Below are 53,998 nucleotides of genomic sequence, written 5' to 3' on the forward strand. Positions count from 1 at the left end.
AACTTGAGCATCATCATTTACATCAATATCGATTGATTCCCACAATAGCATATCACCAGTATCTAATCCCTCTTCCATTTCCATAATTGTAACACCTGTTTCAGTTTCACCATTAATTATTGCCCAATTAATAGGGGCTGCACCTCTATACTTAGGCAATAATGATGCATGAACATTATAACAACCGTATCTAGGAATATCTAAGATATCTTTTTTAAGTATTTGACCATAAGCAACAACTACAATAAAGTCAGGATTTATCTCCTTAATTCTATCAATTGTTTCCTTATCATTTACAGAACTAGGTTGATAAACTTCTAACCCTAAATTTAAAGCCATCTCCTTAACAGGAGTATATTGTATCTTCTTTCCTCTACCTTTTGGCTTATCTTGCTGGGTAATAACTAAATCTATAGAAAACCTATTATCATATAGGGCTTTTAGTGTAGAAACTGAGAATTCTGGTGTTCCCATAAAAACAATCTTCATATTACACCTCTTCACTTAACTCTTCATCATCTTCTTCTAATACTACTTCATCTATTATTTTATCAGTATATAATATACCATCTAAGTGATCTATTTCGTGACAAATAGCTCTTGCTAATAAACCATTTCCTTCTAGATGTTTCTCATTGCCTTCCACATCCATATATTTTATCCTAACCCACTCCGGCCTATCTACTGTACCTGAACGACCAGGTACAGACAAACATCCTTCTATATCAATAACTTGGCCTTTAACTTCAATTAATTCAGGATTTAATAATTTTATTGGTCCTTCTCCAACATCAATAACTACAGCCCTTCTAAGAATACCTATCTGTGGAGCTGCCAATCCTACACCTTCAGCTTCATTCATTGTATCTACCATATCATCTAAAAGGATCTTTATTCTCTCTGTGACTTCTGTTATAGCCTTTGACTTTTTTCTGAGAATAGGATCCCCAGATATTCTTATCTCTCGTAATGCCATTTATTTTCCTCCTATAATATAGAATTTGGATCAATATCAATACTAAATTTCACATCTTCAACATTTAATTTATACTCATTTAATATACATACCCTTTTCAGTATTGCTTTCAAACTTTCAATAAATTCTTTATTAGATTTTATTAGTATTTGCCATCTGAAATTGTTTTTAATTTTCTCTAATGGAGCAGGATATGGACCTATAATATAATTATCTAATTCCGATTTTTCAATCCATGTTGACTCATTTATAAGTAAATTATATACTTGTTTTGATACTATTTCCACCTTATTATTATTTTCTCCATATATTAACAAGCTGATTATATGAATAAAAGGTGGATATAGGAATTCTTTTCTTAGATTAACCTCAGTTTTATAGAATTCTTTGTAATTATGATCTTTTGAAAACTTTATACTATAATGTTCAGGATTATAAGTTTGAAGTATAACCTCACCACTATAATCGCCTCTTCCTGCCCTTCCTGCCACTTGTGTAACTAACTGGAAAGCACGTTCAGGAGATCTAAAATCGGGTAAGTTTAATGTAATATCTGCAGCTATAATACCAACTAATGTTACATTCTCAAAATCTAATCCCTTAGCTATCATCTGGGTACCAATTAAAATATCTATCTGACCATTCTTCATATCCATTAGCATATTCTCATAGCTACCTTTTTTTGTCGTTGTATCCATATCCATTCTAGCTACTCTTGCATCGGGAAACAACTCTTTTGTAAGAGATTCTACTTGTTCTGTCCCTACTCCAAAGTATTTAATATAATTACTTTTACAGACTGGACACATTGTAGGTGGGTTAATGGATAATCCACAATAATGACATCTTAATCTATTAATATTTCTATGATAGGTCATTGAAATGTCACAATTATCACATTTGACAACATAACCGCATTTTCTACAAGATACAAATGTAGAAAAACCTCTTCTATTTAGAAATAATATTATCTGTTTATTTATATTTAGATTTTCTTTTATTGAATTATAAAGTTCTTTGCTAAATATGGATTTATTTCCATTATTTAATTCATCCCTCATATCAACAACCTTAACTTCAGGCAAGAGGTAATTATTAACTCTTTCATCTAATTCTAATAAAACAATATCCCCATTCAGACTACTGTAATAAGATTCTAAAGATGGAGTAGCCGAACCTAGAACTAAATAAGCACCTTCAATATCACATCTCTTACCTCCAACCTCAATGGTATTATACTTAGGATTTTGAGATGATTTATATGTTGTTTCATGTTCTTCATCAATAATTATAAGCCCAAGATTTTGGCATGGAGCAAACACTGCTGATCTAGCCCCTACAACTATTTTAACCTTACCTTCCTTTATCCTCCTCCATTGATCAAATCTTTCTCCATAAGACAACTTGCTGTGTAATACAGCAACTAAATCCCCAAATCTTCCAACAAAACGATCAATAGTTTGCGGGGTTAGAGATATCTCTGGTACGAGAATAATCGAAGTTTTCCCCTTTTTTATCATTTCTTCAACAAGTTGTAAGTAAATCTCAGTCTTTCCACTTCCAGTGACACCATTAATTAAAAACTTGTTCTTGCTACTTTTTCCATTAAAAGCATCAACAATTTTATCAAATACTATTCTCTGTTTTGTAGATAATATATGTTTTTTGTAGTATTTTATTTCTTTGCTGATTGGATTTCTATTAACTTCCTTATTGTATATCTCTAATAAACCTTTTTTCTCAATGGATCTAATTGTAGAAAGTGAAGTATTCATTTTTTCTGAAAACTCCTTGAAAGAGATATCTTTTCTTTCATAAAGGAATTCTATAAGCTCTTTTTGTTTTATAGCTCTAGTCCCGATGATAGAATACATATCCTGTAGAGATAAATCTGCATTTAATATTTTAACCCACTTTTCATATTTTTTTTCTATAGTGGTTTTTATATCTAAGCTAGTTGTTATTACTCCTTTTTCTTCTAAGTTATTAAGTATTTCATTGATATTTGGAATACTTAGATTTCTCTTCAAATCCTCCAATAATACTTTGCCTCTCGTCTTCAAATAGTAAATTATTTTTGTTCCCTCATTACTTATATCATTAATAGAACTTTCATTACTAAGTTCTATAAAGGTATTTACTTCTTTGAAATCACCTGGTGGTAAAACTGTTTGAAAAGCATCAAGATAAGATGATAAATAGCTATCCCTCATCCATTTACTTAAATCAATCAATGATTTTGATACTAAAGGTTTATCATCCAATACATCCACGACATTTTTAAGCTTATACTTTTCATCACAAGTATCTAAAATATTTATTACAATACCTTTGATTAGCTTATTCCCCTTACCAAATGGTACAACTACTCTCATACCCTCTTTGACGGAATTTATTAGCTCACTTTCAAGAACATAAGTAAAGGGTTTGTCCACTTGTGATGCTTTGTTGTCTACTATTATCTGTGCATATTTTTTTTCCAAGTATATCATTCCTTTTATATGTGAAAATTAAAAGCTAGATAATATTATCTAGCTTTATTCTCTAATATATATAATACCTTATCCAATATGACTCTTGCAACTTCCTTTTTATCCATTATTGGATAAGGAGTAGACTTTCCTTCATCATCAATAATACTGATAATGTTTGTATCCACATTGAATCCTGCCCCTTCTTTAGTTACATCATTAGCCACAATAAAATCCAAATTCTTTTTTCTCAACTTTTCAATGGCATATTCGTGAATATTGTCTGTTTCAGCAGCAAAGCCTACCATTACTTGCTTATCTTTTTTCTCTCCAAAATACGCGGCTATATCAGGGTTTTTAATGTATTTTATAAGCAATTCATCCTTTTCATCAGCCTTTTTCTTTATCTTAACAGTACTAACTGTCTCCGGTCGATAATCAACTGGTGCGGCAGATTTAATCAATACATCACATGAATCAAAATGTTTAGATACAGCCTTTAACATATCTTCAGTAGTTTTTATATTAATTATCTTAGCTCCCTTAGGTGGTGTTAGTGATGTAGGTCCTGTAATTAAAATAACCTCGGCGCCTCTATCTACAGCCTCTTTAGCTATGCTATATCCCATTTTCCCACTGGAGTAATTAGTCATATATCTTACAGGATCCAATGGCTCTATAGTTGGACCTGCAGTAATAATTATTTTTTTATTAATTAAATCTTTCTGTATGTCATTGCTAATAAGATACTCAACAATGTCAATAGGCTCAGCCATCTTACCTTCACCATAATCACCACATGCAAGTAAGCCTACTCCTGGTTGGATAAATTCATATCCTAATTCTTTTAATTTATTTATATTTGATTTTACTATAGGATTGTTATACATAGCAGTATTCATTGCTGGAGCAAAAATAATCTTAGCAGTAGATGCCATTATTACAGTTGTCAATAAATTATCAGCTATACCATTAGCTATTTTGCCAATAGTATTTGCTGTTGCAGGTGCGACTAAAATAATATCAGCTTTCTGTGCTAAAGATATATGCTCAACATCATAACTAGTAATTTCATTAAACATTTTCTTATGAACAACATTTCCAGACATAGTTTGAAATGTCAAAGGAGTAACAAATTCCATTGCTCCTTCAGTCATTACCACCTCTACATTCGCATGTTGCTTTTTAAGTCTGCTTACTAAGTCAACTGCTTTATATACTGCAATTCCACCAGTAACTCCTAATACTATGGTTTTTCCTTTTAACATATTATCCCTCCTACTTAATACTGTTTATAGGTGGTCTGGTATAAGTTATCTTTCCTTCTATTACCTCTTCCAATGCAATACTAACTGGTTTTTTAGAGGATGTATTAACTAAAGGTACTGCTCCTTCAATAATTTGTCTAGCTCTTTTAGATGTAAGCATTACTAAGGTATATCTACTATCTCCTCTTTCAGCTAATTCAATAAAAGATGGATTTAACATATTATCTTCCTCCTTGAGAAATTACTTTATTTTTTATATCTGAATGCCTTTTCACTCTTAGCTTTTCAGCTCTAATAATAGTTTCTATATCTGATACAGCCTCTTCTATCTTATCATTCACCACAAAATAATCATATTTTCCAACAAAGTCAAGTTCCTTAAATGCATTTTCAAATCTTCTATTTATATCTTCTTCTGTTTCAGTACCTCTTTTTATTATTCTATTTTTTAATTCCTCCATGGTAGGTGGTAGTAGGAAAATAAAAACAGCTTCAGAATAATTATTCTTCACTTGTAGAGCTCCTTGTACATCGATTTCAAGTAATACAATTTCTCCTTTTTCTACCTCTTCACTTACAAATCCTCTAGGAGTACCATAGTAATTTGTATGAACATATGCATGTTCTAGAAATTCATCATTTTCAACCATGGATTCAAACTTATTCTTCTCAATAAAAAAGTAGTTTTCCCCTTCAACTTCTCCAATTCTTGGTTTTCTTGTTGTAGCAGATACAGAATAGAGAATGTCACTATTTCTATTTAACAATTCTTTACATACGGTTCCTTTTCCAGTCCCTGCTGGTCCAGAAATAATCAATAAAAAGCCTTTTGCCATTTTTTTCACCACCTTTTATATTAATCTGCATTTTCTTCCTTATCAGCGAATCTATGAGCTATTGTCTCTGGCTGTATAGGAATTAGAATTATATGTTGACTATCAGTAACAATAACAGCCCTCGTCCTTCTTCCATAGGTAGCATCTATTAAAAGTCCTTTTTCTCTTGCTTCCTGAATTAATCTTTTAATTGGAGCAGACTCTGGACTTACAACTGAAATTATTCTATTTGCAGAAACAATATTACCAAATCCTATATTAATTAATTTTATTGACATAATAGCCTCCTTATTTACTCAACATTTTGAACTTGCTCTCTAATTTTTTCAATTTCTGACTTTAACTCTACCACATTCTGTGAAATGACAATATCATTAGCTTTTGAACCAATGGTATTTACTTCCCTATTCATCTCTTGTATTAAGAAATCAAGTTTTCTTCCAACTGCATCTTTTTCTTTTAGGATCGATATAAACTGTTTAATATGACTCTTTAGCCTTACTATTTCTTCATTAATATTACTTTTATCAGCAAAAAATACAACTTCATAATTCAATTTATCTTCATCCAAACTCCCATTATTTTCTAAAAGTTCATTGATTCGTTCCTTGAGTTTATCTCTATATTCAAGGACTACTAAAGGAGATCTTTTTTCAATTTCAATCACTTTATCTTCGATTATACTTAACTTCGATACCATATCATTTTTTAATTCTTCACCCTCAACCGACTTCATACCAACTATATCCAATAGTGCAATATCTAATGCATTCTTCAAAGAATCCCAGATAATATCTTCATCTAATTCCTTTCTTTCAGTTTTTATAATTTCAGATAAACCTAAAATATTATTTAATCTAATATTATCTTCTATATTCAATTCTAAAGCCAGTTCTTCCAGAGCAGCTTTATACACTTTAGCTAATGGTATATCAACTTTAATCCCTATAGCTGAATCATTAATATACTCTAAATTAACATATACATCAACCTTACCTCTATTAATCTGAGTTTTAATTATTTTTTTAATACTTTCCTCCAAATAACCAATATGTCTAGGCATCTTAACTATAATGTCATTGTATCTATGATTAACAGCTCTTATTTCAACCTTAAAATTGTAAAGATTATTTCCAAACTCTCCTCTCCCAAATCCTGTCATACTCTTAACCATTTTACACATCTCCTTTAACTTCTACTATAGTCTTAATGTAGGATTATATATCTAAAACTAATATTAAGCTACTAATTATTAAATATTTTTAATATCTGTCTTCTGCCTATTTGTTGTTTATAATTTCATAATATAGTGGTATACTCATTTAGTAGCTTATTTTAATTGGAGGAATTAATATGTCATTTGATGGAATTGTAACAAAATCAGTAGTTCACGAATTGAAAGATTTAATATTGGGAGGACGAGTTGACAAGATATATCAACAGGAAAAAGATGAAATTTTAATATATGTCCATAATAAAGGCTTTAATTATAAATTAGTTATATCCGCTAGTAGTAATAATCCAAGAATATATATAACTCAATATACTAAAAAGAACCCTACTACTCCGCCAATGTTTTGTATGTTGTTAAGAAAACATATATTAGGAGGGATAATATTAAATATTGAACAATTTAATATGGATAGAGTGGTTTTTATTGATGTATCTGCTATAGATGAATTAGGTCAACCTACTGAAAAGAGATTAATCATAGAGATAATGGGCAAACACAGCAATATTATTTTAGCAGACAAATTTTCACTTAAAATTATAGATTCTGTAAAGAGAGTATATGAAGATATGAGTAGAGTAAGACAGATCTTACCTGGTATGTCCTACGAATATCCGCCAATACAGGGTAAAACAAATCCTTTATTAAGTACGAGAGAAGACTTCTACGCCCTAATAAAGGCATCAAATAACAACTTAGCAGTTTATAAGTTTTTTTACTTCAACTTTGTTGGCCTAAGCCCATTGATAAGTAGAGAAATCTGTTTTGATGCTGAGGTAGATATTGATCGAGTTTTAGGAAGCCTAGATGAGGATATAATAAATTGTTTATTTTTATCATTTAATAAATTTATAAATCTAATAAAAAATAATACTTTTACCCCTGTTACAATATTCTCTAATAATGATTCAGAAATATTGGCTTTCCATGCATTGGATATTAATCAATTTGGTTCACAAAATAAAACCTATTGCGATTCTATTTCGAAAATACTTGATAATTATTTTCGAAGTAAGGACACTCTTGATAGAATAGGTCAAAAATCACATTCAATAAAAAAATCTATTCAAGTAAAACTTGATAGAACCTTAAACAAATTAGGGAAGCAAAAAGAAGAACTTTTCCAATCTCAAGAAAGAGAAATTTATAAAGTATATGCAGATTTAATATCAGCTAATCTCCATAAAATTCCTAAAAGTGTTGATGAAATTAGTCTTGAAAACTTTTATGATGAAAATATGAGTTTACTAGTAGTTCCTTTAGATATTAAGCTAACTCCCGCAGCAAATGCACAAAAATACTATAAAAAATATTCAAAATTAAAGAATGCTCATTTACTATTGGAGGAACAGATACCAGATACCGAAAATGAAATATCTTATTTAGAGAATGTTCTTATGAGCATAGAAAATTCTACAGAAATAGAAGAACTAGATGAAATAAAAGAAGAGTTGATTAAAGAAGGATATATTAAAGGATCTATTAAGAAGAGAAAAAAGGAAGAGCTTATCTCTAAACCATATAATTATCTTTCTGTTGACGGTTTTAATATTTATGTGGGAAAAAATAATAAGCAAAATGATTACCTTACACTAAAATTATCCCACAAGGAAGACATTTGGATGCATGTACAAAATATGCCAGGTAGTCATGTAATAATAGAGAAAAGCGGAAAAAATATTCCTAATTCCACATTAGAGGAAGCAGCCATTCTGGCAGCTTACTATAGTAAAGGGAAAAATTCAAACCATGTCCCAATTGACTATACTGAAAGAAAAAATGTTAAGAAACCCAAAAATGCAAAATTAGGAATGGTAATATATGATAATTACAAAACCATATCTGTAAATCCATCTAAGGATTTAATTAATAAAATCAAAAAGGTAGAAATCTAATTTCTACCTTTTTAATGTATTATAACCACTTGATCTAAATCATCCGTTTCTTTAAACTGCACTTTTACATTTTCGTTTTTAGATGTAGGAACATTTTTGCCTACATAATCAGGGCGAATAGGAAGCTCTCTGTGACCTCTATCTATTAAGACAGCTAATTGCACTCTAGAGGGTCTTCCCTTGGCTACCAAGGCATTTAGTGCTGCTCTAACAGTCCTTCCAGTATATATAACATCATCCACAAGTATTACAATCTTATCTTTAATATTATAATTAAAGTCATTATTGATTATAGGTTGTTCAGATATTTCTGTAAGATCATCTCTATATAAAGTAATATCAAGAGATAGTACTGATATTGCATCACCTTCAATTTCTTCTATCTTCTTAGCTAATCTCTGAGCAAAAGGACAGCCTCTGGTTTTGATGCCTACTAGTACAATATCCTTGGTACCTTTATTCCTTTCTAGTATTTCATTTGCTATCCTTGTAATAGCTCTTTGAATAGCTTTCTCATCTAATATTACTGCCTTAATATCCATCTAAATCCCTACTTCCTTTTATTCTCTAAAACTTTAATAATATTGTTAAAATACTCAGGTAAATCAATTTCAAATTTCATGTATTCTCCATTTGAAGGATGATTAAAACCCAACCTAGTAGCATGTAACATTTGTTTATCTAAACCAAATTCATTCTTACATCTAGAGTATACAGGATCACCAACTACAGGGTGATTTATATGAGCCATATGTACTCTGATCTGGTGCGTTCGCCCTGTTTCCAATTTAACTTCTGCCAAAGTGTAATTATTATATCTGTTTAATACTTTATAATGAGTTATAGCATCTTTGCTATTTTTATTAGTTACAGTCATTTTCTTTCTATCATTTGCATGTCTGCCTATAGGAGCATTAATTATTCCTTCATCATTAGAAAGTACTCCATGAACTAAAGCTGTATATACTCTTTTAATTTTCCTAGCTTTTAAATCTTCTGATAAGATTCTATGTGCTTTATCATTTTTAGCAACTATTAACAATCCTGATGTATCTTTATCCAATCTATGTACTATACCAGGTCTGATAATGCCATTAATAGAAGATAAGCTATCAATATGAAATAATAATGCATTGACTAAAGTGCCAGTATAATTACCTGGAGCTGGATGAACAACCATATCTTGTGACTTATTAATTAAAACAACATCACTATCCTCATAAACAATTTCTAAGGGTAAATCCTCGGGAATTATTTCTAATTTCTTAGGCTCTGGTAATTGTACTCTTATAAAATCCCCTTCTTTAACGGAATAACTAGCTTTCATTATTTTATCATTTACATAAACTAAACCATCTTTTATCAACTTCTGTACATAGGACCTAGATACTTCATCTAATTCTTTTGCAATATAAGCATCTAGCCTTTCAGAATCATCTTCATCAACATATATTTGGATAGTATCCATTATTACCTCCTAAGCCTCATACTTATCGAATAAAATCAAAATTAAGATTATAATAGTGCCTACTACAACAGAAATATCTGCTATATTGAAAACAGGAAAATCATAAATATTAAACAATCTGAAACTTATAAAATCAACTACATACCCAAGTCTAACTCTATCTATAAAATTTCCTATTGCACCACCAAGTAACATACCTAATCCAATCCTCATGAAAAAATTTATACTATAATAGTTTTTTACTAAGAAGATTGAAATTCCGATTATAACTGCAAGTGTTATAATTACAAAAAAAATCTTTTTATTCTGTAAAATTCCAAAGGCAGCACCGTAATTTTCTACATAACTAAATTGAAAAAAGTTTGAGATTATAACATGTGGAGCAGATCCCATTAAATACTTAACAACAGCATACTTACTAATTTGGTCCAGTAAAATAATAAATACAGGTAAAATAAATATCAAAATTGTTTCCTCCTAGTTTCTAAGTATATACTCTATTTTATATTATAATTATATTAATATCAATAGTAGACAAGATTTAAAAACTTCTCTGGAAGTATTCCAGAGAAGTTTTTATGATAATGTTTCATTATAATATTCTTGAGATATCTTTTCAATTTCTTCAACTTCATCCCCATCATCTCCATCTTGTTCATCCATAACATTTAAATTATCTCCTGTGGAGAATGAAGGATCCCTTGTTACAACATTAAATGAAACTACATCCTGATATGCATCCTCTCTATCAAATTCAATCATCTCCTCATCAGTATCTGAAAAGGAACTACCTTGCTCTTCTTCAATAGGTATAAACCTGTCATTTGACGAAGTATCAACTACAGGAGTAAACTCTTTAGCACATTCTATACATGATGTTGAATATGGTATAAGATCAAGTCTATTATTATCAATTTCTTTATTGCAGATTTCACAAATTCCATAGCTACCATTTTTAATGTTTTCTAAAGCATTATCAATTTCTTGTATATTATTTTTTGATTTATTTTTAAATCCGTTGTCTTGTTCCATCATGAAAACTTCCGTTCCGATATCTGCTGGATGATTATCATATCCTGATATATCACTATAATATACATCCATGGAACCATATTCTTCCATATTATTCATATTATTTAAGGATTTTAGTAATTTCTTTTTCTCATCTATTAATCTTTTTCTATAATAATGAAGTTTATCTTTATCCATGATTACCTCCAATATAATTAGTCACAAATTTTTATCTTGACTAATAATATAACCAGTAGGATAATAATCATTCAATAAACTAGATAGTATAATATTACAATACTTGTAGAATTTTATTCTTATTTTAAAGTATTATATAAGTGACTAAATCTATGGAAATCAAGAGATTGAAAACCATCAGATAATGCATTATCTGGATCTGGATGTATTTCCACTATTATTCCATCTGCTTCCAATGCTTTTGCTGCTTTGGAAGCCGGAAGAATTAATTCTCTTCTTCCTGTACCATGGGAAGGATCAATAAATATTGGGTAATCTGTTTTTTCCTTTAGTATTGGAATACTCATTAAATCTAATGTATTTCTTGTATAATCTTCAAAAGTTCTAATGCCTCTTTCGCATAAAATTATTCTTTCATTACCTTCTGATCTTATATATTCAGCTGCCATAATCCATTCATTGATAGTTGCACTCATACCTCTTTTCAACATTACAGGTTTGTCTGTCTTTCCTACCTCTTTAAGCAATGAAAAATTTTGCATATTTCGTGAACCAATCTGAATAATATCAATATAATCATATGATTCTTCAATATCTCTTGGATCCATTATTTCTGAAATTACTTTAAGCTTGTACTTAGTTCTAATATCATTGAGAATTGTAAATCCTTTTATTCCTAATCCTTGAAATGATTTAGGACTCGTCCTAGGCTTAAATACACCACCTCTCAATATCTTAACTCCTAAGTTAGAAAGATAACTGCCTATATCATCCATTTGTTTAGCATCTTCAATCGCACATGGTCCAGCAATTATAGTGAACTCACCATTTCCAATAATTATATCTTTATCAATTTCTATACTTCTTGTCATTTAAATTCCTCCAACTACATTCATATAATTTATATAATATAATAAAATAAAGAAAAAAGAGGCTATTATGCCCCCAAATGGTCTATTTCTTCAACGCTATCATCAATAGATATTTGATTTTCTTTATTGAAAACTCTTCCATCTTTTATTGTTTCTTTAGGTTGATTCTTGATCTCATGTTCATCATAGAACTCTTCTAAGGAAATAAGTTGAGACCTGATAAAAGATTCATATCTAGTCTTGAATATGAAAATTTCTCTTTTCAAGTGATTATATTCCTCATTAATATTCTTTACTTCTTCACGAGCAGTATTAATTCGATCTTTAGCTTGCATTTCAGCATCTTCTATTATTAACTCTGCTTTCTTTCTAGCAGAGCTAGTCACATCATCTGCTGTACTCTGGGCTATAACCAAAGTACTCTTCAATGTTTCTTCCAAATTATTATACTGTCTAATCTGATCGGTCAAGATTCCAACTTTATCTTTTAACTCAATATTTTCTTTATATAGTTTCTCATAATTATCATTTATAGAATCTAAGTAAGAATCAACATCTTTAGTTTTATATCCTCTTACTATGGATTTTTTAAATTCTTTATTTTGTATATCTAATGGTGTAATCATTTATTTCACTCCATTTATATTAGTATTCTTATAGAAGTCCTTATTTTATCCTTCTTACTTAATCCTTCAATTGAATAAAGAATAGATCTACCATATCCTTTAATAGATATTGTATCTCCTGCTTCCAATTCTTTAGCAGGCTTATCTACTGGTTCCCAATTAACCTTTACATACCCAGATTTAATAATATTCATACTTTCTTGACGCGATAAATTATAAGTAGCACTAATATATACATCAAGCCTCAAAGATGACAATGTTTTATTTAGTTCTTTATAAGATGGTTCAACAGGGCTAAGAGATTCTAATGGCTCTTCTGTGATGAATATCTTCTTGTTTGCAACTTTCTCCAAATTGAATAGAATAAAATCCGATATATCTTTTTTAACTATGATGTCAGTATAATCCTTATGTACTAAAATATCCCCGATTTTTGATCTCTTTATACCTAAGTTAAGTATTGCTCCTAAAAAATCCTTATGTGATAGATTTTCTAAATCTCCAGTAATTCTCAATACGGTTATATTTAAATCTATATTGTCAGTATAATTATTACATATAATTATAATTTGCCTCTCTGATTCAGGATTTCCACCCTTTTCAAAATATTTAATATCTGGGAACCTGTTTAATATTGATTTAGCTAATAATCTTTCATATGGATCAAGAAAATCTGTAGTTTCCGTATAATGATTATTTAGTACTAACTCAATCTTATCAATTATTCTTCTCATATCTATTATTTTGTTATAATCTTTTATATGAGATACATATTTTTCTTTATTAATCTTCATATGGATACCTTCTACAAAAGAATTCTCGCGAATATTTCATTAGCAAATCTAAGAAACAAAATAGCTAACATTGGTGAAAAATCAATCATTCCTGTGTTAATCTTAAGTTTAGCAAGTAATGCTTGTGCAGGGACTAGTACTGGCTCTGTCATTTGGTAAACAAAACTAGTAAATATTGTACTCCTACGAATATTTAAAAACGAAAACACAATTCTTACTACAATTAATATTTCAATTAAATTAATCAGTATAGATATTGATTTATATAAAAGTGTCATTTATATAACCTACTCCTTTTCTACCATGAGAATATCCCTTTATTTTTTAACTCGTCTTTTAAGCCATCTATCTCAACATTGCTAGGAGCAAAAATAAATATATCCTTAGTTACTTTTTGAATATTACCTTCCATAGCATATAGCCCACCATTTATAAAATCAAATATTTGCTTCTTAATGCCATTGTCCAATTGCTCCAAATTAACAATAACAGTTTTTCTAGACTTTAAATCATCAATTATACTAGGGGCTTCATCGTAACTAAGTGGTTCGTGAACAACTATTTTCATATTACTATTAGTATGGATGTTTACAACTTTATTATTAATTTTTTTCATTTTTGTTGGTACAGCTGTTTCATAATCATCATCATCATACTCTTCAAACTCTTCAGTTCTCTCTTCTTCATCTGAATCCTGTACTCCTATAAAATACTTGATCTTATCCATAAAATTACTCATTTTATCCCTCCTAATAATTTCTACTTCCAAAAATTGCAGATCCGACTCTAATCATATTAGAACCTTCTTCAATAGCTATTTTGTAGTCATTCGTCATACCCATAGACAAATAATCCATTGTTAAATTATTATAATTTCTATTACTAATATCTTCTTTAAGCTTAAACATAGTCCTGAAAACTGTTCTAAGAAATTTCTCATCACTTGTATTTGGTGCTATAGTCATTAAACCTCTTACTCTAATATTTTCTAGATTAAGAACTTCCTCAATAAAGTATAATACATCTTCTACTTTAAGTCCAAATTTAGTTTCCTCTTCTGCTACATTAACTTGTACAAGGACTTCAGTAACTATTTCATTCATTTTTGATCTTTTATCCAATTCTTTTCCTAGAGATATTCTGTCTAGTGAGTGTACTAGCTTTGTTTTTCCAATGATATTTCTAACTTTATTGGTTTGCAGATGTCCTATCATATGATAATTTACCTTACTACCGATTATATCATATTTTGTTACCAATTCCTGTACTTTATTTTCAGCAATATCCAATATACCTGATTGAATTGCTTCATTTATTCTATTAATATCTACAGTCTTTGTAACACCAATTAATTTGACTTCATCATTTTCTCTTCCAGATCTTTTTAAAGAATCATATATATTTTCTTTTATTACATTTATATTATTTTCAATTGATATTTTTCTCTCCTCCAAACTTAATTAGTTATTTGTCCTTCTTTAATATTTATTGTATTAGTAAAGATTTCATCAAATAGTGTAATAGTTTGTACTGATTTTTCTGTACCTTCTAATAATATATTTGCATTATTATCTCCTAAATCTACATAAGTATTATTACCTTCTTCACCAAGGATTTTTACAGGTCTAAACTTCACTATACCACTTTTATCTTTTATATATACCCCTCTTATTGAATCTTTATCTATTATAGCTTTAGTTGGTATTTTTAAGCCATCCACTTTGTATTTAATTATTTCTATTTCTGGAAACCTAGTATTATAATAATCATGTAATTTATCAGTAAACTTTATTACCATAACTGCCTTACTGTCGGAAGTGTTTATAGCTACGATTTTTCCCTTTATTTCCTGCTTGTCCCCTTTTCTACTAACCCTTACAGTATTATTGAGAGAAAAATCTTTTATTTCTTCTATGTCTTCTACTCTAACGGCAATATACCATTGGAAATTATCTATAATCTTATAAATGGAATCCCCTACAGAAATATTAGTACTTAAATATTTTTTATCTGTTTTTTTAAACTCTCTTAATTTATCGTAGGAATAATTTTCAAAATCTTTAGGCAAAAATATGTTTTCAAATCCATCTACATTATAAGATATTATTCCTCCAGCACTAGTATAATACCTTATATGGTTGCTACTTATTTCTTCCTTTAGTTTGTCTCTCTTGTCTTCCAACCCTCCAAGACTTTTGCCTAATAGTGTATCAGAAAAAGAAATGTCCTTAACTTTGTCTTCATATAGAGCTAATTGCTCTTTCAATAAATAAATCTCTTCATATTTACCCGAGGAAATCATCTCTTGTAGTTGTGTTATTAAGTTCGTTTTCAAATCCTCAACCTTTGTTGTCTCATTTATCAGCAATTTAGTTTCTGATTCTGATTTCTTTAAAGCTAATATGGATTCTTCAACTTGTACTAATTCCTGTTTTAAAGATGAAGTATCATTAAGAGAATTGATATTAGCCACTTCAATGCCTGCAGCTACCCTTTCCCCTTCATTCACTAAATATTCTATACTTCCATTACTCGTAGATTTAATTACAACTTCATTCATAATGATATAGCCCTGGGCAGTAATTTTTTTGATTAAAGTTTCTTTTTCAGGCAAAACAGTCTTTGCATTATTCGCCAATAAGGAGGGAACAGACCGAAAAATCAAACAAATAAAAACAAAGGATACTATTATTGCTTGATATATTTTTCTTTTTTTTCTATTCTTCTCTCTTTTAGAATACGACATATAGTTCACCCTTTATAATTATATCTTTTCTATTAGTTAAAAAATTTTCCATATTTACTTTTAATCTTAAATTTTAATATATTATCAATCTCAAAAAACTTAATCTCATCTCTATGTGTAACCATCATTATTGATTTCTCACGCTTTTTCGCACCTATAACTATGCCATTGTATTTTTCTTTAGCCTTTGTAATAACTTTAACTTCATCTCCAGCTTTTACTCTTAGTCCATTTAACATAAACTCTTTCATATCTGCTTCATTTAAATGTTCTTGAGTAACAACCTTTTTATCTATAAATACTATATTATTTTTTAAATATATCTTTTCTTTTAGTATTACAAATAAATACCCAAAAATACTAGCTATAAATAACATAATCAAAATAGTTTGTATAAACTCTAGCAATTTTGCACCTCCAAGTAACTGTTCTATGTATTAGTATATCATAACCGGATAATGATTTAAATAACTTTGCTATATAAAATTATAATTACCAATTATTCATATTAAATAATTCAGACAATGTAAAAAAAGGTAGAAAATCTTCTACCTTTTTTGCTATATAATTATGCAAATTAAACCACCACTACCATCATTTATTATTCTTTCAAGAGCTCTTCTAATTTTTTGTCGAGCATCTTCAGGCATTGTACTAAGTTTACCTTGAAGTTGTTCATTAACTAAATCATACAATGATTTCCCAAATAAATTGGATTGCCAGATTTTTGATGGTTCACCTTCAAATTCCTCTAATAAGTACTGTATTAACTCCTCAGACTGTTTTTCCGTACCTATAAGTGGAGAAACTTCTGTTGCTATATCAGCCCTTAGTACATGTAGAGATGGAGCTTTTGCTTTAAGCTTTATGCCAAAGCGATTACCTTGACGATAGATTTCAGGTTCAGCTAGTTCCAACTCATCTATACTAGGGCTTACTAAACCATATCCTATTTCTCTAGCTTCGATTAGTGCTTTTTCAATTTTATCATAAGATTTCTTTGTCTCAGCTAGCCTGGATATAAGACCAAGCAATTGATAATCTCCATCAATGGAATATCCGGTCATATCTTTTAAGACACTATAAAACAATCCATCATCAATTAATATTTCTGAATGTACAATTCCTTCTCCCAATTTTATTTCAACAATATTTACATTTTTTACAATATCTAATTCCTTTAAAGGGTTGAGGAAATGAGAGACTTCATTTAGTTTTTGTAGACCTTCAATAGTTTCTTTTAAAGAATTTAAAATACTGTTTTTTATCCAGTGTTTTTTTGGTAACCCTTCAATCCATTTTGGCAAATTGATTGTAACCTCTTTTACTGGGAATTCAAATAATAATTTTTCAAATAATCTTTCAATATCATCTATTCCCATATTTAAGCAATCTAAAGCAACTACAGAAACTCCATACTTACTTTGCAAGCTTTCTCTTAATGCAATTGTACTATCCAAATTTGGATGTTTGGAATTAAGTATTATAACAAAAGGTTTATCTAATTCTTTTAATTCTGATATTACTCTTTCTTCTGCTTTAATATAATTTGATCTGTCTATATCAGTAATTGAGCCGTCTGTTGTCACGACTAAACCAATTGTAGAGTGATCAGTTATGACCTTTCTAGTACCTATTTCTGCAGCTTCTTCAAAAGGTATTTCTTTCTCATACCACGGAGTAGTTACCATTCTAGGTATGAAGTTCTCCTCATGACCTAATGCTCCACTAACTAAGTAACCTACACAATCCACCATTCTAACCTTGAAGCTTATATTCTCATTTAAAACTAATTCTATAGCTTCATTCGGAACAAATTTTGGTTCTGTAGTCATAATGGTTTTTCCTGAACCACTTAAAGGTAGTTCATCCTTAGCTCTTTCTTTCTTATGCTTATTATCGATATTAGGCAAAACAAGTAATTCCATGAATCTTTTTATAAATGTGGATTTACCCGTTCTTACTGGTCCGACAACACCTGCATAAATATCTCCATCTGTTCGTTCAGCGATATCTTTGTATATATCAAATACCTCCACACCATTCCCCCCTTATGATTAAAATTATTTAAATACAATACTTAACATTATATATATACGTGAAGTACTAAAAAATATTACAAGCTAATAAAAAAAACCTGCTAAAAATAGCAGGTTACCAGAAATTATTTTTTTCTAACACAATGTCTTCCATTTCATGCTTCCTATCTCTAACCATCAAATTATAAACAGAATCTTTTACGTCCTTATCCTCATATAGTACACCGTAAATTTCTTCAGTAATTGGCATAGTTATATTATGTTTTTTAGCCAGCATAAAAGTAGACTTAGTTGTCTTAATACCCTCTACAATCATGCCAATCTCTTTGATAGCATCATCAATCTTTGCTCCCTGGCCAATTAGTATTCCTGCCCTTCTATTTCTACTATGCATACTAGTACATGTTGCTATTAAGTCACCTATACCAGAAAGTCCAGAAAATGTATTTGCTGATGCACCCATTTTTTCGCCTAATCTTGACATTTCAAAAATTCCTCTAGTCATTAATGCAGCTTTAGTGTTATCACCACAGCCTAATCCATCAGATATACCTGCTCCTAATGCAATAACATTCTTTAAGGAACCGCCTAGTTCTACACCTATAACATCTGGATTTGTATATACTCTAAAACCAGGAGTAATAAATAAATCCTGTACATATTCAGCAATCTTTTTATGCTTTGATGCAGAAACAACAGTGGTAGGCATATTAATTGCAACTTCCTCTGCGTGAGATGGTCCAGAAAGAACTACATACTTACTATCAGGCAGAATTTCCTCAACTATTTCTGATATCCTTAGTAACGAATCATTTTCAATCCCTTTTGAAACATTTACAATTATTTGATCGGACTTTATATAAGGCTTACAGCTATTTAACACATCCCTGATACCATGAGTCCCAACTGATAAAACTATCATGTCTTTTTTATAATTTACCTCTTCTAAATCGTTGGTCAATTTAAGATTATTTGGCAAAGTTACATTTGGGAGATATTTTTTATTCACTCTAGAGTCTTTCATTTCGTCAATTTGCTTTTGATCCCTAAGCCACATGCTTACATCATAGCCCTTGTTAGCTAACAAAATGGCTAAAGCAGTTCCCCAACTTCCTCCACCTAATACTCCTATTCTTTCAGTCATTACAAACACCTGCCTATATTTTATTTCCTAGTTTGGCTTCCTTACCCTTAAACAATCTCATTATATTGGCTTTATGCCTTATTATGGATAGAGAAGCAAGTACTAAAGTAGTAATAAATAATAATTTATTTGATGAATCTGATACTATGAAAATAGCAATTGGTGCAACCAAAGAAGCCATAATTGATCCTAAAGAAACATATTTTGTAGTTAAAATAAAAATAACAGCTATCACCAATGAAATCAATGCAGTTTGCCAGTTGAGTATTAATAGTACTCCTAGAGATGTTGCTACACCTTTTCCACCTTTAAATCCAAGGAACACTGGAAAATTATGTCCTAAAACTACAAATACACTAGCTAATAGTCCTCCATTAAATCCATATATATATTTACCTAACATTACTGCAACTATTCCTTTCAATATATCTAAGACAAAAGTTAGAATTCCCATTTTCGTACCTAAGACACGAAGAGCATTAGTCGCACCTGCATTTCCACTTCCATGACTTCTTATATCTATGTTTTTTGAAATTTTCCCTAGAAAATATGCAGATGAAAAGCATCCTATTAAATAGGATATAAGTATGGTGATAAATACTTTCATATATTATTCACCCTTTTCTCTGAATTCAATCTGGATAGGCACACCTGCAAACCCAAAGTGATTTCTTATTTGATTTTCCAAATACCTTACATAGGAAAAATGCATTAACTCCTTATTGTTCACAAATATTACAAATCTAGGTGGTCTCACAGAAACCTGGGTTCCGTAATATATTTTAGCTCTTTTCCCTTTATCACTAGGGGGTTGATTCATTAATACTGCTTCATTAATAATATCATTTAATACCCCTGTACTAATCCTTAGATTGTAGTTATTGTTTACGATATTAACTAGTTCCAATAGTTTATCAACCCTCTGACCTGTTAAAGCAGAGATAAATATTATTGGTGAATACAGAATAAACCCTAGAGTCTTTCTAATTTCCTTTTCAAACTCTAAATGAGTATTACTATCCTTCTCAATTAAGTCCCATTTGTTTATTGCAATAATTATTGCTTTTCCATTGTCATGAGCATAACCAGCTATCTTTGTATCTTGTTCTGTTATACCCTCTGTTGCATCTATAACTAAAATGCATATATCAGACCTATCCACAGCAGTCAATGTCCTAATTACAGAATATCTTTCTATGTCTTCATAAATACTTCTTTTTCTCCTTAATCCTGCTGTATCAACAAATACATATCTTTCATCACCAAAATCAAAATAGGTATCAATAGCATCTCTCGTAGTCCCTGGAATATTAGTTACAATTACTCTGTCTTCTCCAAGAATATTATTAATCAAAGAAGATTTTCCTACATTTGGTTTTCCTATCATGGCAACTCTTATAAGACTTTCATCATATTCAGTATCTTTGTCCTCCGGAAAATTTTTAACAATTTCATCTAACAAGTCACCTATTCCAAGACCTTGCTCTCCTGAGATAACAATTGTCTCCCCAAGGCCTAATTCATAAAACTCAAAAATTTCATCTGGAGTTTTTGGTGTATCAATTTTATTACAAGCTACTACTATCCTTTTACCTGACTTTCTGAGTATATTACCTATTTCTTTATCTGTAGATGTTAGTCCATCTTTACCATCAACTACAAACAAAATCACATCAGCAGTATCTATCGCCATCTCAGCTTGTCTTTTAATATTAGCCATAATTATCTCTTCATTCTCTGGCTCAAGGCCTCCTGTATCAATTACAGTAAAGTAATTACCAAGCCACTCAGCTTCTGCATAAATCCTATCTCTAGTAACACCTGGAGTATCTTCTGTTATTGCTATTCTTCTACCTACTAATTTGTTGAACAAAGTTGATTTCCCAACATTTGGTCTTCCCACTATACATACAATTGCTCTATTCATCTCTTCATCCCTCAATTCTTAATAATATCAATTAAATGTTTACCTTCAACTCTTGATGGAATCACAGGTGTATTTAACCTTTGAGATATTTCCTTAATTGTTAAATTATCTAAAAATATTTCTTCGTCCCTTTTCATCATGGTTCTCGGTATAATAATTCCATCAACATTTTCATATGGCATAAGTTGTTCCACTAAATCTTGCCCAGTTACAAGACCTGATACAGTAATAGTCTCTCCAAAAAAATTATTAACTATAGGTATAACTACTAGTTCTAAACCAATAAATTTTTTTAATATATTATCTTTAATTCTAACCATGAAATCATAGGCTAAAGTTCCAGTAGCTAAGATGTATTTCTTATTAACATTAATACTGCTTTTAATTTTCATAAGTTCCATTGTCACTTCATCTTCAAATGATTTCATTAGACCTACGCCATTTTCAAGTTGTGGAAATCCCTCATAGTCCTTATGCTCAGGTAATCTTCTCCCAGTCATTGCAAAAAATTCATCGGATGCAAAGACAAATCTAGTTCCTAATTTCTCCAAAAATATATTTTGCTTTTCTTCAATAAAATTCAACAGTTCTTCTGATAATTCTTTAGTATATGGCTCTACTTTTTGTAGCTTTTCTCTATATTTCGTTATTCCAATGGGTACTACCGCCACTGATTCTACAGTAGGATATAAATCAGATAAATCAGATAATGTTCTATCTAATTCCATTCCATCATTTACACCAGGCACTAATACTATCTGACAATTAACTTCTAGCTTTACATCTCTAAATCTTTTTAATATATCATAAATTTTACCTGCATTTTTATTATTCAACATTTGTGTTCTGAGTTCTGGATTTGTAGTATGAACACTGACATTAATAGGGCTTAACCTATAATCAATAATTCTTTCTATCTCCTCATCACTCATATTAGTTAAAGTAATAAAATTACCTTGTAAAAAAGATAGCCTTGAGTCATCATCCTTGAAATACAATGTTTCTCTCATATCAGGTGGTAATTGATCTATGAAGCAAAATATGCATTTATTTCGACAAGATTTAGCTTTATCTATTAAAGGGTTCGTAAATACTATTCCCAAATCTTCATCATAATCCTTTTCAATTTCTAATTCCCATATATCTCCATTTTGTTTTTCTATAGCTACAACAACTAAATCATCTGATATTAAGTATTTATAGTCCAGTATATCTTTAACAGGAACATTATTTATGGATAGCAATATATCTCCTGCTTCTAATTCTAGTTCTTCAGCTATACTTCCAGCTGCGACTTCCTCAATAATATTCTTATCTTCTGTAAAATTCTTCAATTCCATATCTACACCTCAATTTTTTTCTAACCTAAGATTATTCTATTACACTAAAGCTTATATGTAAAGAGTAAGCCCACAGATAATCCTGTAGGCTTGTTTGCTACTTAGTATAATGGATATTTATCACATAACTTTGCTACTCTATCTTTTATAGCATCTCTGTCATTACTCTCATCTAATGCTAAATTAATTATTTCAGCAATCTCTAACATGTCTTCTTCTTTCATTCCACGAGTTGTCATTGCAGGAGTACCTATTCTGATACCACTAGTTACAAATGGTGATTCAGGATCATTAGGAATAGTATTTTTATTTGTTGCAACACCAATATCATCTAAAAGCGCTTCTGCTTTCTTTCCAGTTAATCCTTTAGTTCTAACATCTATTAAGATTAAATGATTGTCAGTGCCTCCTGAAACTAGCCTAAATCCATTTTTTATAAGACCTTCAGCTAATGCCTTTGCATTGTTCAAAGTTTGTTGCTGATAACCCTTGAAATCATCCTGTAGAGCTTCACCAAAAGCTACAGCTTTTGCAGCTATTATATGCATAAGAGGGCCACCTTGGATTCCAGGGAAAATAGCTTTATCTATAGCTTTTGCATATTCTTCTTTACATAATATAGCACCACCGCGTGGACCACGAAGTGTTTTATGAGTTGTAGTAGTTACAAAATCAGCATATGGAACTGGATTTGGATGTAAACCAACTGCTACTAGTCCAGCTATATGAGCCATATCAACCATTAAATATGCTCCAACTTCATCTGCTATTTCTCTAAACTTTGCAAAATCTATTTGTCTTGGATATGCACTTGCACCTGCTACAATCATTTTTGGCTTTTCTCTCACAGCAATTTCTCTAACTTGTTCATAGTCTATGGTTTCTGTTTCGTCATCAACACCATAGGCTATAAAATTAAAGTAAGTACCTGATATGTTAACTGGGCTACCATGAGTTAAATGACCGCCTTGTGATAAATTCATACCTAATACTTTGTCTCCAGGCTTTAACACTGCAAAATAAACGCCTAAATTAGCATTTGAACCGGAATGAGGTTGAACATTAGCGTGATCTGCTCCAAATATTTCTTTTAATCTATTTCGAGCTAAATCTTCTACCATATCTACTACTTCACATCCACCATAATATCTTTTAGCTGGATAGCCTTCAGCATATTTGTTGGTTAAATAACTACCTGCGGCCTCCATAACTTGTGGGGTTACAAAATTCTCAGAAGCAATAAGTTCTATATGCTTTTTCTGTCTGTTTGTTTCCATCTCAATTAACTTCATTATTTCTGGATCATGTTTAGATAAATTTGTAAAATCCATATTCTTCAAACTCCCCTCATCTTTATAATAGTTGTTTGATTAATATAAAATAACTATGCTATAATATAGTTTATATTAATTAAAACAATTAAAACTAATCATTTACATTATATAGATATTTTAGTATATTTACAAGATTATTAATTGAGGAAGTGAAAAGATGGACAATTCAGAAAACTACAATAGAGCGGAAGTCAAAAAACTACTAGTTTTAGCCACCTTAGCAGGAAGAATAATGCTTAAGAGTGGTGCTGAAACTTATAGGGTTGAAGATACAGTAATACGAATATGTAAATCTAGAAAAAATATCCAATATGTAGATGCTTTTGTTATTCCGACAGGAATATTTATATCTTTGGATTATAATGGAGAATTAATGTCTTATATAAAAAGAATCAAAACTATCTCTATAAATTTAAATAAGATAGATTTAGTTAATGAATTCTCTAGAGCTTTTGTTTCATCTGGCATGCCTATTGATGATGGATTAGAAGAATTAAAAAGAATTAATAAGGTAAGCAGCTATTCACCTTTAACTAAAGCTGCTTTTGGTAGTATGGCAGCAGCATTTTTCTGTATTCTTTATAATGGAACAATATTTGATTCTATAGCAAGTTTTTTGGTCAGCTTCTTAGTTTTATCTGCCTTAAATGTAATTTCTAGATTTAAACTACCCTTTTTTATCAATAATTTTGTAGGAGCTATTCTTGCTAGTATATTAGCATATTTATCTCTTAAAATTGGTATTGGTGATAATCTTGATAAAATAATCATCGGTTCAATAATCCCTTTATTTACAGGTGTTGCTTTTACAAATGCTATAAGAGATACTATGTCTGGAGATTTTTTATCTGGACTCTCAAGAGGTATGGAAGCTGTCTTCTCTACATTAGCTATAGCCATTGGAGTTGGAATTATGCTTAATTTTTATTTGAAAGGAGGATTCTAAGTGGAAATATTAAAACAATTGATCATATCATTTTTGTCTACCATTGGGTTTTCAATGTTGTTTAGCTCTCCAAAAGAGACTTTATTTCATACTGGTATTGCAGGTGCATCAGGTTGGATTTTATATTTCATAACTACGAATCTATTTAATAGTAATATTGCAGGTAGTTTTTTTGGGGCTCTAACAGTAGGGATGCTAGGAGAAATATTTGCAAGATTAAACAAAAAACCGGCAACCTTATATATCACCCCTGGAATAATTCCATTGGTGCCAGGTGCCGGAATGTATTATACTATGTTGGCTTTTATAGAAAATGATTTCTCTCTAGCACTTAGTAAAGGAGTAGAGACCTTCTTTATAAGTGCTGCAATATCTATTGGAATAATTATTTCTTCAGTTCTTTCTAAATCTATTAAAAGGATGAGACAAAAGGATTAGTTTTGTTTAGTATACTTTAACATAGTATCTACTAATTTATCTAATGCTTCCTCTTTACCATTGCCTTCTAACTGATCCTGCAAACAATTTTTTATATAGTTTTCAAGAATTAATCCACCAACACTATTTAATGCAGCTCTTGCGGCTGAAACTTGTATTAATATATCTCCACAAAATTTTTCTTCCTCTACCATCTTTTGTATACCTTTTATCTGGCCCTCCACTCGTCTTAGCCTTTTTATAACAGCAGTCTTATCCGCCAATAATCCCACTCCTTTAATTAAATAATTCTTGTAATTCTTATGGCATTATTATCTTTTGTTCCTAAATCTTTGTCTATAAATTTAACTACAAAATACCCTACAGCTAAAAATACTAGACCAATTAAAAAGCTAAGTGGTTCATAATTACTTATGTCAACTTTCTTGAGAATCTTTGTACTAATCAGTATACTAAGAATAAACAATGTCAAAGGAATCAAATATACTATCATAGTATATTTTAGTATATTCTTGGTTTCACCTATAATCTCAACTAAATCCCCTGCTTTTGCGCCAATATTATTTGGAAGAATAACTACATGCTTTGGTCCATCACATCCACCACCACAACTTTTACAGTTTTCTCCACATGCTGATATCCTCTTTACCTCTATTTCAGCCTTACCATTAATTACCTTTTTTACTACACCCATTTGTTCCATTTGTACACCTCCTATAATGCAAGATTCTTAATTATATCTATGCAATAATTAAACCTACTACAACCTTCACTTTAGGCAATCATACTGTCTTTCTTGTAGTATGAATTTCCTATTATTATTGGTTATATCTATTATATCATAATCTATTCAAATAATCTTGCCTTATCAAGTTCTTGCTAATATTTCTGCATCAAAACACCTACTCCACCTACACCATATAGTACCACTGTAAAATTAGCTAGTTTTTAACTATTTAACATTAATCTTAACATGGACTTCTTCCAACTGTTTTTCAGTAACAACTGTTGGTGCATCAGTCATCAAGCAAGTAGCTGATTGAGTCTTAGGAAATGCTATTACATCACGAATATTTGAGGTGTTAGATAATAACATAATAAGTCTATCAAATCCATATGCAAGTCCTCCATGAGGTGGAGTACCATATTTAAAAGCCTCTAGTAAAAATCCAAACTTATTCCACGCCTCTTCTTCTGTAAATCCTAATGCGCTAAACATCTTCTTCTGTAATTCTGAGCTATTGATTCTAATACTTCCCCCGCCCATCTCATCTCCATTAATAACAATATCATAAGCCTTAGCTCTAACTTTTTCAGGAGCAGATTCAAGTAAGTCTATATCCTCATCCATAGGGTGAGTAAATGGATGATGCTTAGCCACATATCTACTTTCTTCCTCATCATATTCAAACAAGGGGAATTCTGTTATCCAAACTAGTTTCATATCATTTTCATCTATGATATTCAATCTCTTTGCTATTTCATTTCTTAAATTTCCTAAACTATCAAATACTACTGATTGTTTATCTGCTACAAATAAGATTAAATCTCCATTTTCGCCTTCCATTTTATCTAATATCTTAGCAAAATCTTCTTCAGTAAAAAATTTTGCAATAGGAGAAGTAATTCCTTCATCAGTTATCTTTATCCAAGCCAATCCTTTTGCACCATAAGTTTTTGCATACTCTTCTAAAGCCGTGATATCCTTTCTAGTAAAGCTACTTCCATATCCTTTAATGTTTATGCCCCTTACAGAACCATTGTTTTCTACAGCAGAACTAAATACCTTAAACCCACAATTTTGAACTAGATCAGATATGTTTTTTAATTCAAACCCAAATCTTAAATCTGGCTTATCAACACCATATCTTTCCATGGCTTCATTATAAGTCATTCTCTTAATTGGCAATTCTATCTCTATTCCCTTCAATTCCTTGAATAATTTATAGAGTAATTTTTCATTAATTGATATAACATCCTCTACATCAACAAAGGACATTTCAATATCAATTTGAGTAAATTCTGGCTGTCTATTAGCTCTTAAATCCTCATCTCTAAAGCATTTAACTATTTGAAAATATCTATCCATTCCAGATACCATAAGAAGTTGCTTCATCAATTGTGGTGATTGTGGCAATGCATAAAACTCACCAGGATTTACTCTACTAGGCACTAAATAATCTCTAGCTCCTTCTGGTGTTGGTTTTGTAAGCATTGGAGTTTCTATTTCAATAAAATTATTATCATCAAGAAAATCTCTTACTATTTTACTGGTTTTGGCCCTTAGTTTCAATTTATCTTGCATTGAAGGCTTTCTTAAATCAAGATATCTATATTTTAATCTCATAGTCTCAGATACATTATCATCATCTTTAATATATATTGGTGGAGTCTCAGATTCATCTAATATCTTAAGCTCCTCTGCTAAAACCTCTACTTCACCCGTAGGTATTTCCTTATTTATACTCTGTCTAAGCCTTACTCTCCCTCTCACAGCTAATACAAATTCTGATCTAATCTTTTCAGCCTTTGTAAATATTTCTTCAGACACAGTATTATCAAATACAATTTGTGAAATACCAGTAGTGTCCCTTAAATCAATAAATATTAAGGAACCTAGATTTCTCTCCCTTTGTACCCAGCCCATTAAAACAACTTCCTTGCCATCATGTTCTGGCCTTAATTCTCCGCACATAACATTTCTTCTCAAGCTTCCCATCTTTTCTGACATTTACATTACCTCCCCAAAAATAATAAAAAGCCTCTCATCTCTGATATTCAGGGACGAGAGGCAATCTCGCGGTACCACCCTAATTAGGTATTCCTCACTCAAAATTTTAACGCATTGCTGCGAATTAATCCTTACAGATTATTAACTCAAAAGTGTCTTCGTCAAATATTAGTACCAGATTTTCACCGTCACTGGCTCTCTATATCTAAGGGATTTAACTACTATTCTTTATCAAAGTATATATTTATTTTCATTAATTATAGAATAAAATATTCATGATGTCAAGGTCTTTCTAGATTATTCTTTCACGGTCTTTATAATATTATTCTGTCTAAGGCTAATCTCTTACTCTCTATCAATTCATCTATTCTTTCAAGATATTCTTTTAAATCTTTGAAGTTAGGTACTCTTTCTATTTTATTATCTTTTGGAGAATAAATCTTAGATACAGCACCCATTCCTACCGCCATTATAGTTTCTTTTTCTTCCATCATTGCTATGTTGTAAATACACTCTAATTCAGGTTTACAATACCCTACATTTTCAAAATTTCCCAATATCTGCTTTTGTCTATAAAGATAATAAGGATATAATCCATTTTCAATAGAATATTCTACTGTTTTATTCAACATACTATCTAATATATCATAGCTTTGCAATGTGTATTTATCAATTGTATCTTTAAATCTAGACCCTCTTTTCACTGATAATGTATGTACTGTCAAATTCTCAGGATCAAGTTTTTTAATCTCTTTTAATGTATTTTCTATATCACTAAGATCCTCGTTAGGAAGTCCTATAATTAAATCCATATTAATTACATCAAAACCAATATCTTTTGCTAAATGGTATGTTTTGATAATGTCCTCAGCCCTATGTTGCCTCCCGATTAATTTCAAAGTATCATTATTCATAGTTTGAGGATTGATACTTATTCTTTTAATACCATTTTTATTTAGCATTTTTAGATATTCTTTTGTAATAGTATCTGGTCTACCTGCTTCCACAGTAATCTCATTTATATTTTTATCTCCAAATTCATAGTGAATTGATTCAATAATTTTTTCTAACTCAATTTGAGGAATGGCAGTGGGGGTTCCACCTCCTATATAAACCGTATTAATCTTTTTCTCTTTCATTGATTTGCTAATCTCTTCAATCTCATATATTAATCTTGAAGTATATTCTTTAATATAATTTTCATATCCCTTTATAGATACTGCAGGAAATGAACAATACAAACATCTAGTAGGACAAAATGGTATACTAATATAAAGACTGTATTTTTTCCCATCTATAGGATATATATAGTCCCTTTGCTGTTTTGCGATATCCATTATTAAATTTGTTTTGTCTACATTTATCTTATACTCACTTGTTAATACTTTAATTATTTCATCTGTAGCAATATTTTTATCCAGTAAATCATGAACAATCTTTACTGGTCTAATCCCTGTAAGAATACCCCAGGGAATTTTGCTATCAGATATGGATATTAAACAATTATATAAAGATTTTTTAATTCCAATTTTAATATTCTTATCTATGGATCTTGAAAATACTTCTATAGAATTAACATCCTCAATTGATTGATTGACTAACAGATTATCTACATACAATTCAGTCTTAGCGTATATTTCCCCAGTTGCCTTAGAAAGGGTGTTAAGGACAAGGATACCCTTCCAATAATATTTTTACCATGTAATCACCTTATTTAAGAAACGGATTCGAAATCCTTTCCTTACCTATTGTCGATGCCCCACCATGTCCTGGATGTATTTTTACATCATCAGCATAATTCATTAACTTCTCTTTAATAGATTTAATTATAGTATCAAAATCTCCACCAAATAAATCTGTTCTACCTATGGATCCTGCAAATAGAGTATCCCCTGTAATTATATTATCTTCAACCATAATACATATACCTCCCTGTGTATGGCCAGGAGTATGAATAATCTTTGCTTCTAAATCTCCAAATGCAATACAGTCTCCATCTTTAATCAATCTATCAGGTTCAATAGCTATAGAGCCCATAGCCATTACAGAAGACAAATTTTTACTACCATCTACTAGCATATCCCTATCTGCCTCATGAATCATAACTGGTACTTTTAATTCATCTTTTAATTTTGCTACTCCTCCTATATGATCTCCATGACCGTGGGTCAAGATTATATACTTGATTTTAATATCATTTTCTCTTATATATGAAAGTATCTCATCAGCGTCTCCGCCTGGATCTACTATTATTCCTTCTTTTATATTATCAGAAAATATAATATAACAATTGGCAGCATAAATTCCAGCTGGTATTCTAATAATCTTCAATTTGATTCCTCCTAAAATATTTTTTTGCTATCTAGCATTATTGTAACTGGTCCTTCATTTATTAACTCTACATCCATATCAGCTCCAAAAACACCTTTTTCAGTTTTAAGTCCACTGTTCTTACATTTATCAACAAAATTTAAATACATTTCCTCGGCAATATGGGGATCTGCTGAATCTGAAAAACTAGGTCTTTTACCTTTTCTTACATCTCCATAAAGGGTAAATTGTGATATGATTAATAATTCCCCATTAATATCCATTAGAGATAAATTCATCTTATCATTCTCGTCCTGAAATACTCTAAGTCCTAATACCTTATCTACTAAATAGTCTAAATCCTTTGAATCATCTTCTCCACCTATTCCAAGTAATACTACAAGCCCCTTACCAATATTACCTACTATATTATTATCTACTTTAACTGAAGCTTTAGAAACTCTTTGTACTACTGCTCTCATATATATCACTCCTAAGCTGTAACCCTATATACATCCATTACACTCTTTATTTTTTTAAATTTACGTATTAACTCTTTTAGTTCCTCTATATCTTTGATTTCAAGAGTTAAATTTATAAATACAACTTTATCTTTACTAGTCCTTGCATTTAAAGATAACAATCCTAAATTGGAGTCAGTTATCTTTTGTGTTATTTCAGCTAGTAGCCCTGCTCTATCTGATGCTTTAATTTGAATCTCTGCAGGATAAGATGCCTTTTTTTGAAAATCCCATTCAACTTCAATAAATCTTTCTGTATCATCAGACAAAGTAATATTTGGGCAATCTGTCCTGTGAATAGAAACTCCTCTACCTTTAGTTATGAATCCAACTACTTGATCTCCTGGTACTGGGTTACAACATTTTGAAAACCTTACCTTAATATTGTCTACTCCCTTTATGCTAATACCCTGAGTACCCTTGCTACCTTTCTTAGGTGAGGGTTGTTGAATTTTACTCTCCACATATGAATTTTCATCTGTGATTTTATTATAATCATTATATAGAATCTTCAATTTTGAAATAACCTGATTTAAGGTTATACTGCCATACCCAATAGATGCATATAGGTCATCGATTGAATTTATGCTAACTTTTGAAGCAATGGATTTAATCCATTCATCTTTTAAAAACTCTGATTGTTTGTACCCTAATCTTTTAACTTCTTTTTCTAGTGATTCTTTCCCACGAATAATATTGAAGTCTCTTTCCTTAAGCTTAAACCATTGTCTAATTTTAGTTTTTGCTTGAGTACTTTTTACAATTTTAATCCAATCTCTACTTGGCCCGTTACTATTTGTAGATGTGATGACTTCAACAATATTTCCATTTTTTAATTTATAATTCAAAGGTACAATTCTTCCATCTACTTTTGCACCAACACATTTATTCCCTACTTCTGTATGGACTCTATATGCAAAATCAATTGGAGTAGAGCCATCAGGCAAATTAATTACATCACCCTTGGGAGTGAATACAAATACTTCATCTGTAAAGAAATCTATTTTCAATGTATCCATAAAGTCCTTTGGATCATTTAAGTCTGATTGCCACTCCATTAATTGTCTCAACCAAGTTAATTTATCATCAAAACTATCTGATTTAGAAACATTTTCTTTATATTTCCAATGTGCTGCTATTCCATACTCTGCTGTTCTATGCATCTCCCATGTTCTAATCTGAACTTCAAATATTTCGCCCTTAATTCCAATGACAGTAGTATGGATGGACTGATACATATTAGGCTTTGGCATTGCAATATAGTCTTTAAACCTTCCAGGTAGAGGCTTCCATAAATTATGAACAATCCCTAGTACTTCATAGCAATCCTTAACATTATCTACTATAATTCTTATGGCTGTTAAATCAAAAATTTGTTCAAATGCTTTTCCCTGATGAACCATTTTCTTGTATATACTATAAAAGTTTTTGGGTCTTCCACTTATATCAAAATTTATATTAACTTCATCTAATTTTCTACTTAATGAATCTATAACATCCTTTACATATGCTTCTCTTTCCTGTCTTCGTTTTGATACTCTTTCTACTAAATCATAATAATTTGCTGGATCTAAATACCTTAATGATAAATCTTCTAGCTCCCATTTAATCTTTGAAATACCAAGTCTATGAGCGATTGGAGCATATATTTCTAAAGTTTCTAGTGCTTTTTCTTTTCTTTTTTCATCACTCATATATTCTAAAGTTCTCATATTATGAAGCCTATCAGCTAATTTTACAATAATAACTCTAATATCCTTAGCCATAGCCATTACCATTTTGCGTAAGTTTTCAGCTTGATTTTCTTGTTTTGTCTTATATTGCAATTTTTTCAATTTAGTTACACCATCTACTAAATCTGCTATTTCAATTCCAAATTCTTCAACTATTGTTTCATAACTTATTTCTGTATCTTCAATGACATCATGAAGAAGTGCAGCGACAATAGTAGCAGTATCCATATTCATATCCGCTAAAATCAAAGCTACATTGACAGGATGAACAAAGAATTTCTCGCCTGAATTTCTTACTTGCCCATCATGAGCTGATTGAGCAAAACTATATGCCTTTACAACAAGTTGTAAATCAGCTTCTGAATTATATTGTTCTATTCTGGATATTAAGTTTTCTAACATTGGATTCACCTTCTTCTAATAAAATGACATATGAAAATAAATTAATACTTATTACTTATAAATACCCATTAATTAATAATTGAAATTATTTAAGTAAATATTATACACTTTATTCTATACTGTATTATTTTTGTAGCCTATAGTTTTGGATAATTACTTGCAGAGTTGAATTTCCATTATATTCATTAATTGAAGGGAAATATAATATATCAATTTTTATATTATTATCTATGCCTTTATATAGATTTTCTAACTCTTTTTCTCCAATACATGTATTTATTGTTTCCTCAAAACTGATAATATCACCAAAATACAAACCTTCTATAACTTTCTTATTTTCATTCTCTAATATTAATTTTAAAACATTTCTATTTGCACCTAGTACAAAGCCACGTTTTATCTTCAATCCCTTTTCTCCAAATATAGGCTTACTATTTCCTTTACCATATGGCTCTAAAAGTTTTAATTCATCAATCAATTTAAAACTAATATATTCAATTGGAAGCTGCATGTCAATATATATTTTAGGTATTAGATCATCATCTGTTAGTTGTACACTATAGTTGAGTCTTTTTCTTAAATGATCAATATTTTCATAATTTAGTGATAATCCTGCAGCCATTGGATGTCCACCAAATCTTCCTAAAAGGTCTTTACATTTTGATAACTCTTCATACATATTATACCCTTCAATAGACCTACCGGAACCCTTAACTCCTTCTTTCCCATTTGTTAATATAACTGTTGGTCTAAAATATTTTTCCTTTATTCTTCCTGCTATAATACCAGCTATACTTTCATGTACTTCTGGTTCGTAGACAACTAATACTTTATCCTCTTTTAAAGTAGTGGTTTCAATAGTATTAATTATCTTGTTTACACCTTCATTAGTCATCTGTTTTCTCTCTGTATTTAATTCTCTAAGTTCCTTAGCCATAGAACTAGCTTTTATTACATCTTCAGATAGTAGCAAATCTAGGGCTCTTATTGCAGAGTCTAATCTTCCAGAAGCATTGATACTTGGTCCTATAACAAATCCAAGATGATATACACTAATAATCTTACCTTCAATTCCAGTTTCTTTAATTAAAGCTTGTAACCCAATATTATCTGTTTTATTTAAAAGTTCCAAACCCTTTTTTACAATAATCCTGTTTTCATCTACTAAATCTACCACATCACATACTGTAGCAATAGCTACATACTCTAATAATGAAAAAACAGATTCTTTTTCTAAATGAAAAATTGAATATAACTCTTGAATAAATTTAAAAGCAATAGCTGCCCCGCATAAACTTTTAAATGGATAATCACAATCATTTTGCTTTGGATTAATTACTGCATCAGCTCCAGTAGAAAGATAGATTCTTTCTCCTTTTGTAGTAGTCTCAAAAGGTACATCATGATGATCCGTAACTATTATAGTTAGTCCTAGCTCTTTCCCCCGCTTTACTTGCTCTATGGCTGCTATCCCATTATCACAGGTTATAATAGTATCTATCCCATCCCTCTTAGCAGCTTCAACTATCTCAATATTTATACCATACCCATCTAGTACTCTATCGGGTATAACATAATCAACTTCTCCACCACATTTTTTTATCCCAGTATATAAGGAATAAACTGAAATTACTCCATCTACATCAAAATCTCCTACTATTCTTATTCTTTTATTAGTCAATATCTTCTCTTTAATAATGTTTACGCCTTTTGTTAAATCTTTCATTAGATTTGGCTCATGTAATTTGTCTAAATCTGGATGAATAAAGCTGTCTATTAATCTATAATCAGTTATATCCCTATTAACTAATAGTTTGGATATAAATTCAGATATTTTATAATCCCTTGCAATCTTTTTATAATCAGCTACCTTGTTTTTTATAAACCATTTTTCCAATTTTCACACTCCAATAAAAATAAAATTTAGATACGCAAACAAGTATCTAAATTCTATCATTTTATTACATATAATTCTAGTTATTATTCTCTGATTTACATGATTCCTTACAGAATCAATGATTAGTATATAACTATTTATCTAGAAATATAAACAATTCAATATTTAATCAGTAGTTACTATTTTTCTACTCCTAAGTTTGTACCACAGTGGAGATGCTATAAATAATGTGGAGTAAACTCCAGCTATCATACCTATAATGAGAGGTAATGTCAATACCTTAACATCTTCTACACCTATTATATATAATACAAAAACAGCAATTAAAGTAGTCAATGAGGTATAGATAGTTCTAGTCATTGATTGCTTTAAACTGTTGTTTATTATATTTTCAATAGATTCTTTTGGGTACAATTTTATATTCTCTCTAATTCTATCAAAAATAACTATGGTATCATTAATTGAATAACCAAGTATAGTCAATATAGCAGCTATAAATGAACTATTTACAGGGATTCTAAATATTGAATATACAGCTAACATAATCAGCATATCATGTAATAAGGCTACTATTGCTGCTACTCCGAAATAGAATTCAAACCTAAATGTAATATATACCAACATTCCTAAGATTGCTAGGGCTATTGATATTATAGCTTTGTTTTTTATTTCCTTGCCCATAGATGGACCAACTATTTTAGATTGAAAATTATCTATACCTACATCATATTTTTCCATATACTTATTCATAATACTATTTACTTCATCATTGGAAAAATCTAAAGAACTTTTAATAATAATTTCTTCTTTATCAGAACCAACATGCACTATACTTGCATCTTTATCATATTCATCCATTATTTCTTTAGCTTCATCTACAGATATAAACTTTTCTAGATTAACTTGAATCAATGTTCCACCAACAAAGTCCATTCCATAATTAAAACCATTTATAAAGAACATTAAAAGCCCTGCAACTATAATAGCTAGAGAAAAAAACCAAAAAATCTTTCTATTTTTTATTACATCCATATCTTCACCCCTTCCTTAAACTCCATATATCTTGGTATTTTTACCGCCTGTAATTGATACAACCAATTTTAATAAGTATTTAGATATTATAACAGCGGTAAGCATTGAAGCTATTATACCAATGATTAATGTTACTCCAAATCCCTTAATAGGTCCAGTTCCAAGATAGTATAATATAACCCCTGCTATTATAGTGGTAATGTTCGAGTCAATTACTGAAGAAAGCGCTCTTTTAAATCCTGAATCTACGGCAGTTCTAATAGTTTTTCCTATTCTTATTTCTTCCTTAATTCTCTCAAATATAACTACATTTGCATCTACTGCCATACCAACAGATAAAATTAAACCTGCTATACCAGGAAGAGTCAGTTTTACTTCTAATAATATCATTACTAATATAGTTATCAAAGTATAAATAACTAGGCCAATTGAGGCAATAAAACCAGGAATCCTATATATTGCTATCATAAATATAAATATCAATAGAAGTGCAATAGCACCTGCTGTAATGCTTTTTTCATATGCTTCTAATCCTAATGTAGGCCCTATAACAGATGTCTGTAATTCTTTCATTTCAACAGGTAGAGCACCAGCTCTAATTAAAGTAGCCAATTGGCTTGCCTCTTCTAATGTAAAATTTCCTGTAATAATAGCCTTACCATCTGAAATTGCTACGCCACCTTCATCTACGCTTTGAATGGCAGGACTAGATATAATTTGATCGTCTAAAACTATATAGATAACCCTGTCTTCTATATTTGGTTCTAAAGTAAGTTTGCCAGTAACCTCTGCAAAATTTGCTGTCCCTTCTTTATCTAATTCTAAACTCACAGCTATATCCTGTTGTCCTAATTCATTATTATAGTACTGTACTTCTGAAGTGATTACATTTTTGCCAGTTAAAACTATATTCTCATTAGGATCAATAAATTGTAGTTGAGCAGTTTTTCCTATTAATTCAATTGCCTCTTGGGGATCATTTATACCAGCTAGTTCTACTCTAATTCTATCATTTCCCTCTATAGCAATATTTGGCTCTGACACTCCTAGACCGTCTACTCTCTCATTAATAATTGCCTTAGTCTGTTCCATAAGCCTTTGAAGTTCTACACCTTTAGCATCTGTCTGGGCTTCTAAAACCACATATATACCACCAGCTAAGTCTAATCCTAGATCAATAGCATCTTTAGCTCTTGTAATTTCATAGTTCCCAATCTTAAGGCCAAAAATAGCTAAAAATGTACTGCCTAGAACTATAGCTAGTATTACTGTAAAAATTACAATACTCTTAGTTTTCATCTTATCCCTCCATGTTTGCCAAGATAGAAATAGCACATTCAATTCTTTTCTTTTCCATTTCACATCCTAATCTATAAGGTTTTGTTATATCATTATGTGCATAATGAGAATTTGCATGACAACCACCACTACAATAAAATCTAGCCCAGCATACTCTACACTCTTCTTTATTGTAGACATTTGCATTCTTAAATTTATCTCTTAAACTTGTATTGTGTACTCCTTGGAACACATTGCCCATCTGGAATTCTTTTTCACCTACAAATTGATGGCAAGGATACAAGTCTCCTTCAGGCGTAACAGCCATATATTCTGATCCCGCTCCGCATCCAACGGCTCTTTTTATAATACAAGGTCCCTGGGATAAATCGATCATAAAATGAAAGAAGAAAAAATCCTTATCTTTTCTCTTAATATTAATATACTCTTTCGAGAACTTCTCATACTCTTCCAAAACTGATTGTAGATGTTCTTCCCTAAGAGCATATTCCATTTCCTCTGAGGTGACAACAGGTTCTATAGAAATCTTTTTAAAACCATTATTATAAAAATCTAAAGCATCCTTTGAAAAATCAATGTTTTTACTTGTAAAAGTACCTCTTATATAATAATCTTTATCTCCTCTTTTATCTACCATTTCCTTAAACTTAGGTAAGATTATATCATAGCTACCTTCTCCACTAATTGTTTTCCTCATATTATCATTGACTTCTTTTCTACCATCTAAACTAAGAACTACATTGTCCATATTTTCATTAATAAAATCAATCTTATCATCATCCAATAGTATTCCATTAGTTGTAATTGTAAATCTAAAATTCTTATTATACTCTTTTTCTAAAATCTTTCCATATGCAACTAAATCCTTCACTAGTTGAAAATTCATTAAAGGCTCTCCACCAAAAAAGTCCACTTCTAGGTTTCTCCTTGAGCCAGAATTTTTAGCAAGATACTCCAATGATTTTTTACCTACCTCTAAAGACATTAGTGACCTCTCACCTTTAAAATTGCCTTGAGAAGCAAAGCAATAATTACATTTAAGATTACAATCATGTGCCACATGAAGACACATGGCCTTCACAATATTTTCTTCGTTATACTTTATATTAGCTATGTCTATATTATCTGATAATAATAGTCCTTCATTAACTAAGGTTTCTATTTCACTATAAACATCTTCAACTGCCTTAATTCCATAAATACTTTTAAATATTTCTTTTATTTCTTCTAATGTTTTAGTCCCATAATAGTCCAAAATATCATATACAATTTTATCAACTACATGTACTGCACCAGAATTCACATCCAAAATAATATATCTATTATTTAAATAGAATTTATGCAGTGTTGTTGCCTTATCCATTATTGTTCCCCCTATTGCATTTTAATAAATTAAAAAGTAGTGGATAAACCACCACTCTTTAATTTGAAAAAGTTTATTTATTTTCGCATTTTTGATTTCCCACTGTACAGGATGTTTTACAGGCTGATTGACATGAAGTTTGACATTCACCACAGCCACCCTTAGCCATAGTATCTTTTAAATTTTTACCAGATAAGGTTTTTATGTATTTCATTTTACTCACTCCTTTATATATAATTGCTGTTTTTTATTATAACATAATTACATCTTAATATAAAGATTTATTTGCCCTTTATATTATATGTTTATCCCAATTATTCCACCTATAACACCTGTAATAAATGCTATGATTAATTTTGTAATGGAAAATAAATCTATAGAAAATGGATTTAAAATAACAATACTGAGTAAAATTAGAATTATATAATATAATATTCCAACTATACCCCCATTTACCCATCCCTTTTCTTTTATCTTTTTTCCTGCATAGATACTACCCGTTGTTATACTCACCATCATAATTATTGTATTTATTAATGGCATTTTACTTTCCTTAAGCGTTGAGTAAGTCAACAATAATGAAAATAATACTATTAATACTGATGTAATAATAAAGGCTAATAACAATCCTTTTAGCAAATAGAACCATTTATCATAACTCTTAATCTTCATAATACCCCCTCCTTCTCTTTAGTTAATTTTATTGAAGGAAAGTAATATTTATTACATAAAAAAGCTTCCTTTTTATTTAGGAAGCTTTTTTTATTATTCGTTTTCTTCTGTAGTATTAATTTCTTCGGTTTTACTATTTTTGGACTCATTTTTATTAACTACTGAACCTATTGACCATTTAGTCATATCTAATTTTGTCTTAGCTGCTCCAACTTCAATAGTTACCATATCCTCTTTTACTTTAATAATTTTACCCATGATCCCACCAATGGTAATTACTTCATCACCAACTCTTAAGCTATTTCTCATTTCTTTTACTTGTGTCTCTTTCTTCTTTTGAGGTCTAATTGCGAAAATATAAAAAATAACTAAGAAACCTATAGGTAATAAAAATCCTGACAATTGTTGTGGCATGTAAAATCCCTCCCTTTCTATTATCTATTATACAGTAAAATAAATATATTTCACCTAATTTTTTTCATTATATCCATATTTTTTGTAGAATTCATCTTTATATTCAAGAATTCTGTCTTCTTTAATAGCTTTCCTTATATTTTCCATTAACTTTACTAAAAAATATAAATTATGAATCGTGGCAAGCCTTGCTCCTAAAATTTCATCCACATTAAAAAGATGTCTAATATAAGCTCTAGAATAATTAGTACAGGCATAACAATCACATTCTGGATCTAACTTTTCAAAATCTCTTGTATATTTTGCATTTCTTATAACTATTTTACCTTGGGAAGTAAGTACAGTACCATTTCTTGCTATTCGTGTAGGCAATACACAATCAGCCATATCTATTCCATTGATAACAGCCTCAAAAAGATAATCAGGAGTACCAACACCCATCAAATATCTTGGCTTGTCTTTAGGCAAAAGAGGTGTAGTATAATCCAAAACCTCACACATTAATTCCTTAGGTTCTCCTACACTCAATCCTCCAATGGCATAACCTGGAAAGTCTAATTCTACTAAATCTTTTGCACTTTGCTCCCTAAGGTCTTTGTACATTCCTCCTTGCACTATGCCAAAGAGTCCTTGTTTATCCCAATTCTTATGATAATCTTTACATCTCTTAGCCCATCTTGTTGTCCTTTCCATCGAATGCTTAGCGTATTCATATGTAGATGGATACGGTGTACATTCATCAAAGCACATCATTATATCTGAACCTAATGAATTTTGTATTTCAATTGATTTCTCTGGGCTTATAAAGTGCTTTGATCCATCAATATGAGATCTAAACTCTACTCCTTCTTCTTTAATTTTTCTTAAATCTCCTAGGCTAAACACTTGAAAACCACCGCTATCTGTTAAAATTGGTCCATTCCAATTCATGAATTTATGTAATCCTCCTGCTTCTTCCACTAATTCATGCCCTGGTTTTAAATATAAATGATAAGTGTTGCTTAGGATAATCTGAGCTCCCAGTCCTTTTACTTCTTCTGGTGTCATAGCCTTAACAGTAGCTCTAGTACCTACAGGCATAAATATGGGCGTCTCAATCTCCCCATGAGGAGTAGTTATCTTTCCAAGTCTTGCTTTACAATCCTTAGCTTCTTTTAGTAATTCAAATCCTATTGCCATAATATTCCTCCATTATTTTATAAACATAGCATCGCCAAAACTGAAAAATCTATAGTTGTTTTCAATGGCTATTTTATATGCACTAAACATAGATTCTTTCGTACATAATGCAGATACCAGCATTAACAATGTCGATTCTGGTAAATGAAAATTTGTAATTAAATTATCTACTATTTTAAAGTCATAACCAGGATAAATGAATATATCAGTCCATCCTGAGCATCCTTTTAAAATTCCAGCTTCATCAGCCACAGTTTCTAATGTTCTAGTAGTTGTAGTACCTACTGAAATAATTCTTCCACCCTTAGCTTTTACACTATTTATTATTGAAGCTGCTTCCTCTGAAACCTCATAGTATTCTGAATGCATATGATGTTCCAAAATGTCCTCAACCTTGACAGGTCTAAATGTACCTAATCCAACATGAAGTGTTAAATATACAATATTAACACCCTTGTCCTTTATATCTCCTAATAGCTCTTTGCTAAAATGCAATCCTGCAGTTGGTGCAGCTGCAGAGCCATTATTCATTGAATAAACAGTCTGGTATCTTTCCTTATCTTCTAAAACTTCAGTTATATATGGAGGCAAAGGCATTTCCCCTAGTTTATCTAAGATCTCTTCGAAAATTCCTTGATAGTCAAACTTTATCATTCGAGTACCATCTTCACCTATATCTATTATTTCGCCCTTTAAGATTCCATTGCCAAATTCAATGAAATTCCCAATCCTAGCTTTCTTACCAGGCTTTACTAAAGTTTCCCATATATCGCCTTCAATCCGTTTTAAAAGTAAAAATTCAATACTTTCAGTCTTTCCTTCTCTATTACCAAATAATCTGGCAGGTATTACTCTTGTATCATTTAGTACTAAGCAATCTCCTTCCCTTAAATAATTAATAATATCTTTAAACTTTTTATGCTCTACTTCACCCGTTAATTTATCTAGAATTAATAATCTTGACTCTTCTCTTGTTTCTAGAGGGTGTTGAGCTATTAATTCAGAAGGTAAATCATAAAAAAAATCTTTTGTTTTCATTACATCATCCTTCACTCTTTTGATTATTGTCCATATTAAAATATATCTATACCTGTATAATAATGTTTTAAAATCTCCTCAAAGGAGTATCCTAATTCAGCCATTTTTTTGGCTCCATACTGACTCATTCCTACACCATGCCCATATCCTTTACCTTCAATTATTATTTCTGAATTGGATACTGGATATAATCCTCCTATACTTGTTACTCTATCATTGCCAAGTGCTCTAGAGACTGTACTTCTAGTTACAGTCTTCTTTTCTGTACTATCTAGTATAAAAACCTTACTTAGATTAATGGTTTTTGGTTTCAATGTATTTCCATCTATAACATAAGTCTGTTTGTTTGTTGTACTAGTACCAGTACTGGCATTTATTATATTAAACCATTCACTCTTAAGGCTAGTAGTACCGACAATGATTCTAAATTTTGTAGCTGTTATAATATGTTCACCATTTGTTCCGATTATTTTTAGTTTATCAACTTTACCTGTGGCAGTGGTATTTATTGCTTCTATACCTATTAGTTCTCCTAAATCTATTCCAGATGCAATCAATTTATTGTTGAGTTCTAATAAATTTATACTTAGACTCCATTTGCTATAAGGAGCCTCCGTAGAGAAATCATCTTCTACAGATTTTAAATATGGTAAATCTCCACCCCAAATGTTGGCACTATCTTCAGTATAGCCACTACTAGTTGAATGGTATTGTGCATCAATTAATATTCCATTATAGTATGCAAAAATACCTTTGGTTTCGTCTACAGCCAAATTTGTAGTAGGCTTTTCACCATCAACACCTGAATATACCTGACAATGAGTCGTATCACATAAGTTATATCCATCAGAAGAATGTTTGTTAATATTGTAAATTGCGTATGTTCTTGACGCGACCGCTTGTGCTTTTAAGGCTTCTATATGAAAAGTAGAAGGCATTTCCCTTGGAACCAATCCATATAAATAGTTTTCAAGAGTAACTTGATTAATAACTATTATTTCATTATTCTTATTTATTAATCTAATAAAATCTCTATATCTATCTTTTTCAATCTTAATCATTGGATTATCAATATTATTAGATCCAATAGTAATACTACCATCCATTGGTATAGTAAAAATAATATTATTGTTGGAATCTGATAAGTTTATTTCACTATTTTCATTTAATATAGCTATTAATGTAGTATCATGTATTGTTTGGTAGATAGTATTTATATCATTATTATTATATATAATAAATCCACTATCACTTCCCATATTTATTATTTCCTTTTGCACTAGAGGTCTTGTTAACTTTATATTCAAATATTCAATACCACTTCCATCTGCATAAGACTTATGATTTAAGAATATGGTAATTATCAAAGAGCATATTATAATTGAAAAAAATACTTTCTTCATAAATTATCTCCCTCCACAGTCTATTTACTTATCTTCAGTATAAGGAATTCCAAAATGATCATATGCCTTTTTAGATACCATTCTTCCCCTAGGAGTTCTATTTAAAAAACCGATTTGTAAAAGATATGGTTCATATACATCTTCAATTGTACCCCTTTCCTCTCCTGTAGCAGCTGACAATGTATCTACTCCAACAGGCCCACCGTTAAAATTTTCTATTAAAGTAAGTATTAATTTTCTGTCTACGCTATCTAGACCAAGTTCATCAATTTCAAGAATTTCTAGGCCTTTTTTAGCTACCTCCCAAGTTATTATGCCTTGTTCTACCACTTGTGCATAATCTCTAACTCTCTTTAAAAGTCTATTAGCTATTCTAGGAGTACCTCTAGATCTTCTAGCAATCTCTAAGGCTCCTTCCTTCTCAATTTCAATTTCCAGTATAGATGCAGATCTTGTGATAATTTTTCTTAAGCTTTGAATATCATATAGCTCCAAGTTCAACATAACGCCAAACCTGTCTCTAAGTGGTGATGTAAGTAAACCTGCCCTTGTGGTGGCACCAATTAATGTAAATTTAGATAAATCTAATCTTACAGATCTTGCAGATGGTCCTTTCCCAATAATTATATCAAGAGCAAAGTCTTCCATGGCAGGATATAATATCTCCTCAACAGTCCTATTAATACGATGTATTTCGTCAATAAATAAAACATCCTCATCGCCCAGATTAGTTAAAATACTAGCTAAATCACCTGCTCTTTCTATAGCAGGTCCTGAAGTTACTCTAATATTAACTCCCATTTCATTCGCAATAATATTAGCTAAAGTTGTTTTTCCAAGACCAGGTGGCCCATATAGTAATACATGATCTAATGATTCATTTCTTCCCTTTGCGGCTTGAATAAAAATATTTAACTTTTCTTTCACTTTATCTTGACCAATATACTCAGATATCCATTTAGGTCTTAAAGATAATTCACTTTCTATATCCTCATTCTGTAAATCCCCAGCAATTATTCTATCATTTATTTCATCCAATTAATAACACCTTCTTAATGTTTTGATAATTTCTTTAATGCTTCTCTTATAATATCTTCAATTTTTAACTTTGATAAATCCAAGTTCTTTATTGCTTTTTCTACTTCAATTCTAGTATATCCTAAAGACATCAAACCATTAATTGCTTCAATATACTCATTAGGGTTGATATCATCAATACAATCTTCCTCTATATTCACATCAATATCTATCCTATCCTTAAGCTCAAGTATGAGTCTTTCTGCTGTCTTTTTGCCTATACCAGGAGCTTTACTTAAGCTATCAATATCTCTCGTTAATATGGCTAGTTTTATTTGATTTGGAGTAAGAGTAGACAATATACCTAGAGCAACCTTTGGTCCAACTTTAGATACCAATTGAAGCAATTTAAACATATCTATTTCCTCTTCCGATACAAATCCATAAAGGAATAATCCATCTTCCCTTACATTTAGATTTACATATATGAGTACACCCTTCATTCCAAGCTCTAACTTAACTATTGAATTAGTAGATGTAAATATCTTATATCCTATTCCATTATTTTGTAATACTATATAATCATCTCTAATGGTCATAATATCGCCTATAATAAATTCAAACACTTAATTCACCCTTTATATTCTTATTTCATCTTAAATTGTTCCTTAAACTTAATTGAACTCCCATGACATATAGCCACAGCTAAAGCATCTGCTACATCATCTGGCTTAGGCTTTTCTTTTAAATTCAGAAGTACTTTTACCATCTCTTGAACTTGATTTTTATCTGCTCTTCCATATCCTACTACAGCTTGCTTTATTTGTAGAGGTGTATATTCATATATTTCCAAACCTTGATTGATAGCTGCTAGAATTTCAACTCCTCTAGCCTGTCCAACTTTTATAGCTGTTTTTACATTTTTATTGAAAAATAATTCCTCTATTGCCAAATCGTTAGGTTTATACTTTTCAATAATATCAATTAATCTATCATAGATAATTTTTATTCTATCAGGAAAAAAAAGTTCTGCATCTGTTCTTATACATCCATAATCTATTGCCTTAAATTTATTTCCATTGCATTCAATAATACTATATCCTACAATAGCAATTCCAGGATCGATCCCAAGAATAATCATTCTATTCTCCTTTCTCTTATTATATATCCTATTGTATCATATTTCCACAAAAAAACTTAGTTAGATTTTCTAACTAAGTTAACTAATAAAATTCTCAAGAATTTCAGACAATTCTTCTTCACTATCTACAACTATACCCTCTTTTATCTTTTGCTGATCTATTTCCATTAATAGGGAGATAGGATAATCTTCAAATACCTTGTCTAATACCCTTTCCCCATTTTCATTTATACTAAATATAGCTATAATACCATTATATTCTCCTACAATATAGTGATTTGGACATAAGTGATTTTTAGTAATTGCTAAAGTTACTTTGCTACTTGAAAACGAAATGAGTTTTTCACTAGGATTACTATTTTCTAGATATTGAGTAAATTCACTTCTACTCATATTGACTAATTCATTTTCTATTAAATCAACTTCTGAAACTATATGGTTACATGTAGCATAATGAATTCTTTTTTCTATAAATGTATTAGGGGTTAGTTTTGTATCCTCCTTTAATATTTCAAGATCTGAGCTATCATAAATGTCCATTTCTTCTGTATCTAATTGACTAATGTTATTATTGGGATTTAATTTTCTACCCATTAACTGATAGCCTAGTATGAAACTTATTAAAAATAGCGTCAATGAGAAAAAGAAAACAGGCACAATTTTATCTCTATTCATAAATATCCCTCCAGATTACTATCTAGAGGGATATTATATCCATATTATAAACTTTTATACTTTATTTAGTAACTTCTCCAATTTTAAAACCTGCATATTGTATTTTTTCAACTAATTCTTCTACATCATCTGAATCAACTCTAAGTATGACCCTTATTATATCTAGTACTTTAGAATCAACAATTGTTAAATTTAATATATTTATATCTTCTTTTCTAATAACTTCAGTTAATCGCGCTAGTTGACCTGGTAAATCGAACATATTGATAACAATTCGAGTCCCATTGTTTATTCCAAATACTTCAGAAAACGCACTAAATATTGAATTATGAGTTAATATTCCTACAAATTTGCTGCGGTTATCAAAAACAGCTAAAAATGGTGTCCTAAGTTGTTTTAATAAATATGAAGCTTTCTCAATATTTTCATTATCTAGTATAGATTCGTAATTATCATTATATATCTCTCTAACTGTAGTTTTTTTCAGATAATCATCTTTATCCTTTTTTTCCGATTCAAAATAATGTCTATATATTGCTTCTTTCATAATAAAGCCTTTAAACTTATCCCCTTCAATTACTGGTAAAGATAAAAAATCTCCCTGATTAATTTTTTCAAGAACAGAACCAACAGATTCTTCTAGTTCTACTGTAGTTAAGTCTTCTTTCGGCAACATATGATTTCTAATAAACATACAAACTCCCCCTTTTATTATTATCTATATCTCTTTAATACTCTATCATTTAGTCCATACCAATAGGCTTCCTTATAGAGTTTAAAACCATCTTTAATTACAACTTTAACTACTTCAGTATAAATATTATATAGTTCATTTAAAGTTAAAATACTATCATCTTCTTTTATATTGGAGTCATAGTCCACAGTAAGTTGTTTGTCCAAAAATTTATTTAAACTCAAAACCTTTCCTTTAAGAATCTTATCACAGTAATTTTCAATAATATTATATAAAAATTGATTTTGATCCTCATTTATGGCTATATCTTCACATACTAAAGCTTTGATATCCTCTACTTGCTTTATGTTTTTTTCAAAATGATATAAATACTTTCTTTTATATAACTGGTCAAAATTTATATTCTTTAAAGTTAATTTCTCTAAGATATTTACCCAATAATTATTATAATAACCATGTCTGTATCCTTCTAAATAGATAAAAAGTTCTAATCGATTAATATCCTCATGTATTAATTGCCCAAGATTCATAGATATAAGATTGTTTCCTTTTCTGTTTTTTAAAAATTTACTTATATGTTTTTTCAGGTGGTAAATTGAAAGGTATTTAGGAAATATATTAGTTATATTTTCTTCTATATCATATAGGTTAAGGAGAATATGTATGCAATTGATATCATTTTTATATAAAAATTTATGTATTAATCCATCATAGATACTACACATATGATTATTTGCTAATGCCATATCAATACCTCCTTTTTACCAATTGTTGACAATCAGTAGATAAGTTAAACATTGTCAAAATATTTTTAAGGACAATATAAACTATTATACTACATTTTTCTGCATATTTGTTTAATAAAATATAATAATTTCTATTAATAGTAATAATTTAATAAAAATTATTTATTTATTATGGTCTAAAGGTTAGCATTTCAACAATTTCATCATAAGAACTATTACTTGTAATTTTGTATTTAGCAGAAATTATTTTTCCCTGTAGTTTTTTATTTTTAACAAAAGAAATAAAATCATCTTTATCTTCTATCAAACCTGCATCATAAAGTTTAGTAGCAACATTTGTCAAAGTCAAGCCACTTTCTATTGTTATCTCTATTTCTTCAGTTTTTTCTTCTAATTCAGTTTCCTCTTCTAAATTTGCTTCGCTACCTGTTTGATCTAATGTTTCCTCTTTATCAATTGCTGCTTCAAAATTTTCTGTTTTTATACTTTCCTTTAAGTTAACCATTCCTAATTCTCTTGCTCTTTCAATTATAATTTCATCCTCTAACTCTATATAACTTATCTGAGGATACAAAGAGTATAAAGTACTTGTAATAATGATACCTATTCCCATTCCTAATATTAAATAAGTTATTTTTGTTTTCTTTAGCATAATTCATAATCTCCTTATATAGTGTTTTTTCACAAATTTTTCTTATATATAGTAAAAATTTATATTAATTATACCATGTTCTTCATCAACAGAATATGAATAACCTTCTAATTTAACCAATTCATAATTTCTATAGGCAATACCTTCAATTATCTCTTTAATATCTATACTATTTGTTTCATAATCTTTTATTTTTACTTCAAATATAGTTTCTTTACTAAGAAGAGTTTTCTCTATCCTTTCTTCTAACTCAATTTTCCCAGATACAATTAAATTATTATAGACAAAGTAATTAAATTTACTACCATCTGCTATTGGGTACTTTTCTCTATTCCATGTATGTGATATTGACATTGCATTATCATCTAAATTTAAATAATTATATGTGATTATATCAACTCCATCTTTGCCTATTGGATCATTCCAAGTTGGATCTATATGATAATATTCATTTTCTATTTTCACTAAATTCCATGCATGGTTAGTTCCCTTAGATTTTCCGACTACAAGTATTGATTCAATACCTACACCATCTAACAGATATTTCATGGCTTTAGCATATCCTTCACATACTCCTAACCCTAATGATAATATACCATAGCTAGTATATGATTCTGCTGGTACAACTCCTGTATCTAACAATCTTTCATCATATTTACTAGTTTTGATTATATAATCATGTATAGCAAGAATTTTTTCATAATCAGACATCTCCGGAAATATATTGTTTGCAATAAAGTTTTCCTTGATTTTTCTTATTTCTCCTTGGTGAATGTTAATAACTTCACTTGATTTTGAATAAAGCAATTTTAATTTACCAAAACTATATTCTGCACCTTTATAATACATAACTTCAGGATTTTTATTAGTTATATCATCTAAAATGTTGAAAATTTCCTCAGGTTTTTTCAATATAGACAAATCATTTACACTAATTTCTGTCTTCCCTTCCAACAAACCTTTTTCTAACTTTTTAAATATTTTAGAGTTATTTACTACAGAATTTACTTTAATGCTCTCAAGAGGTGTGCTTAAAGCATCTTGAATAGAATTGCTATATGTATTGTTTTTTAAGATAAAATATAGAAATATACCTAATATAATAAGAATTTCAATTATAATAATTTTTACCATTTTTTTTGCCATATTCACTACCCCTCCTTTACTTACTTATTAGTATATAACAAAAATAAAAATACTCCAAACTAATAATTATCTTAAAGTAAAAATAAACCTTATGGACTAAAAGGCCATAAGGTTTATGGGAAAACAATAATACTATTAAAATTCAAAGGCAAAATGACCATTAATCTCTTCAGAATAAATTGCTATAGTATCTAAAATAAAATAAGAAATCTTTAGATTTAGGGATAGAGCAAAATTTAAATCATTTGTAAACCCTGTTTTCATAGAATATTCATCTACTACATTTTCGATATACTCTTTTATCTTGTTTTTTAATTCTTTAACATTTATATCATATATATCTAAATCATTGAAACTGATTACATTCTTATTAAAGTCATGTGTAACAACGAAATCATTTAATTCTGATTCATATTTAATATGTTTAATCATACTATCATAGAATGTCCATCTATTTGCATGAGGTAAACACATATAATCACTTAAATAATGAGATATTATTCCAATCCTTTTACTCAATATCTTCATTGTTAGGGGATCAATGTTTTTATTTAAATCCAATCTTCTACTTAGAAAAATTATTTTCATGATTTCTTTTGCAATGTAATTCAAACTTTCTTCCTTATAATGTCTTACAATCTTAAATTGAGGTAATATATCAGGGCATATTGAACCCCACAACAACCTATCTTTGTCTAATTTTAACCCATATATATCAAATATACCATCATAAATTTCTGATGCAATAATCTTATGCGAATCCGAAAATATTTGAAACACCCCTTTGTTTTTATAATTCGGTACTACTTGATAATACAGCAATTTCAATATTATGTCAACACATAATATCTTCCAAAATCCTTAATAATCTAATTATCATTAGTACTAGTAACTAAATTTATCAGCTAAATAATTATTATATAATTCATAATCATAATCACTGAAAAGAACGAATATTATCTTTAATACATAATCTTCAATATTAATAAAGTCCATAACCCCACTAATTGCAATTCTCATTGCATCTTCTTTTGGGTAATTATACGCACCTGTTGAAATAGAAGGGAATGCAATTGATTTAATATTGTATTCTTTTGCTAATAACAATGAATTATAATAAGCATTATATAAAAGAATGTCTTCTCCTGATTTTCCATCCTTATATATGGGCCCTACGGTGTGTATAACATAATTACTTGGAAGGTTTCCTGCTGTTGTAATTCTTGACTCTCCAGTTGGACATCCTCCAATCCTTTTACACTGTTCTAATATGATTTTCCCTCCAGCTTTGTGTATTGCTCCATCAACACCTCCACCGCCAAGTAATGTATTATTAGCAGCATTTACTATTGATTCTACTTCAAGCTCTACAATATCACCCTTTAATACATTAATTGTAGTATCCTTATATCTAAACATAGTCATCCTCCCTATTGGTACAAACAATCAAATTTTAGCAGCTTAAGACTTAATCTAATACACTACTTATACTAGACCATACATCAGCTGTTTCAAAGCCTTTTCTCCATGAAGCTATTCCAGCTAACCCATATTTATGAACTAATGATGTTTTCATTTCTAAAGATTTAGCGTCCTCCAACCATATCTTATAAAGAGTATCACCTTTTTCTATTTGACCGTAATATTGCAGTGACTCCTCTTCCCATACTAAATTAATTTCATTTTCAAATATAAACTTATTTGCAGTTTCCATAGATAATGCTTGTGATGCTACCTTACCATCCTTCTCTAACCACAATCGTGTATAAAACGGCACACCTAATACTAATTTTTCATTAGGGATATATTTTAATACTCCTTGTATACTTTTTTCTACCCAAGAATACTGTGCAACTGAGCCTGCCGTAGGACTGCTTGCCCAGTGCTGATCGTAAGCCATTAACATCATATAATCTACAGCTTTTGAAAGCCGTGCTCTATCATAGGATAAAGACCAGTTCTCTGAAGTAGACATCCCTGTAACATCCATGGACACGGTCATTCCAGCTTCTTTAAATATAGGATACAATTCTCTTACAAATTGTGTAAGTAAATCCTTTGTCTTTAAGTGTACATTTTCAAAATCAATATTAATTCCTTGAAATCCGTATTGATTATAGATTTTAAGTATATCAATTATTAATTTTTCACGAGCACTACTTTTTTCTAACAATTCATGAGTTAGGTCAGGATCGAAATCATTGTTAATCAGAGGCCAAATCTCATAGCCAATATCTTTATACTTTTTTACATATTCTGCATTTCCTTTATCAAGAATGTTTCCTTCAATATCAACTATTGAAAACCATGTTGGAGAAATAACATTTATACCTGGGATTTCTCTTATACCATCAGTGTTTTGTACTTTTCTATAGGTATAATCCCAAGTTAAATTTAGTTTTTTTTTATTAACATTCATAGATATATCTTCTTTAGGCATTTCCACCTTGAATAGATCTTTAGTATGATTTATCTTTAAATATTTCTTCTCAATAAATCCAGGTATTCCATCTATTGTTCGCACCTTATACCAAAATTCATATTCTGCATATATATTTAAACTGCTTCCTATTGGTAAATTATTAGTTAAAATAGGAGATTTAATATTTAAGTCTGTTCTAATAGCAGCCCCTTCAGTAATTATCTCGCCTTTTAAGTAGTATATATCGTTAAAGTCTAAAACTACAGCATTGGTTTCCTCAAAAAAATCAATATTTAAATCATAATTAGTTAATATCAAATCTAGAGGGACATATAATTTATTATTAAATATCTTTATGGAATTAGTAATAAAATATTCTTTATTATTAATACTAGCCACACTATTATCTACCTTATACCTTGTAACCTCTTCACTATTTGTAATGATAAGAGTTTCTTCTAAATTATCATAAAATATGTCATTATCTATAAAGTATTCTATTGTTGGTAGTGAAAAAAACAATATATCATTATTAAATAATACTGCATCTTCATCTTCAACTTCTTGTTCTTCAACTATCAAATATAAGTCATCTGAATATGCTATTACTTCTTGACTAGGTGTTATTGACATTTTATAGTATATATAGCCTCCTAAGCCTCCAGCTATTATCACCATTAATAATATTGCTATGATAAATTTTCTCATATAATCCCTCCATTTTTATCAATTAGAAACTTGTCCTAGTAAATAGTATAATAGAAAGTCAAGATTAATACAAATGTAATAAATGTTAGACCAGTTTTAATTAATAGCTTAATAAAAAATATAAAAAAACTTGCATTTTTAATGCAAGTTTTTACTGGCGTACCCTGAGGGAGTCGAACCCCCGACCTTCTGGTTCGTAGCCAGACACTCTATCCAGCTGAGCTAAGGGTACATATATGGAGCGGGTGAAGGGGATCGAACCCTCGCAACCAGCTTGGAAGGCTGGGGCTCTACCACTGAGCTACACCCGCATAATCGATAACAAATTTAGATATCATAATTTAAAAAAATGAAGAATATATACTCTTCATAAGAAATTCTGGAGCGGAAGACGAGATTCGAACTCGCGACCCTCGCCTTGGCAAGGCGATGCTCTACCACTGAGCCACTTCCGCATATTTTTATGTATGTTTTCGGGAGTACATATTTGGTGGAGGAGACTGGATTCGAACCAGTGAAAGCTTAGCTAACGGATTTACAGTCCGTCCCCTTTAGCCACTTGGGTACTCCTCCTTAAAGAAGGCTTATTCATCCTACTGGACTACTAATTTGAATTCAGCAGATAAATAAAATATGGAGCCGGCAAGAGGACTTGAACCCCCGACCTACTGATTACAAGTCAGTTGCTCTACCAACTGAGCTACGCCGGCATATAATATTTTAAACTAGGTTTAATTGGCGACCTGGAAGGGACTCGAACCCTCGACCTCCAGCGTGACAGGCTGGCATTCTAACCAACTGAACTACCAGGCCGCGTAATTTTAGCAGTTCTCTATGAGAATCATGCTTTATACATTGTTTAAATGGTGGGAACAACAGGGCTCGAACCTGTGACCCCCTGCTTGTAAGGCAGGTGCTCTCCCAACTGAGCTATGCTCCCAAATAAGTAATAATTGGTGACCCCACCGGGATTCGAACCCGGGTTACCGCCGTGAAAGGGCGATGTCTTAACCGCTTGACCATGGGGCCTTATTTAATTTATATGTATCTTGTGTTGATTGGTAGCGGCGAACGGATTTGAACCGCTGACTCTCCGGGTATGAACCGAATGCTCTAGCCAACTGAGCTACGCCGCCATAAATTTTGCTTGCACCCCTCCGGGCACTACTGAATCAGTGTCTTCGCCTTTGCTTCGACAGAAATTATGGTTGCGGGAGCAGGATTTGAACCTACGACCTCCGGG

Annotated in this window: 57 protein-coding genes, 9 tRNA genes and 1 other annotated feature (1 of these 67 running past the window's edge); of the genes, 3 read left to right on the plus strand and 63 right to left on the minus strand. The window is 30.2% G+C overall.

The features are described from left to right. The 8 genes in view from fmt to RIN63_RS07290 are tightly spaced (at most 44 nt apart) and all read right to left on the minus strand, a layout consistent with a single transcriptional unit that may run on beyond the window. Nucleotides 1-489, minus strand: partial view of a methionyl-tRNA formyltransferase gene (gene fmt, locus RIN63_RS07255; RefSeq protein ID WP_310444041.1) — the 5' portion only. It extends 441 nt beyond the left edge of the window; the window shows 489 of its 930 coding nt (coding positions 1-489); it begins with the start codon at nt 487-489; the stop codon falls past the left edge of the window. A 1-nt stretch (nt 490) separates the two neighbouring features. After that, nucleotides 491-976, minus strand: coding sequence for a peptide deformylase (gene def / locus RIN63_RS07260; RefSeq protein WP_310444042.1), 486 nt, complete (start codon nt 974-976; stop codon nt 491-493). 11 nt (nt 977-987) lie between these two features. Then, nucleotides 988-3,459 (minus strand): primosomal protein N', encoded by a 2,472-nt coding sequence (priA, locus tag RIN63_RS07265; RefSeq protein ID WP_310444043.1) that lies wholly within the window; start codon nt 3,457-3,459, stop codon nt 988-990. 44 nt (nt 3,460-3,503) lie between these two features. Continuing rightward, nucleotides 3,504-4,715: a bifunctional phosphopantothenoylcysteine decarboxylase/phosphopantothenate--cysteine ligase CoaBC gene (gene coaBC, locus RIN63_RS07270; protein WP_310444044.1), complete on the minus strand. Its 1,212-nt coding sequence runs from the start codon at nt 4,713-4,715 to the stop codon at nt 3,504-3,506. 10 nt (nt 4,716-4,725) lie between these two features. Beyond that, complete coding sequence (gene rpoZ, locus RIN63_RS07275; RefSeq protein WP_310444045.1) at nt 4,726-4,935, minus strand: DNA-directed RNA polymerase subunit omega; 210 nt, start codon at nt 4,933-4,935, stop codon at nt 4,726-4,728. Nucleotide 4,936: 1 nt separating this feature from the next. Then, complete coding sequence (gene gmk / locus RIN63_RS07280; RefSeq protein ID WP_310444046.1) at nt 4,937-5,551, minus strand: guanylate kinase; 615 nt, start codon at nt 5,549-5,551, stop codon at nt 4,937-4,939. Nucleotides 5,552-5,571: 20 nt separating this feature from the next. Further along, nucleotides 5,572-5,829: an extracellular matrix/biofilm regulator RemA gene (remA, locus tag RIN63_RS07285; RefSeq protein ID WP_310444047.1), complete on the minus strand. Its 258-nt coding sequence runs from the start codon at nt 5,827-5,829 to the stop codon at nt 5,572-5,574. 14 nt (nt 5,830-5,843) lie between these two features. Next, the gene (locus RIN63_RS07290; protein WP_310444048.1) at nt 5,844-6,725 is read right to left on the minus strand and encodes a YicC/YloC family endoribonuclease; all 882 of its coding nucleotides are present in this window, start codon (nt 6,723-6,725) and stop codon (nt 5,844-5,846) included. A gap of 179 nt (nt 6,726-6,904) precedes the next feature. On the opposite strand from RIN63_RS07290, the gene RIN63_RS07295 reads away from it, so the two are divergent. Continuing rightward, a complete protein-coding gene (locus tag RIN63_RS07295; protein ID WP_310444049.1) occupies nt 6,905-8,677 on the plus strand; it encodes an NFACT RNA binding domain-containing protein in 1,773 nt (590 codons plus the stop codon). A gap of 11 nt (nt 8,678-8,688) precedes the next feature. Here RIN63_RS07295 and pyrR read toward each other — a convergent pair whose 3' ends face one another. From pyrR to glyA, 18 genes are all read right to left on the minus strand, one after another. Then, the gene (gene pyrR, locus RIN63_RS07300; RefSeq protein ID WP_310444050.1) at nt 8,689-9,219 is read right to left on the minus strand and encodes a bifunctional pyr operon transcriptional regulator/uracil phosphoribosyltransferase PyrR; all 531 of its coding nucleotides are present in this window, start codon (nt 9,217-9,219) and stop codon (nt 8,689-8,691) included. An 8-nt stretch (nt 9,220-9,227) separates the two neighbouring features. Beyond that, a complete protein-coding gene (locus tag RIN63_RS07305; protein WP_310444051.1) occupies nt 9,228-10,145 on the minus strand; it encodes an RluA family pseudouridine synthase in 918 nt (305 codons plus the stop codon). 9 nt (nt 10,146-10,154) lie between these two features. Continuing rightward, nucleotides 10,155-10,610, minus strand: coding sequence for a signal peptidase II (lspA, locus tag RIN63_RS07310; protein WP_310444052.1), 456 nt, complete (start codon nt 10,608-10,610; stop codon nt 10,155-10,157). Between the two features lie 111 nt (nt 10,611-10,721). Next, entirely contained in the window at nt 10,722-11,354 is a 633-nt protein-coding gene (locus RIN63_RS07315; protein WP_310444053.1) for a TraR/DksA C4-type zinc finger protein, read from the minus strand. Between the two features lie 119 nt (nt 11,355-11,473). Further along, a complete protein-coding gene (locus RIN63_RS07320; protein WP_310444054.1) occupies nt 11,474-12,226 on the minus strand; it encodes a bifunctional 3-deoxy-7-phosphoheptulonate synthase/chorismate mutase in 753 nt (250 codons plus the stop codon). Nucleotides 12,227-12,291: 65 nt separating this feature from the next. Then, nucleotides 12,292-12,852: a DivIVA domain-containing protein gene (locus tag RIN63_RS07325; protein ID WP_310444055.1), complete on the minus strand. Its 561-nt coding sequence runs from the start codon at nt 12,850-12,852 to the stop codon at nt 12,292-12,294. Nucleotides 12,853-12,866: 14 nt separating this feature from the next. Next, a complete protein-coding gene (locus RIN63_RS07330) occupies nt 12,867-13,646 on the minus strand; it encodes a YlmH/Sll1252 family protein (RefSeq protein ID WP_310444056.1) in 780 nt (259 codons plus the stop codon). 11 nt (nt 13,647-13,657) lie between these two features. Next, entirely contained in the window at nt 13,658-13,924 is a 267-nt protein-coding gene (locus RIN63_RS07335) for a YggT family protein (protein ID WP_310444057.1), read from the minus strand. A 20-nt stretch (nt 13,925-13,944) separates the two neighbouring features. Then, a complete protein-coding gene (locus RIN63_RS07340) occupies nt 13,945-14,385 on the minus strand; it encodes a cell division protein SepF (RefSeq protein ID WP_310444058.1) in 441 nt (146 codons plus the stop codon). A 10-nt stretch (nt 14,386-14,395) separates the two neighbouring features. Further along, nucleotides 14,396-15,100, minus strand: coding sequence for a YggS family pyridoxal phosphate-dependent enzyme (locus tag RIN63_RS07345; RefSeq protein ID WP_310444059.1), 705 nt, complete (start codon nt 15,098-15,100; stop codon nt 14,396-14,398). A gap of 2 nt (nt 15,101-15,102) precedes the next feature. After that, nucleotides 15,103-16,392: an HlyD family efflux transporter periplasmic adaptor subunit gene (locus tag RIN63_RS07350; RefSeq protein ID WP_310444060.1), complete on the minus strand. Its 1,290-nt coding sequence runs from the start codon at nt 16,390-16,392 to the stop codon at nt 15,103-15,105. A gap of 32 nt (nt 16,393-16,424) precedes the next feature. Beyond that, nucleotides 16,425-16,799 carry a hypothetical protein gene (locus RIN63_RS07355; protein ID WP_310444061.1) on the minus strand — a complete coding sequence of 125 codons (375 nt, stop codon included), beginning with the start codon at nt 16,797-16,799 and terminating at the stop codon, nt 16,425-16,427. Between the two features lie 153 nt (nt 16,800-16,952). After that, a complete protein-coding gene (gene spoIVA / locus RIN63_RS07360) occupies nt 16,953-18,431 on the minus strand; it encodes a stage IV sporulation protein A (protein WP_310444062.1) in 1,479 nt (492 codons plus the stop codon). A gap of 115 nt (nt 18,432-18,546) precedes the next feature. Continuing rightward, nucleotides 18,547-19,575: an NAD(P)H-dependent glycerol-3-phosphate dehydrogenase gene (locus RIN63_RS07365; protein ID WP_310444063.1), complete on the minus strand. Its 1,029-nt coding sequence runs from the start codon at nt 19,573-19,575 to the stop codon at nt 18,547-18,549. 13 nt (nt 19,576-19,588) lie between these two features. Continuing rightward, on the minus strand, nt 19,589-20,182 hold the full coding sequence (gene plsY, locus RIN63_RS07370; protein WP_310444064.1) for a glycerol-3-phosphate 1-O-acyltransferase PlsY: 594 nt from the start codon (nt 20,180-20,182) through the stop codon (nt 19,589-19,591). A 3-nt stretch (nt 20,183-20,185) separates the two neighbouring features. Next, a complete protein-coding gene (gene der / locus RIN63_RS07375; RefSeq protein ID WP_310444065.1) occupies nt 20,186-21,502 on the minus strand; it encodes a ribosome biogenesis GTPase Der in 1,317 nt (438 codons plus the stop codon). 11 nt (nt 21,503-21,513) lie between these two features. Continuing rightward, the gene (locus tag RIN63_RS07380; protein WP_310444066.1) at nt 21,514-22,842 is read right to left on the minus strand and encodes a DUF512 domain-containing protein; all 1,329 of its coding nucleotides are present in this window, start codon (nt 22,840-22,842) and stop codon (nt 21,514-21,516) included. A gap of 101 nt (nt 22,843-22,943) precedes the next feature. After that, nucleotides 22,944-24,173, minus strand: coding sequence for a serine hydroxymethyltransferase (gene glyA / locus RIN63_RS07385; protein ID WP_310444067.1), 1,230 nt, complete (start codon nt 24,171-24,173; stop codon nt 22,944-22,946). Between the two features lie 160 nt (nt 24,174-24,333). On the opposite strand from glyA, the gene RIN63_RS07390 reads away from it, so the two are divergent. Both RIN63_RS07390 and RIN63_RS07395 read left to right on the plus strand, forming a co-directional pair. Then, a complete protein-coding gene (locus RIN63_RS07390) occupies nt 24,334-25,122 on the plus strand; it encodes a threonine/serine exporter family protein (protein ID WP_310444068.1) in 789 nt (262 codons plus the stop codon). Continuing rightward, nucleotides 25,123-25,560, plus strand: a complete 438-nt coding sequence (locus tag RIN63_RS07395; RefSeq protein ID WP_310444069.1) for a threonine/serine exporter family protein — start codon at nt 25,123-25,125, stop codon at nt 25,558-25,560. Here the strand turns inward: RIN63_RS07395 and RIN63_RS07400 are convergent. The 37 genes from RIN63_RS07400 to RIN63_RS07580 form a co-directional block, all read right to left on the minus strand. Beyond that, on the minus strand, nt 25,557-25,823 hold the full coding sequence (locus RIN63_RS07400; protein WP_310444070.1) for a metal-sensitive transcriptional regulator: 267 nt from the start codon (nt 25,821-25,823) through the stop codon (nt 25,557-25,559). The two genes, RIN63_RS07395 and RIN63_RS07400, sit on opposite strands and share 4 nt — an antisense overlap. 17 nt (nt 25,824-25,840) lie before the next feature. After that, the gene (locus RIN63_RS07405) at nt 25,841-26,263 is read right to left on the minus strand and encodes a SoxR reducing system RseC family protein (protein ID WP_310444071.1); all 423 of its coding nucleotides are present in this window, start codon (nt 26,261-26,263) and stop codon (nt 25,841-25,843) included. 249 nt (nt 26,264-26,512) lie between these two features. Further along, nucleotides 26,513-28,291: an aspartate--tRNA ligase gene (gene aspS / locus RIN63_RS07410; protein ID WP_310444072.1), complete on the minus strand. Its 1,779-nt coding sequence runs from the start codon at nt 28,289-28,291 to the stop codon at nt 26,513-26,515. 46 nt (nt 28,292-28,337) lie between these two features. Continuing rightward, nucleotides 28,338-28,535, minus strand: a binding site (T-box leader). Between the two features lie 70 nt (nt 28,536-28,605). Then, the gene (gene hemZ / locus RIN63_RS07415; RefSeq protein WP_310444073.1) at nt 28,606-29,910 is read right to left on the minus strand and encodes a coproporphyrinogen dehydrogenase HemZ; all 1,305 of its coding nucleotides are present in this window, start codon (nt 29,908-29,910) and stop codon (nt 28,606-28,608) included. 91 nt (nt 29,911-30,001) lie between these two features. After that, nucleotides 30,002-30,622 carry an MBL fold metallo-hydrolase gene (locus tag RIN63_RS07420; RefSeq protein ID WP_310444074.1) on the minus strand — a complete coding sequence of 207 codons (621 nt, stop codon included), beginning with the start codon at nt 30,620-30,622 and terminating at the stop codon, nt 30,002-30,004. 11 nt (nt 30,623-30,633) lie between these two features. Continuing rightward, on the minus strand, nt 30,634-31,083 hold the full coding sequence (gene dtd / locus RIN63_RS07425; RefSeq protein ID WP_310444075.1) for a D-aminoacyl-tRNA deacylase: 450 nt from the start codon (nt 31,081-31,083) through the stop codon (nt 30,634-30,636). Nucleotides 31,084-31,094: 11 nt separating this feature from the next. Beyond that, nucleotides 31,095-33,257 (minus strand): bifunctional (p)ppGpp synthetase/guanosine-3',5'-bis(diphosphate) 3'-pyrophosphohydrolase, encoded by a 2,163-nt coding sequence (locus tag RIN63_RS07430; protein WP_310444076.1) that lies wholly within the window; start codon nt 33,255-33,257, stop codon nt 31,095-31,097. 124 nt (nt 33,258-33,381) lie between these two features. Beyond that, nucleotides 33,382-35,154, minus strand: coding sequence for a single-stranded-DNA-specific exonuclease RecJ (recJ, locus tag RIN63_RS07435; RefSeq protein ID WP_310444077.1), 1,773 nt, complete (start codon nt 35,152-35,154; stop codon nt 33,382-33,384). Nucleotides 35,155-35,319: 165 nt separating this feature from the next. After that, nucleotides 35,320-36,186, minus strand: coding sequence for a protein translocase subunit SecF (secF, locus tag RIN63_RS07440; protein ID WP_310444078.1), 867 nt, complete (start codon nt 36,184-36,186; stop codon nt 35,320-35,322). 15 nt (nt 36,187-36,201) lie between these two features. Next, nucleotides 36,202-37,485 carry a protein translocase subunit SecD gene (gene secD / locus RIN63_RS07445; RefSeq protein WP_310444079.1) on the minus strand — a complete coding sequence of 428 codons (1,284 nt, stop codon included), beginning with the start codon at nt 37,483-37,485 and terminating at the stop codon, nt 36,202-36,204. 1 nt (nt 37,486) lies between these two features. Continuing rightward, nucleotides 37,487-38,848 carry a thioether cross-link-forming SCIFF peptide maturase gene (gene scfB, locus RIN63_RS07450; RefSeq protein WP_310444080.1) on the minus strand — a complete coding sequence of 454 codons (1,362 nt, stop codon included), beginning with the start codon at nt 38,846-38,848 and terminating at the stop codon, nt 37,487-37,489. Between the two features lie 73 nt (nt 38,849-38,921). Continuing rightward, the gene (gene scfA, locus RIN63_RS07455; protein ID WP_310444081.1) at nt 38,922-39,062 is read right to left on the minus strand and encodes a six-cysteine ranthipeptide SCIFF; all 141 of its coding nucleotides are present in this window, start codon (nt 39,060-39,062) and stop codon (nt 38,922-38,924) included. Between the two features lie 83 nt (nt 39,063-39,145). Then, a complete protein-coding gene (locus RIN63_RS07460; protein WP_310444082.1) occupies nt 39,146-39,520 on the minus strand; it encodes a TIGR04086 family membrane protein in 375 nt (124 codons plus the stop codon). A 93-nt stretch (nt 39,521-39,613) separates the two neighbouring features. Next, the gene (gene yajC / locus RIN63_RS07465; RefSeq protein WP_310444083.1) at nt 39,614-39,934 is read right to left on the minus strand and encodes a preprotein translocase subunit YajC; all 321 of its coding nucleotides are present in this window, start codon (nt 39,932-39,934) and stop codon (nt 39,614-39,616) included. Nucleotides 39,935-39,988: 54 nt separating this feature from the next. Beyond that, entirely contained in the window at nt 39,989-41,113 is a 1,125-nt protein-coding gene (gene tgt / locus RIN63_RS07470; RefSeq protein WP_310444084.1) for a tRNA guanosine(34) transglycosylase Tgt, read from the minus strand. 12 nt (nt 41,114-41,125) lie between these two features. Continuing rightward, nucleotides 41,126-42,151: a tRNA preQ1(34) S-adenosylmethionine ribosyltransferase-isomerase QueA gene (queA, locus tag RIN63_RS07475; protein WP_310444085.1), complete on the minus strand. Its 1,026-nt coding sequence runs from the start codon at nt 42,149-42,151 to the stop codon at nt 41,126-41,128. A 35-nt stretch (nt 42,152-42,186) separates the two neighbouring features. Continuing rightward, nucleotides 42,187-43,554, minus strand: coding sequence for a SpoIID/LytB domain-containing protein (locus RIN63_RS07480; protein ID WP_310444086.1), 1,368 nt, complete (start codon nt 43,552-43,554; stop codon nt 42,187-42,189). A gap of 24 nt (nt 43,555-43,578) precedes the next feature. After that, on the minus strand, nt 43,579-44,592 hold the full coding sequence (gene ruvB, locus RIN63_RS07485) for a Holliday junction branch migration DNA helicase RuvB (protein WP_310444087.1): 1,014 nt from the start codon (nt 44,590-44,592) through the stop codon (nt 43,579-43,581). 14 nt (nt 44,593-44,606) lie between these two features. Further along, a complete protein-coding gene (gene ruvA, locus RIN63_RS07490; RefSeq protein ID WP_310444088.1) occupies nt 44,607-45,197 on the minus strand; it encodes a Holliday junction branch migration protein RuvA in 591 nt (196 codons plus the stop codon). Nucleotides 45,198-45,217: 20 nt separating this feature from the next. Next, nucleotides 45,218-45,712 (minus strand): crossover junction endodeoxyribonuclease RuvC, encoded by a 495-nt coding sequence (gene ruvC, locus RIN63_RS07495; RefSeq protein ID WP_310444089.1) that lies wholly within the window; start codon nt 45,710-45,712, stop codon nt 45,218-45,220. Nucleotides 45,713-45,790: 78 nt separating this feature from the next. Further along, nucleotides 45,791-46,387, minus strand: coding sequence for a BofC C-terminal domain-containing protein (locus RIN63_RS07500; protein WP_310444090.1), 597 nt, complete (start codon nt 46,385-46,387; stop codon nt 45,791-45,793). A 61-nt stretch (nt 46,388-46,448) separates the two neighbouring features. Further along, the gene (locus RIN63_RS07505; protein ID WP_310444091.1) at nt 46,449-47,081 is read right to left on the minus strand and encodes a CBS domain-containing protein; all 633 of its coding nucleotides are present in this window, start codon (nt 47,079-47,081) and stop codon (nt 46,449-46,451) included. Nucleotides 47,082-47,101: 20 nt separating this feature from the next. Then, nucleotides 47,102-47,827, minus strand: a complete 726-nt coding sequence (locus tag RIN63_RS07510; protein ID WP_310444092.1) for a hypothetical protein — start codon at nt 47,825-47,827, stop codon at nt 47,102-47,104. A 169-nt stretch (nt 47,828-47,996) separates the two neighbouring features. Then, nucleotides 47,997-48,479, minus strand: a complete 483-nt coding sequence (locus tag RIN63_RS07515) for a hypothetical protein (protein ID WP_310444093.1) — start codon at nt 48,477-48,479, stop codon at nt 47,997-47,999. Nucleotides 48,480-48,521: 42 nt separating this feature from the next. Next, nucleotides 48,522-49,625, minus strand: a complete 1,104-nt coding sequence (locus tag RIN63_RS07520) for a transglutaminase domain-containing protein (protein ID WP_310444094.1) — start codon at nt 49,623-49,625, stop codon at nt 48,522-48,524. A gap of 135 nt (nt 49,626-49,760) precedes the next feature. Beyond that, the gene (locus RIN63_RS07525) at nt 49,761-50,453 is read right to left on the minus strand and encodes a zinc dependent phospholipase C family protein (RefSeq protein WP_310444095.1); all 693 of its coding nucleotides are present in this window, start codon (nt 50,451-50,453) and stop codon (nt 49,761-49,763) included. 57 nt (nt 50,454-50,510) lie between these two features. Beyond that, nucleotides 50,511-51,044, minus strand: coding sequence for an O-acetyl-ADP-ribose deacetylase (locus tag RIN63_RS07530; protein WP_310444096.1), 534 nt, complete (start codon nt 51,042-51,044; stop codon nt 50,511-50,513). Nucleotides 51,045-51,093: 49 nt separating this feature from the next. Beyond that, complete coding sequence (locus RIN63_RS07535; protein ID WP_310444097.1) at nt 51,094-52,755, minus strand: glycosyl hydrolase family 18 protein; 1,662 nt, start codon at nt 52,753-52,755, stop codon at nt 51,094-51,096. A gap of 155 nt (nt 52,756-52,910) precedes the next feature. Further along, nucleotides 52,911-52,987, minus strand: a tRNA-Arg gene (locus RIN63_RS07540). 5 nt (nt 52,988-52,992) lie between these two features. Continuing rightward, nucleotides 52,993-53,066: transfer RNA gene (locus RIN63_RS07545), tRNA-Gly, on the minus strand. A gap of 69 nt (nt 53,067-53,135) precedes the next feature. Beyond that, nucleotides 53,136-53,210 (minus strand) — tRNA-Gly (locus RIN63_RS07550). Nucleotides 53,211-53,243: 33 nt separating this feature from the next. Continuing rightward, nucleotides 53,244-53,328 (minus strand) — tRNA-Tyr (locus RIN63_RS07555). Nucleotides 53,329-53,389: 61 nt separating this feature from the next. Then, a tRNA-Thr gene (locus RIN63_RS07560) sits at nt 53,390-53,465 on the minus strand. A 26-nt stretch (nt 53,466-53,491) separates the two neighbouring features. Continuing rightward, nucleotides 53,492-53,568 (minus strand) — tRNA-Asp (locus RIN63_RS07565). A gap of 51 nt (nt 53,569-53,619) precedes the next feature. Further along, nucleotides 53,620-53,695 (minus strand) — tRNA-Val (locus RIN63_RS07570). A 14-nt stretch (nt 53,696-53,709) separates the two neighbouring features. Continuing rightward, nucleotides 53,710-53,784, minus strand: a tRNA-Glu gene (locus tag RIN63_RS07575). Nucleotides 53,785-53,814: 30 nt separating this feature from the next. Beyond that, nucleotides 53,815-53,891, minus strand: a tRNA-Met gene (locus tag RIN63_RS07580). Nucleotides 53,892-53,998: the final 107 nt, after the last annotated feature.

The organism is Tissierella sp., assembly GCF_031460495.1.
Lineage (GTDB): Bacteria > Bacillota > Clostridia > Tissierellales > Tissierellaceae > JAVKTS01.

What these genes read in the sequence shown, in the direction of transcription:
- RIN63_RS07350 (WP_310444060.1), bottom strand. Translation starts at nt 16,392, where the DNA reads ATGTCGTATTCTAAAAGAGAGAAGAATAGAAAAAAAAGAAAAATATAT.
- RIN63_RS07295 (WP_310444049.1), top strand. Translation starts at nt 6,905, where the DNA reads ATGTCATTTGATGGAATTGTAACAAAATCAGTAGTTCACGAATTGAAA.
- RIN63_RS07430 (WP_310444076.1), bottom strand. Translation starts at nt 33,257, where the DNA reads ATGTTAGAAAACTTAATATCCAGAATAGAACAATATAATTCAGAAGCT.
- dtd (WP_310444075.1), bottom strand. Translation starts at nt 31,083, where the DNA reads ATGAGAGCAGTAGTACAAAGAGTTTCTAAAGCTTCAGTTAAAGTAGAT.
- RIN63_RS07315 (WP_310444053.1), bottom strand. Translation starts at nt 11,354, where the DNA reads ATGGATAAAGATAAACTTCATTATTATAGAAAAAGATTAATAGATGAG.
- secD (WP_310444079.1), bottom strand. Translation starts at nt 37,485, where the DNA reads ATGAAAACTAAGAGTATTGTAATTTTTACAGTAATACTAGCTATAGTT.
- RIN63_RS07335 (WP_310444057.1), bottom strand. Translation starts at nt 13,924, where the DNA reads ATGACACTTTTATATAAATCAATATCTATACTGATTAATTTAATTGAA.
- RIN63_RS07365 (WP_310444063.1), bottom strand. Translation starts at nt 19,575, where the DNA reads ATGACTGAAAGAATAGGAGTATTAGGTGGAGGAAGTTGGGGAACTGCT.
- RIN63_RS07520 (WP_310444094.1), bottom strand. Translation starts at nt 49,625, where the DNA reads ATGGCAAAAAAAATGGTAAAAATTATTATAATTGAAATTCTTATTATA.
- plsY (WP_310444064.1), bottom strand. Translation starts at nt 20,182, where the DNA reads ATGAAAGTATTTATCACCATACTTATATCCTATTTAATAGGATGCTTT.
- RIN63_RS07530 (WP_310444096.1), bottom strand. Translation starts at nt 51,044, where the DNA reads ATGTTTAGATATAAGGATACTACAATTAATGTATTAAAGGGTGATATT.
- scfB (WP_310444080.1), bottom strand. Translation starts at nt 38,848, where the DNA reads ATGGATAAGGCAACAACACTGCATAAATTCTATTTAAATAATAGATAT.
- secF (WP_310444078.1), bottom strand. Translation starts at nt 36,186, where the DNA reads ATGGATGTAATAAAAAATAGAAAGATTTTTTGGTTTTTTTCTCTAGCT.
- RIN63_RS07510 (WP_310444092.1), bottom strand. Translation starts at nt 47,827, where the DNA reads ATGGCATTAGCAAATAATCATATGTGTAGTATCTATGATGGATTAATA.
- gmk (WP_310444046.1), bottom strand. Translation starts at nt 5,551, where the DNA reads ATGGCAAAAGGCTTTTTATTGATTATTTCTGGACCAGCAGGGACTGGA.
- RIN63_RS07380 (WP_310444066.1), bottom strand. Translation starts at nt 22,842, where the DNA reads ATGGAATTGAAGAATTTTACAGAAGATAAGAATATTATTGAGGAAGTC.
- ruvC (WP_310444089.1), bottom strand. Translation starts at nt 45,712, where the DNA reads ATGATTATTCTTGGGATCGATCCTGGAATTGCTATTGTAGGATATAGT.
- RIN63_RS07305 (WP_310444051.1), bottom strand. Translation starts at nt 10,145, where the DNA reads ATGGATACTATCCAAATATATGTTGATGAAGATGATTCTGAAAGGCTA.
- RIN63_RS07405 (WP_310444071.1), bottom strand. Translation starts at nt 26,263, where the DNA reads ATGGAACAAATGGGTGTAGTAAAAAAGGTAATTAATGGTAAGGCTGAA.
- RIN63_RS07460 (WP_310444082.1), bottom strand. Translation starts at nt 39,520, where the DNA reads ATGAAGATTAAGAGTTATGATAAATGGTTCTATTTGCTAAAAGGATTG.
- RIN63_RS07340 (WP_310444058.1), bottom strand. Translation starts at nt 14,385, where the DNA reads ATGAGTAATTTTATGGATAAGATCAAGTATTTTATAGGAGTACAGGAT.
- rpoZ (WP_310444045.1), bottom strand. Translation starts at nt 4,935, where the DNA reads ATGTTAAATCCATCTTTTATTGAATTAGCTGAAAGAGGAGATAGTAGA.
- remA (WP_310444047.1), bottom strand. Translation starts at nt 5,829, where the DNA reads ATGTCAATAAAATTAATTAATATAGGATTTGGTAATATTGTTTCTGCA.
- glyA (WP_310444067.1), bottom strand. Translation starts at nt 24,173, where the DNA reads ATGGATTTTACAAATTTATCTAAACATGATCCAGAAATAATGAAGTTA.
- RIN63_RS07325 (WP_310444055.1), bottom strand. Translation starts at nt 12,852, where the DNA reads ATGATTACACCATTAGATATACAAAATAAAGAATTTAAAAAATCCATA.
- RIN63_RS07535 (WP_310444097.1), bottom strand. Translation starts at nt 52,755, where the DNA reads ATGAGAAAATTTATCATAGCAATATTATTAATGGTGATAATAGCTGGA.
- def (WP_310444042.1), bottom strand. Translation starts at nt 976, where the DNA reads ATGGCATTACGAGAGATAAGAATATCTGGGGATCCTATTCTCAGAAAA.
- RIN63_RS07390 (WP_310444068.1), top strand. Translation starts at nt 24,334, where the DNA reads ATGGACAATTCAGAAAACTACAATAGAGCGGAAGTCAAAAAACTACTA.
- coaBC (WP_310444044.1), bottom strand. Translation starts at nt 4,715, where the DNA reads ATGTTAAAAGGAAAAACCATAGTATTAGGAGTTACTGGTGGAATTGCA.
- RIN63_RS07480 (WP_310444086.1), bottom strand. Translation starts at nt 43,554, where the DNA reads ATGAAGAAAGTATTTTTTTCAATTATAATATGCTCTTTGATAATTACC.
- pyrR (WP_310444050.1), bottom strand. Translation starts at nt 9,219, where the DNA reads ATGGATATTAAGGCAGTAATATTAGATGAGAAAGCTATTCAAAGAGCT.
- der (WP_310444065.1), bottom strand. Translation starts at nt 21,502, where the DNA reads ATGAATAGAGCAATTGTATGTATAGTGGGAAGACCAAATGTTGGGAAA.
- RIN63_RS07515 (WP_310444093.1), bottom strand. Translation starts at nt 48,479, where the DNA reads ATGCTAAAGAAAACAAAAATAACTTATTTAATATTAGGAATGGGAATA.
- tgt (WP_310444084.1), bottom strand. Translation starts at nt 41,113, where the DNA reads ATGGCAATAGGATTTGAATTACTAAAAGAAGCTAAGGATTGTAAAGCA.
- RIN63_RS07320 (WP_310444054.1), bottom strand. Translation starts at nt 12,226, where the DNA reads ATGACAAGAAGTATAGAAATTGATAAAGATATAATTATTGGAAATGGT.
- yajC (WP_310444083.1), bottom strand. Translation starts at nt 39,934, where the DNA reads ATGCCACAACAATTGTCAGGATTTTTATTACCTATAGGTTTCTTAGTT.
- scfA (WP_310444081.1), bottom strand. Translation starts at nt 39,062, where the DNA reads ATGAAATACATAAAAACCTTATCTGGTAAAAATTTAAAAGATACTATG.
- aspS (WP_310444072.1), bottom strand. Translation starts at nt 28,291, where the DNA reads ATGTCAGAAAAGATGGGAAGCTTGAGAAGAAATGTTATGTGCGGAGAA.
- queA (WP_310444085.1), bottom strand. Translation starts at nt 42,151, where the DNA reads ATGAAAACAAAAGATTTTTTTTATGATTTACCTTCTGAATTAATAGCT.
- RIN63_RS07505 (WP_310444091.1), bottom strand. Translation starts at nt 47,081, where the DNA reads ATGTTTATTAGAAATCATATGTTGCCGAAAGAAGACTTAACTACAGTA.
- RIN63_RS07330 (WP_310444056.1), bottom strand. Translation starts at nt 13,646, where the DNA reads ATGAAGATTAATAAAGAAAAATATGTATCTCATATAAAAGATTATAAC.
- RIN63_RS07500 (WP_310444090.1), bottom strand. Translation starts at nt 46,387, where the DNA reads ATGAATAGAGATAAAATTGTGCCTGTTTTCTTTTTCTCATTGACGCTA.
- RIN63_RS07290 (WP_310444048.1), bottom strand. Translation starts at nt 6,725, where the DNA reads ATGGTTAAGAGTATGACAGGATTTGGGAGAGGAGAGTTTGGAAATAAT.